This is a genomic window from Enterobacter sp. HMSC16D10, from assembly GCF_001807145.1.
GTDB lineage: Bacteria > Pseudomonadota > Gammaproteobacteria > Enterobacterales > Enterobacteriaceae > Enterobacter > Enterobacter roggenkampii.
This window is the reverse complement of record NZ_KV787897.1, coordinates 57,672-99,642: the sequence shown is the minus strand read 5'-3', so window position 1 is coordinate 99,642 and position 41,971 is coordinate 57,672. Positions and strand designations below refer to the sequence as shown.

Sequence of the window (41,971 nt, the reverse complement as noted above, 5' to 3'; positions counted from 1 at the left end):
GCGGCCCTGCCACGGCGCGACAAGGGTCTGCCGGTTTTTCGGGGAGATTAAGGTCGCACCTGAAAGGGTAATGGTATGAATAGTGAAACAGGGCCCGGAGCCGGTAACAGGCAGCGGTCTGGCGGGCGCGGGGCGAGGAATACTCCGCTCCAGCTCCTCACGCTGTTGCTGGTTCTGTAATAAAAGCTGCTGCTGTTGCTGTTGAATGGAATCGCGATCGGCTGGCGATAAAGGTGCAGCACTCACCCTCGCTGAAAAAAGCGAAAACAATAAGATAGCAACAGCATAATTTACTAATGAAATTATTCTAATTTTTATTTCGGCGCTATTCATCCATGCCACAAACATGTCCGCAATGATTATTTTTGTAATATAAGAGTTTTCTTAAAGAGAGTATATCTAATTTGAATTAGGGCACCTAAAATTAATAGTTATTTCAGAAGAGTGAGAAGGATATTAAGAGAAAATAAGAAAGGATTTAACTCACCCTTAAATCTTGAGTTAGCCGTAATACACTAGGCATGAAGCCGAAACGTCTTTCGCCACTCCGCCGGACTCACCCCAAAACGCGCCTTAAACTGCTGTCGCCAGGTGACGGCGGAATTAAATCCCACCAGCTCAGCCACGCGTTCAATCGGCATATTTCCGGCTTCCAGTAAGATCTGGCTGCGCCGCAGGCGTTCGGCGGTCAGCCAGTCGGTGACGCTCATCCCCGTAGCGTTAACAAAATGACGGGTCAGGGTGCGGCGGCTCATCGAGACCACGTCCGCCAGCGAGTCCAGACTATGCGGTTCGGTGATGTGCTGCTGCAGGTAGTCAATCAGACAGTTAATGCGTCCGTCGCGGGTATCTTTAGGCACCGGCTGGGCGATGAACTGCGCCTGCCCGCCCTCGCGGTGGGGCGGAACAATCATCCGGCGGGCAATCTGGTTAGCAACCACGCTGCCAAAGCGCTGGCGAATGATATACAGGCAGCAGTCCAGCGCAGCGGCGGTTCCGGCAGAAGTGATGATATTGCCGTCATCCACGTAAAGGGCATTAATATCCAGCCGAACGTTCGGGAAGAGCGACTGAAACTGACGTTCGAACTCCCAGTGGGTGGCCGCACGTTTGCCGTCGAGGATCCCCGCCCAGGCCAGCACAAACGACCCCAGACACAGCCCGACGATTTCTGCGCCGCGGTCTCTCGCCTGTACCAGGCTGTCGAGCAGCGTCTGGGGCGGGCGTTCAAGAACGTGCTGCCAGTAGGGAACGACAACAATATCGGCCTGCCCAATGGCGGTAAAATCCTGCGTGGCGTTGAGGGCAAATCCGTCTTTTGAGGTGAGGAACCCTGGCGTTTCGGAGCAGATCGTCACGTTAAAACGCTTTTCTCCGGAGACCGAGTCGCCAAACAGAATGCAGGGAACGGAGTAGTGGAACGGGCTGAACCCGTCTACTGCGACAATCGCGACGTTGACTAGCGACATTTGTCTCTCCTTTCCCTTTCAGACACTCAGAATATAACGGTTTCGCCATCCTCAGGAATACTCACCGCGTCACTCACCTGGTTGGCTTCTACGTACTCACGCAGCGCGCTGCGGGTCAACAGGCAGTGGTTAATGGCCTCCATATGGCTCGCCACAATGTTGGCCTGCGGCAGCAGGAAATGAACGTTAAGCACATCTTCCTGCCCCATAATAATGGGCCCAAAACCAATGACGTGGGCATAGCCAGCGTTCAGCACCACCACGTCCGGCTGGTGCTTTTGCAGATCGGCCGCCACCTCGTCACGCCAGACGGTATCCCCGGCAAGGTAGAGCGTCTTCTCATCAGGATGACGCAGCACCACGCCACAGGCCTCGCCCAGCCGCTCCGCCAGTTCGGGCACGGCGTATGCGCGATCGGTACCGTGCTGACCGCCGTGGGTTTTCGCTATCCGGATATCACCAAAGGTGGTTGCGTCGGTCATGACCGTCAGGTTGCTAAACCCCTGGCTGCGCAGCAGCGCGGCATCACGGTCGTTTTGCACGTAGATCGGTTTGTCTTTGGCGATCAGCTCCGCCGCGGCGCGATCCCAGTGATCGTCATGGGTATGGGTGACGATCACCGCATCGGCGTCCAGCAGCGTGTTGACGTCTACGGGGAGTTCGACCGTCGGGTTACGGCGTTCGGCATGGGCCGTGCCGGGGAAGCCCGGATAAGCGCCCTGCGGAGCCAGCATCGGGTCGATTAAAAAACGTTTTCCGGCGTAGGTAATCAGCTGGGTGGCGTTGCGAATGTGGGTGATGTTCATGGGCTATCCTCCGGTTGGTGTGATAAGGAGGATAGCCAGCCGTCGCGCGTCATGCTGTGGGTTAAAGGGCGATTACCGATGGAATCGGGCCAACTTACGTCACCGCGCTTTAGGCGGGTTCCTTACCAGCCCGGCACCGCCCCGCCGTTAAAGATCGTCTCCGCCGCTTTCGCCACTTCAGGCGACTGATACGACTGGATAAATTCCTTCACGTTCTCGGCATCTTTGTTGTCTTCGCGCGTCACCACGATGTTCACGTACGGCGAGTTTTTGTCTTCGATAAAGACGCTGTCATGCACCGGCGACAGCCCGGTTTGCTGGATATAGGTGGTGCTGATGATGGCGACATCCACTTTCGGGTCGTCCAGCACGCGCGGCAGCTGCGCCCCTTCGAGCTCCATGATTTTCAGCTGTTTAGGGTTGGCGGTAATATCCAGCGCCGTCGGCAGCAGCCCGGTGTCCGGCTTCAGGGTGATGAGCTTCTCTTTTTGCAGCAGCAGTAGCGCGCGGCCAAGGTTGGTCGGGTCGTTTGGAATGGCAATGGTTGCCCCGTCCTTCAGATCCGAGACGGATTTGATTTTGCGGGAATAGCCGGCCATCGGGAAGACAAAGGTGTTCGCCACGGCCACCAGCTTGTAGCCATGCGCCTTATTATCCTCTGCAAGGAACGGGCGATGCTGGAAGACGTTGGCATCCAGTTCCCCCTGGTTGGTGGCATCGTTAGGCAACAGCGAGCCGCTGAAGCCCACCAGCTCCACGTCCAGGCCATATTTCTCTTTCGCCACCTTTTTGGCGACTTCCGCCACGTCCTGCTCGGCGCCGTTGATGACGCCGACTTTAATGTGTTTGGCATCGCTGCCACTTTGATCGCACCCGGCCAGCAGTAGGCCAGCCAGTACCAGAGCACCCAATCGACGTTTCACAAGACAGTTCCTTTTGCTGAATGTTGTAGTGACTATATCGACAACGAGGCGGTGAAATAAAAACCGAAAAAGAATCAATAAGAAGGATCGGTTATATGCGGCTATGGCCGGGTGACGCTGCACCACCGGGCATCAGGGATCACAACGTTGTCGTCCAGTCCTCGACGGCAAGCTCCTGCACCATTCTGAATGCACGATCGTTAGTAACAATCGTTGTTCCCCGACTGATAGCATGTGCAGCGATCAGTTGATCGAGATCTCCCATCACTTTCCCTTTCTTTTACAGGGTTGCACGGAGTTCACCGTACGTTGCTGCGGCGTCGCTGTCCCAGTCGCAAATCGTGATGGTATTGAGAAACTCCCGGATTGTTTCTTTCAATCTACTGCTTTTCTTCTTGTCAGCACCATACAGCAATTCCGCTTCGGTAATGCTTGAGATACAAACGTCCCCCGGCGCCAGACATGTCATTCTGCTTACAACCTCCGGGTGTCGTTTAAACAAGTGACTCACAATATTCGTATCCAGCATATGTCTCATGAGCATGCTCCATCCAGAGGGTCTCTTGTCGTAACACTCTGATTGCGTTCCTCCTTGCTCAAAAACGTATCTGGTACGTCCGTTTCTGCCAGCATGCGGAGAAAATTATCCCAGCTCTTTATTAGAACAGGTTTTGCCGCCAAAACGACATTCCCCTCCTCATCCCGTCGGATGTAGACGCTCTCCGTATCAAACGCGAATTCAGCAGGCAGCATAACGGCCTGATTCTGACCCTTTTTGAATAGTTTTGCTGTGCGTTCCATTGCTATCTCCATGGATGACTTGACCAGGCCAAAGCATGCGCCACGGCCCGAAAAGAAGACAAGCAACACGTTTTAAATTAGGAAAGCGGCTCGCAATAAATAGCAGAATGCATAATGACAGAAACGGGCTTAAAGGGCTTTCGCCAGGTAATGTCGCTGCATGCCCGGGTACGGATAATCCTGCAAAGACATCTGCAGCTGGTACCCCTGTTTTTCATAGAACGGACGCGCCTGGAAGCTGACGGTATCCACCAGCGCGTGCTTGCAGCCTTTGCGTCTGGCTTCATCTTCCGCCGTTTTGATGAGCTGGCTGCCCACGCCGGATCCGCGCACGGCATCGCTCACCCAGAGAAAGTCGATATTCAGCCAGTCGCCTTTACGCACCCCAATGAGCCCGCCGAGCATGGTGCCGATGTCGTCCCGCACGTAAACGCCAATATCCCCGCTGAATGTGGAGAGATCCAGAAACTGCGCATTGTAGGCTCTCAGACCCGTGAGTAACTCTTCTTTTTCCTGCGCCGTAACCGCATGAGTAATGCTCAGGTGCATATTTTTCTCCTTGTTATCTGTGCCGTTTCACTATCTCACACACGCAACGTGGAGAAAATTCATACTTTCGGCTGGCGTCGCTACACTGAATGTAACGATATATTTCATGGGAAGCCTGTGACGTCAAAAGGGGGTTGTTGATGAAAGCTGCACACCTTGTCTGCCTGCTGGTTTGTCTGCTGTTCGCCGCGTTTGTCCATGCTCAGGAAAAGGACGATCCGGCGAAAGAGGCGCAGATTAAGCAGCAGGTCCTGAAAGATATTAAGAAAACCTGTACGCCACAGAAAAAGCAGAGCGATAAGGCCTGGCAGGCGATGATTTTGTCGTCAGAGGCCAATCAGCTGCTGATCAAAAATGCCGTTACCGCCGTGAAGCGTGACAACCTGGACGCCTACTGGGCGGCGATTGGTCAGGTGGATTGTATGGAAGATTACTGAGGGCTGGAAACGTGCTTCTCGCCGGGTGGCGGCTGCGCCTTACCCGGCCTACACAACATGTTTAACGCTTACGCACGTCTGGAATGATCAAATCCCCGCGCAGCACATACGAGCCCAGCATCTGCGTTTTCTCCGTCAGCCAGCTCACGATACGCGCCGCCATGGCATCCATAGAATATTCAATCGCCGGGATTACCGGAATACCCGGCAGGTGCAGCGATCCGGCCAGGCTAAAGACCATAATGTCGTCCGGCACGGATTTATTAAACGCCTGCAGCTGCGGGATCACCCGCTGGGCTTCCTGCTCGTCCGCCACCAGCAGCGCGTTGAAGTTCAGCGTGCTGGCGTTATTCAGCAGCTCCTGTAGCGCAACGGACGACGAGGTCGCGTCCATGAACACAAGGTTGCGATTAAAGGGCAGGAAATTTTTCTCCAGCGCGTGCTTGTAGCCGAGCAGCACCTGGTCAGCAAAACCGCTGCCGTGCGGATGGATCAGGGCAATCTGGCGTCGCCCCTGGCTGGTCAGGTAGTTACAGGCGGTTTCGGCGGCAAAGGCGTGATCGAACTGGATGCTGTTGGAATTATCAGACTCCATGCAGTCCACCAGAATGACGTTGTCCATGTCGACGTCCAGCGGGAAACGCGCGCCAATCACCAGGATGTCATCGCAAAGCCCGCAGGAGAGTTCCTCAAGAGCGTGCATCACTTCCGCTTTGCTGTGCGCGAAACGCAGCAGCAGGTGTTTTTGATGCTGGCTGAGCTGTTTTTCCAGCGCGTAGAGATAACCGGTGGTCTGGTTAATGTTTTCCTGGGCGCAAATCACCCCGATACAGCCCGTCGACTGGCTCAGCAGCGACTGGGCAATCACATTAGGCCGGTAGTTAAGCTCATCCACTGCCTTCAGAACGGCCTGACGGCTGGCTTCCTTTACGCCACGCGACCCACTCAACACTCGCGATACCGTGGCTTTAGACACCCCGGCAAGACGTGATACATCATTGATTGTCGACATCTCTTTCCCCTGGCAGGCTTACCTCGCGCCTGCAAATTCCATGACCGCTTCGGCTCACATTATAGCCAAAGCGGAGTATATCCGTTTCCGTTTTCCATGGAAACCGATTTTCCGTTTCCACTCCAAATGATGTCAAAACAGCCAAATTATGTGACCTGCATCCGGTTAATTAGCCTCATAAGTATTGGATCTTGATGGTTGTCACAGTTCTGTCTTTTATCAATGGAAACCGGTTTCCGTATAATGTCCAATCATCCTCGCAATAACTTTTTACATTTAGAGGATGGTTGTCGATGTTCAAGATTATGCTGTGCTGCTCTGCCGGGATGTCCACCAGCCTGTTGGTCAGCAAAATGGTCGATGTCGCGAAAGAACGTGGTTTGCCGGTGAAGATTGATGCGTACGGTGTTTCCGAATTTGATACGCAGTTTCCGCAATACCAGGTGGTACTTCTCGGACCGCAAGTGAAATACATGTTACAGACACTCTCAGACAAGGCGGCGACGCATGGCATTCCGGTGCAGCCCATCGACATGATGGACTACGGCATGCAGCGTGGCGATAAAGTACTGGACTTTGCTCTGTCGCTCATCGAAGCGGCACACTAAAAGGTGTTCACATGAGTTCGTTATATCAATCCATGGTTGCGGTGATTGAGCAGTCAATTACCCCGCTGGCCGCGAAGCTCGGTCAGCAAAAGTACGTGATTGCCATCCGCGACGGCTTTACCGCCGCGCTGCCGTTTATGATCATCGGCTCGTTTATGCTGGTGTTCATCTTTCCGCCGTTCTCGGCGGATACCACTAACAGCTTCGCCCGCGGCTGGCTGGATTTCTCCCAGACTTACCGCGAACAGCTGATGCTGCCGTTTAACCTCAGCATGGGCGTGATGACCTTCTTCATCTCGGTAGGGATTGGGGCGAGCCTGGGGCGTCAGTTTAACCTCGACCCGGTGATGTCCGGCCTGCTGGCCTTTATGGCCTTCCTGCTGGTCGCCGCGCCGTATGCCGACGGCAAAATCTCAACCCAGTACCTCTCCGGCCAGGGCATCTTCACCGCGCTGATCGCCGCCATTTACTCAACCCGCGTGTACGCCTGGCTGAAGCAGAACAACGTCACCATCCGCCTGCCGAAGGAAGTGCCCACCGGCGTGGCGCGTTCGTTTGAGATCCTGATCCCGGTGATGGTGGTGATCGGCACGCTGCACCCGCTGAACCTGTTCATTGAAGCGCAGACCGGGATGATTATCCCGCAGGCGATCATGCACCTGCTGGAGCCGCTGGTGTCCGCGTCTGACTCCCTGCCCGCCATTCTGCTCTCCGTGCTGCTGTGCCAGATCTTCTGGTTCGCGGGTATCCACGGCTCGCTGATTGTTACCGGCATCATGAACCCGTTCTGGATGGCGAACCTCTCGGCAAACCAGGCGGCACTGGCCGCAGGCGCGGCGCTGCCGCACGTTTATCTGCAAGGTTTCTGGGATCACTACCTGCTGATTGGCGGCGTCGGTTCCACCCTGCCGCTGGCCTTCCTGCTGCTGCGCAGCCGCGTTACCCATCTGCGCACCATCGGCAAAATGGGCGTGGTGCCAAGCTTCTTTAACATCAATGAACCCATTCTGTTCGGCGCGCCGATCATCATGAACCCGATGCTGTTTATCCCGTTTGTGTTTGTTCCGCTGGTCAACGCCTGCCTGGCGTACGGCGCCACGAAGCTCGGCTGGCTGGCACAGGTGGTCTCGTTAACCCCATGGACTACGCCCGCGCCGATTGGCGCCTCGTGGGCGGCGAACTGGGCGCTGAGCCCGGTGGTAATGTGCCTCGTCTGCATGGTGATGTCGGCGCTGATGTACCTGCCGTTCCTGCGCGCCTATGAGCGTACGCTGATTAAAAACGAAGAGCAGAAAGCCCAGGCTGCAACCGTGGGTGCCGCTGAAGCCACAAGCAATTAAGTCAAAGAGGAAGGGTCATGAAATACGCATTTCCCGATAACTTCTGGTGGGGCAGCGCAAGCTCCGCTCTCCAGACGGAAGGGACACGAGAGGGTGAAACCACGTGGGACTACTGGTTTGCCCGCGAGCCGAACCGTTTTCACAACGGCGTGGGGCCGCAGCACACCTCCACGTTTTATCAGCACTGGAAAACGGACATTCAGCTGTTAAAACAGCTGAACCACAACAGCTTTCGTACCTCGATTAGCTGGGCGCGCCTGATCCCCGACGGTATCGGTGAAGTGAACCCGGACGCGGTCGATTTTTATAATCAGGTCATTGATGAGCTGAATGAACAGGGCATCACGCCGTTTATCACCCTGTTCCATTTCGACATGCCGATGGCGATGCAGGAAATTGGCGGCTGGGAAAACCGTGACGTGGTGGACGCGTACGCCCGCTATGCGCAGATTTGCTTCGAGCTGTTCGGCGACCGCGTGCTGCACTGGTTTACCTTCAACGAGCCGATCGTGCCGGTGGAAGGCGGTTATCTGTATGACTTCCACTACCCCAACGTAGTGGATTTCCGCCGGGCGGCCACCGTGGCGTATCACACGGTGCTGGCCCATGCGAAGGCGGTTCAGGCCTACCGCGCCGGGCACTACGCGGGGGAGATCGGCATCGTGTTGAACCTGACGCCGTCGTATCCGCGTTCGCAGAACCCGGCAGACGTGAAGGCGGCGCACGTTGCGGATCTGATGTTTAACCGCAGCTTCCTCGACCCGGTCCTGCGCGGCGAATACCCGGCGGATCTGGTGGCGCTGCTGAAATCTTACGACCAGCTGCCCGCCTGCAAGCCGGAAGACGGTTTCCTGATTGCGGAAGGGAAAATCGACCTGCTCGGCATTAACTACTATCAGCCGCGTCGCGTGAAGTGTCGCGACAGCGCGGTGAACCCGCAGTCGCCGTTTATGCCGGAATGGTTCTTTGATAGCTACGACATGCCGGGCCGCAAGATGAACCCCTACCGCGGCTGGGAAATCTACGCGCCGGGTATTTACGATATTCTGATTAACCTGCGCGACAATTACGGCAACCCCCGCTGCTTTATTTCTGAAAACGGCATGGGCGTCGAAAACGAGCAACGTTTTATTGAAAATGGCCAGATTAACGATCAATACCGCATCGAGTTTATTTCCGAACATTTAGCCTGGCTGCATAAGGGTATTAGCGAAGGGTGCAATTGTCTTGGTTACCATATGTGGACGTTTATTGATAACTGGTCGTGGTGTAACGCATATAAAAATCGCTACGGATTTATCCAGCTCGATTTAAAGACGCAGCAGCGCACCATTAAGAAAAGCGGGGAGTGGTTTGCCGCCACCGCCTTAAATAATAGGTTTGATAAAGAGTAATGATGATGATCGCACTAGAAGAAGCCGTAATGGAAATTATCGTCAATGCCGGGCAGTCCCGCAGCCTGTGCTTTGAAGCGCTGCACGCGGCGCGTCAGGGCAACATTGACGAGGCCAAAAGCCTGCTGCGCGAAGCCGACGGCTACGCGCGCCAGGCGCACAAGATGCAGACCAAACTGATTGAGCAGGACGCGGGCGAAGCACGCCAGCCTATGACCTTAATTATGGTGCACGCGCAGGATCATTTAATGAACTCCTTATTAGCGCGTGAATTATCCGAAGAAATTATTCATTTATATCAGAGATAGTCTATGGCGAAATAAATTACTGTAATACCTCTGTACCTAAAACTAGAAATCCACTTGTTCTGATGATAGCGACATATTCTGTCAGATCGGAGCGGGATGGTTATTGTCTGAATAAAATTAAACTATATTGAGATAACCATGAATACGATTAAAAAACTTCCATTAACCATGGCGGTTATCGCCGCGCTTTGCCCAATTTCCGTGCTCGCCCAAGAATTCACCCAGGAGCAAATCGACGCCATTGTGGCGAAAGCGGTGGATAAAGCCCTGGCCGAACGTCAGGCCAAAATGGATGCCGCCGTCGCGAAAAAAGCGGACGTGGTGACCGAGCCGCAAAGCGCGGCGCAATCCCCGGACATGGCGATTCCGTTCGGGATTAAATTTACCGGCTACGCCCGCTACGGCGCGAACTTCCAGGCCGCCGATCAGAAATATGTGGCGGTGGATGGCTCCTACAACGGCGCGTCCGCGATCGGTCGTCTGGGTAACGAAGGCAACGGCGGCGAGTTCCAGCTCTCTAAAGCCTTCAAGGGCGACAACGGCGCCATCTGGGACATCAACGTGATGATCGACCACTGGGGCGACGAAGTTAACCTGAAAAAGGCCTACGCGGGGGTGACCAACATTATGGCCTCCAACCCGAACGCCTATTTCTGGGCCGGTCGCGACTTCCACCAGCGTCCGCAGCAGGGCATCAACGATTACTTCTGGATGAACCACGACGGCCAGGGCGCCGGGGTGAAGAACTTCGATATCGGCGGCGTGCAGTTTGACGTCGCGGCCGTGGCGGCGGTGGAATCCTGTAGCCCGGAAGTGATGGAAGACGAAGCGAACCCGTCACGCATCACCTGTACCGGCGGGTCCGGCACGGGCGACAAAGGTAACTACGCGGCCACCTCTAAAATCCACGGCATGAAGCTCGGTCCGCTGGATCTGGAGCTGTACGCCAACTACGGCTTTGATTCAAAAGCGGTAGAGAGCGACGAGCGTCTGAACGCCTGGCAGGGCGGCGTGGTGCTGAGCCACACCAACGACAGCGGCGTGAACAAGGTGATTGCCCGCTACTCCGATAACTCGGACAACAGCGTGTTCAATAAAACCGAAGACCTGACCACGGTCTACGCCAGCTTCGAAGGGCTGTACAAATTCACCCAGGCCACGCAGGTGGAGTACATCCTCGCCTTCCACGACTACGACAACAGCCGTGATAAGACCGACAACCGTAAGAACTACAACGCCATCGTGCGTCCGATGCACTGGTGGAACGACGTTCACTCCACCTGGCTGGAAGCGGGCTGGCAGCACGTGGATTACGACAACGGCGGCGACAACAAAGGCTGGAAGCTGACCCTGTCGCAGAACATGTCTATCGCCATGGGGCCGGAGTTCCGTCCGATGCTGCGCTTCTACGTGACCGGCGGCAAGGTGGATAACGCACGCACCGCGCGCGTGAACAACACCAAAGACGAGACGCTCGACGACTTCAACGTCGGCGCGATGTGGGAGGCGTGGTTCTAGTAGAGCGTCGTTTGTTTCGCCCGGCGGCGCTGCGCTTGCACGGGCCTACAAGGTTTTGTAGGCCGGGTAAGCGTAGCGCCACCCGGCAAGATCCCATGTTATGCTACAAAAAAACCAACATAACAGGGGAGAAAATGGGTTCCACACGTAAAGGGATGCTGAACGTCCTGATCGCCGCCGTTTTATGGGGCAGTTCCGGCGTTTGCGCGCAGTACATCATGGAGAAAAGCCACATTTCTTCGCCTTACCTGACCATGGTTCGCCTGCTGTTTACCGGCGTGATCCTGCTGACGCTCTCCTTCGTTCACGGCGACAAGATTTTCTCGGTCATCAAACATCGCAAAGACGCCCTCAGCCTGCTGTTTTTCTCGCTGGTCGGCGCGCTCACCGTGCAGCTCACCTTCCTGCTGACGATTGAAAAATCCAACGCCGCGACGGCCACCGTGCTGCAGTTTCTGTCGCCAACGATTATCGTGGCGTGGTTCGCGCTGGCGCGGAAAAAGCGCCCCGGCGTGTTTGTTTTGTCCGCGATTGTGACCTCGCTTGTCGGGACGTTCCTGCTGGTCACCCACGGCGACCCAACCTCGCTCTCCATCTCGCCTGCCGCCCTGTTCTTCGGCATCGCCTCGGCGTTTGCCGCCGCGTTTTACACCACCTATCCGTCAACGCTGATTGCCCGCTACGGCACATTGCCGATTGTCGGCTGGAGTATGTTAATTGCCGGATTAATGCTGACGCCGTTCTACGCCGGACGTGGCACCACCTTCGTTATCGACGGCGGCCTGCTGCTGGCGTTTTTCTACCTGGTGGTGATCGGCACCGCGCTGACGTTCAGCCTGTATCTGAAAGGCGCACAGATGATCGGCGGGCCGAAGGCGAGCATCCTGAGCTGCGCCGAGCCGCTGAGCAGCGCGCTGCTGTCGGTGGTGTTGCTGGGCGTGGCGTTCACCCTGCCGGACTGGCTGGGGACGCTGCTGATCGTGTCGTCGGTGGTGCTGATTTCGATGGATTCGCGTAGAAGGGTTAAGGCATCGGCGTAGCCTGATGCCCTCACCCCAACCCTCTCCCACGGGAGAGGGAGAAAAACACTACTTCGCTTTAACCTTCCCTGCCACCAGCAGCGCCGTCAGCAGCATCAGCGTGCCGGAAATCACCAGCGGTGACGTCAGCCCCAGATGGTCGAGCGCCACGCCGCCAATGGCCGCGCCGCAGGTGTTCGCCAGCTGGATCACCGCCACCTGAATCGACCCGGCTTTTTCCGCCTGATCGGCAAGCGAGCGGGTGATCCACGTCGACCAGCCCACCGGCACCAGCGCAAAGGCAAAGCCCCAGATAATCGCAATGGCAGACGCGACCCACTTATCGCTGCCCCACAGCACCAGCACCGTGGCGCTCGCCGCCAGCACCAGCGGCGCACCCGCCAGCGCCACCTTCAGGGAGCGTTTCAGGAACTGGGACGACAGCGAGGTACCGACAAAGCTGGCGATACCGAAGCTCAGCAGCACCAGCGTCAGACCGTCCACGTCAAAGCCCGCCATGGTCATAAACACCGGGCGGATATAGGTAAAGAAGGCAAACTGCCCGGCAAAGGCCATGAAGATGGCGGTCATCCCCGCGAGTACGCCGGGGCGTTTCAGCAGGCTGAACATATTCTGCTTGTGATGCGCCGCCTCGCCCGGCAGCGACGGCAGCGCTTTCCACACCCAAATGATGCAGAGCAGACCCATCACCGCCGCGGCGTTGAAGACGTTACGCCAGCCGATAATCCCGCCGAGGAAGCTGCCGAGCGGCGCGGCAATCACCAGCGCGATGGAGACCGCACCGAAGATAACGGAGAGGGCTTTTGGCACCGTCCGCGCGGGCACCAGCCGCATAGTCAGCGAGGCGGACATCGCCCAGAAGCCGCCCAGCCCTAACCCGAGACAGGCGCGCCCCAGAAGCAGCAGGGCAAAGCTATTGGCAAAGGAGACCAGCAGGCAGGAGAGCGTCAGCAGCGTGGCAAAAAGAATGACCACGCGGCGACGGTCGATCGCGCCAATCACCTGGGTGATAAACAGGCTGGCGAACATCGCCACGAAGGCGGTGACGGTAACGGACTGCCCCGCCACGCCTTCGGAAATGCCCAGGTCCTGCGCCATTGGCGTCAGCAGGCTCACCGGCAGAAACTCAACGGTAATCAGGCAGGCGACGCAGAACGCCACGGAAAAAACCGCCGACCAGTTGGGGCGTGAAACCTCTTTGGTCTGCGGTCGGGTCGTGGGCTGGATATGTTCTGTCATGGCGTCACCTGAAGATAAAAACGTGCGGAAAAGTCGCGCAGTTTATCATCAAAAGTGTGACGAATTTAACGTTTAGACAACTTTTGTCGTTTTTACAGGGGATCAGTGCAGGTAAAACACGCCCTCTTCCGGCAGGAAGAGCTGGTTATAGCGTAGCTGGAAGGCGTTCAGCTCCTGCGGATCGGGCTCCATCTCGCGCATGAAGCCAAGCGCCAGACGAATTTGCGCATCGGTAATGGGTGCGGCAAGGCGGGCTTTACGCAGCAGGCGGTGCCACGTGTGCAGGTTCTCCTCGCTGCCATCGACAATGCAGACCTGCCAGATCAGCAGCACCTGCGCGGCGTTTTGCAGATGCGCCTCGTCGGGGCGTTCAAGATAACGGATAAACTCATTGCCCGGCGTTTTACCGAACTGATCGATCATCGACTCGACCGGCATCGGGGTGATGCCCAGACGCTCGCTTAAACGTTTGATGGCGCGGCGGGAATCTGAGGTCAGGACGCGAAATCCCACCACAAACACCACGGCAAGCGTTGCCAGCATTATCCAGACCATGCGTTCTCCTTTGACTAGCCGCTCATCATAGCGGGAAACGCACGGCGTCAACAGCGGGCATAACCAGAATAGTGCTCTGAAAAGACGTTGCGGAATGGGGGATCAGGTATTAACGCCGTTGGCGCAAATAAAAAAGCCCGGCATCACACACCGGGCAAAGACGTTACCTGCACACTCAGGCCGCTTTTAATTTCTGCGCGCGATTTTCACGGCGAATTTTACGTTCTTCCAGCACCGCGACCATCGCCATCAGGACGATACAGCCGATCGCTGCCGCATCCAGCGCTGCGAAGGTGCCCGCCCAGCCGGTGAGGCCGAAAATTGGCGTGCCGTCGGCGATCATCCCCAGACCCAGCTTGGCAAAGCTGTCGCCGATCAGATAGGCGAAGGTGCCTTTAATCCCATCGGCAGCGCCGATCGCTTTTTTCGGTACGAAGCCCACTGCCGCCACGCCGATCAGCAGCTGCGGACCAAACACCAGGAAGCCGAGCGCGAACAGGGACGCCAGGTAAACGTACTGGTTGCTGGCGTGCTGGTAGACGCCGAGGGTGGCGATAATCAACGCCAGCGCGATGCAGGCCACCAGCGCGCGACGGCCGTTGGCGAGGTCGGAGAGCCAGCCCCACAGCAGCGTGCCGACCAGCGCGCCCACTTCGAACAGGGTGAAGCCCTGAATTGCTACTTCTTTAGAAAGCTTCAGCTCCTGGAAAGCATACACGGTTGACCACTGGTCAATGCCGATACGCACCACGTAGAGGAAGATGTTTGAGAAGCAGAGCAGCCAGATCACTTTGTTTTTCAGCACGTACTCAACAAAGATCTGCCATTTGGACATCTCGTTCTCTTCGGTCTCTTTGTCCTCTTCGCTGATCTCCTCGCCGAACAGCTCTTCCGCTTTGCCGAGGCCGTACGATTCCGGGGAGTCGCTGCCGTAGCGAAGGCCGATAAAGCCGACGATCAGGGCGATAATCGACGGGAAGATAAACATCCCGATGACGTGGCCGTCGAAGAGGTAGTTTGCGCCGAACAGCGCTACGCCAGCCGCGCCCGCCCCGCCGAGGTTGTGGGAGATGTTCCACATGCCGAGGTACGAACCACGCTTGCGGCGCGGGGTCCATTTGGTAATGGTGGAGTAGCTGCACGACCCGCCGGTGCTCTGGAAGAAACCGCTCAGGGCGTAGAAGGCGATCATCAGGAACAGGCTGACGGAGCCCGCGCCCATGCTGGCGCTGAAGCCGAGCATACAGATGGCGGAGAGGATCAGCATAAACGGCAGGAATTGCTTGGTGTTTTTGCCGTCCGCGTAGTAGGAAACGACGGTCTTGCCCACGCCGTAGGTGATGGAGAAGCCCAGGCCAATCATCCCCAGCTGCGTCATGCTCAGCCCGTAGGTCGAGATCATGTCGTTCTGCGCGATGTTAAAGTTTTTGCGGATCAGATACATGGTCAGGTAGCCGATGAAGACCACCAGATAGGACTGCATGAACGGTTTGAACCACATCTTGCGCCGCACGTCGAGCGGCAGATCCAGAGTCGGCTTGCGCACCTGGTTTAAGAAGGCCAGCATGGTTGGTTTACTCCTGAGCTGATTTTTGCAGCATTGTAAAAATCAGCCGGGAGAGATGCCTGAGACAGCGTCCAGGTAAAACCGGGAAAATTTCCTAGTTTTGCGCCACTCGGGGTGAAAAGGTGAGGCGCATCACATCACGCTGGCTTCACGCGGGGCCTGCGCATGTAAAAACGGCAGCAGCAGCAGGGCGGAAATGCCCGCCGCGATGGCGATCACCGCGAAGAACCCGCTCCAGTGCCAGACGTCAATCACCCGCGCCAGCGGCCAGCCGGAGAGCGATGCGCCCAGGTAGGCAAACAGCCCGACAAAGCCCGTCGCCGCGCCTGCCGCCTCCTTGTGCGAGCACTCCGCCGCCGCCATGCCGATGAGCATCTGCGGGCCAAACACGAAGAAGCCGGTGGTGAAGAAGCACGCCGCCTGCATGACGTAGCTGGCGAACGGCATCAGCCACAGCGAGCCAACAGAGAGCAAAATCCCGGCGGCAAAAATCAGGTTCATCGGGCCGCGGTTGCCGTTGAACAGCTTATCCGAGCCCCAGCCCGCCACCAGCGCGCCGATAAACCCGCCCAGCTCGAACATGGTCACCGCCGAGTTGGCGGTCACGAGGTCCACGCCGAGCGTCTCGGACATGTACAGATTGCCCCAGTCGTTGATGGCCGCGCGCACCACGTAGACCAGCACGTAGCAGAGCGACAGCAGCCAGATGTACGGGTTTTTCAGCACGTATTTGGTGAGGATCTCCCTGCGGGTCAGCCCCGCGCCCTCCTGCTGCTGGGCAATCTCCATCTCGTCGTGCCGCCAGTCGCCCACCGCAGGCAGGCCCACGGTTTGTGGCCTGTCGCGCAGGCGCCAGCAGAGGAACAGCCCGGCAACAATCGCCAGGCCACCGGCAATCATCATCCCCGCGCGCCAGCCGTAGTGCAGCGCCGCGGCCCCCACCACCATCGGGATCAGCGCCCCGCCGACGTTGTGCGCGGTGTTCCAGACGGCCCACCAGCCGCCGCGTTCGTTGCGTGAGTACCAGGCGGTGAGCAGACGCGCGCAGACCGGCGCGCCCCAGCCCTGGAAGAAGGCGTTCAGCGCCCACAGCAGGGCAAAGGCCCACAGCGAGGTGGAGAAGCCAAACAGAATATTCACCACGCCGGTGGCGATCAGCCCAACGCCCATGAAATAACGCGCGTTGGAGCGATCGCTGACGATGCCGGAGAAGAACTTCGACAGGCCGTAGGTGATATAAAACAGCGTCGCCAGCAGGCCGATATCGGTGCGGGTCATCACGCCGCTCGCGAGGATCTCCGGCGCGGCGGCGTTGAAGCTTTTGCGGGTGAAGTAGAACAGCGCGTAGCCGAGCCAGATAGTGATCAGGATATGACGACGCCAGTAGCGGTAGCGGGCGTCGATTTCCGCTTTGTTGCTTAACGGGGCTGCGCTGGCTGGGGTTTTAAACATGATGCGTCCTTAACGGCAGGCTGACGCTGACGCGCGTCCCGTGGGTGCAGGAGAGGCTCAGCGTGCCGCCCAGCGCCTTCACGCGCTCGCGCATGCCCGCCAGGCCAAAGCCCTGCTGCCCGGAGCCGGGCGGCAGGCCGCAGCCGTCGTCTTCAATCACCAGCATCAGGCGCTCGTCCTGCTGCCAGCCCTGGATGGTGACCGCGCTGGCGCTGGCGTGCTTGACGATATTGTTCAGCCCTTCCTGACAGACGCGGAACAGGGTTACGCGCTGGCCTTCGCTCAGCGCAGATTCGTTAATTCGCCAGTCGAGATGGCTGACAATGCCGCGGCTTTCCAGCTCCATCTCGCGCATCAGGGAACGCACCGCCTGCTCCAGCGACAGGTCGTCAAGCTGGCGCGGCCGCAGCCTGCCGAGCAGGCGTCGCACCGAGTCATACACGCCCAGTGAAAGCTGCTCGATATGCGCTCCGCCCTGCTTCACGCCCGCGTTTTCCGCCGCCAGACGCTGGACAATGCCCGCCTGGGTGCGGATGGCGGTGATCGTCTGGCCGATGTCATCGTGCAGCTCGCGGGCCACCTCCTGCCGCACGCTCTCTTCCGTCTCCAGCAGGCGTTCAGCCAGACGCCGGTTGCGCGCCAGCTCGGTTTGCAGGGACTGGTTCAGCTCGCGCAGACGCTGAATACCCGCCCCGAGCAGCAGCCCGGTCAGGCTCTGGGCCAGCAGCGAGAGCAGCAGATCCACCGGATGGTCGTGCCAGGTCTGGCTGGCAATCAGCGCGATGGCGTTCATCAGGGTCGCGATCAGCGCCCCCTGCCAGCCGTAGTGCCAGGCCAGGGCAATAATCGGCAGCGCCAGGCAAAACGGCGTGAAGCGTGAAAGCTCGGCAGGTAAACCGAGCTGAAGCCAGAGGCTCACCACGAACAGCAGCAGATACCAGATGAGATGCCGGGCGCGCCAGTTCACCGGTTGGGACACCAGCCCCGGACCAAGCGGCTGCCAGACGGTGCTGGTGAGGTAGTGCCAGATCACGAGGCAGGTGGGTGCCAGCGTCAGGCCACCGGTGAGGGTCAGCAGCAGCGCGTTGAGCATCTCCTTGTCGCCAACCCACGGCAGGGACTGCAGCAGCGCGGCGGCAATCAGCGCCGCCCCCTGCCGCAGCAGGGTGCGCCAGTCGCGCTGGTGACGATAGCGGGAAATGAGAGCAACCGGGAGAAGCGTGAGCAGGCTTCCGGTCATCAATAAGGGCAGATGCACGAGGGCCACTTCCTGCGCCAGCCAGACCAGCAGCAGCCACTCTGCGCCCAGCAACACGGGCCAGTAGCCGCGCGGGCACTGGAGCATTAACCCCAGACGCAGGCCGAAGGGAAACAGCAGCACCGCCAGCTCAGGACGTTCCACCAGATGCAGGCTGATGCTCCACAGGCAGAACCACGCGGCGGAGAAGATGAAAAAGCTGGCAACGACGGCAATCAGCCGCGAAAAGACGGGACTCATTGCCAGCTGTCGAACATGCAGCGCGCCAGCTCGACGTCGTTGCTGACGTTGAGTTTTTCCATCAGGTTGGCGCGATGGACGTGCACGGTCTTCGGCGACAGATCCAGCTCGGCGGCAATCTCTTTTACCGACATCCCCTGCGCGAGCTTCTCCGCCACCTGACGCTCGCGTCTGGTGAGCGGATCCTGTCGTCCAGCCGCCAGCTTGATGGCGATTTCCGGCGTCAGGTAGCAGCCGCCGGTGGAGACGGTGCGCACGGCGGCAATCAGCTCGTCCGGGCTGCAGCGTTTAGAGAGGAAGCCGCGCGCCCCCGCGTTAAGCGCCTGCTCGACCAGAGCCGGACTGTCGTGGACCGAGAGCATAATGGTCGCCATCCCTTTCGGCAGCTGGCTTAGCAGCTCCAGCCCGGAGAGATCCGGCATCGAAATGTCGCAGATACAGACCTGCACCCCGCGCCCCGGCAGGCCCGCCAGCGCCTCGCGGCCGGAGCCAAACTCGGCCACGACCTGGAAATCCGGTTCGAGGTTGAGAAGCTGGGCAAAGCCAGAGCGGACGATAAGGTGGTCGTCGATAAGGGCGATGGTGGTCATGTGTGTTCCTGCGGTCTGAAAAAGCCGGATGGCGCTGCGCTTATCCGGCCTACAAGAGCGAAAGACGCTTACCTTAAGCGATCTATTCGAAGAACACCGCAATTTTGTTAAACATGGTGGGATCGGACTGGTTGCGCGCCACGTTGGTGACGTCCTCCAGCTTGTCGATCTGCGCCATCATCTGCTCCAGACGCTGGTCATCGTTGACCAGTAGCCAGATGCGGCTGTGCTCGCTGCCCTGAATCGGCAGACAGAGAATGCCTTCCACGTTAAACGCACGGCGGGCAAACAGCCCGCAGACGTGGGTCATGACGCCAGGGTGGTTGCGGACGGTGAGTTCCAGAATGACGTTATCATGTTGTTTCTGCATGGCTTATTCTCCCACCATCTCAGTATTTGCCGCACCCGGCGGCACCATCGGATACACTTTTTGTTCAGGGTCGATACGCACGTGGATCAGCGCCGGGCCCGGACGCGAGATCGCCGCCTGCAGCGCCGCGTGGGCATCCTCTTCCGCGTTCAGATCGCAGGTGTGCAGGCCAAAGCCGGCGGCAATCTGCATAAAGTTAATCATCCCCGGATAGGTCGCCGCAAACACGCCCTGCTTGTAGAACAGGCTCTGCTGCTGGTGCACCAGCCCCAGCGCTTCGTTGTTCATCAGGATGATTTTCACGTCTAACTGGTTTTCGGCCGCGGTCGCCATCTCCTGAATGTTCATCATCAGGCTGCCGTCACCGGAGAAGCAGATGACCTTGCGGTCCGGATTCGCCAGCGCTGCACCTACTGCTGCAGGCAGGCCAAAGCCCATGGTGCCGAGGCCGCCGGAGGTCAGCCACTGGCGCGGACGGTTCAACGGGTAGGCCTGGGCGGTCCACATCTGGTGCTGGCCCACGTCGGTGGTGATAATCGCGCTGTCGTCGACGCAGGCGGCCACGGCGTTGATCAGGCCATAGTGGCTCAGCGGATCGCCTTCAGTTGGGATCGCGCCCGGGAACTCGCGCTGCAGATCGGCCACCAGCTGGCGCCAGTCGGCGCGATCGGTCGCGTCCGTTTGCGGGATCAGCTGCGCCAGCACTTCGGCTACGTCGCCCTGAATCGCCACGTGCGGCTGCTTGATTTTACCCAGCTCGGCGCGATCGATATCCACGTGAATGATTTTCGCGTTCGGGCAGAACTCCTCGGTTTTGCCAATCGCCCGGTCATCAAAACGCGCGCCCATCACAATCAGCAAATCCGCCTCTTGCAGGATGTAGTTGGTGCTGCGCGCGCCGTGCATGCCCAGCATCCCCAGGGACAGCGGGTGCGCTTTTGGCAGCATACCCAGCGCCATCAGGGTCATGGTGGTCGGCAGGTTGGCTTTTTCCGCAAACTGGCGGATTTCATCCGCGGCGTTAATCGCCCCGCCGCCCAGATAGAGCACCGGACGTTTGGCGGCGTTAATCATGGCGGCGGCGTCGCGCACGCTCTCAGCGCTGAACTCCGGCGCGGGGGCACGCTCGCCCGGCTCCGGCAGCACGTCGATCTCGATCTCTGCGGTCTGGACATCCTTAGGAATGTCTATCCACACCGGGCCCGGGCGGCCGGACTGCGCAATGCGGAACGCATCGCTGATAACCTGAGGAAGCTCGGCGATGTCGCGAACTAAATAGTTATGTTTGGTGATGGGGATAGAGATGCCGTAGGTATCCACTTCCTGGAACGCATCGGTACCGATCATCGAGGACGGCACCTGGCCGGTAATGCAGATCAGCGGAATGGAGTCGAGGCGCGCGTCGGCGATGGCGGTGACCAGGTTGGTTGCGCCCGGGCCGCTGCAGGCCATACAGACCGCCGGTTTACCCTGCGTGCGCGCCATGCCCTGAGCGATAAAGCCTGCCCCCTGCTCGTGGCGCGCCAGCACATGGCGGATCTGCGTGCTTTGGCTTAACGCATCGTACAGCGGCAGCACCGTGCCGCCGGGGATGCCCGCAACCGTGGTGATGCCCTGTCGCTCCAGCAGATGAACGATCAGCTGCGCGCCGGTAAAACGCGTCTTGGTGGATGTTGTGCCCGAACTTGCCATGCTCCAGTCCTTTTCTTCTGGGCCGACTTTCCGGGGAGGGTCCTAAACGAAAAACCCCGCCCGGTTTGCGCCGGCGGGGTTTTGGATTCGTGTGTTGATCCAGTCCCTACGGCGCATTGCCGACGACCACCACCACACGCACGACGACCACTGCGGCTGGTTGCGCAGTTTTTAGTAGGGTCGAAGTGAAGATGGATGAAGTCATTGGGGACCTGTGTTTGGAATCATTGATGGAATTTATACAAACACAGGTTTTCGGGCGTGACAATGGAAATATTTTCATCTGCGCAAAAATGCGTCAGGGATCACGTTTCGTTTGTTGGGGGATGAAAACAAAAAACCCCGCCGAAGCGAGGTTTTTATCAGGGTTTTGCGGTTGGTCGCCGCAGAACACACTGTGTTACGTCAACGCAAAAAGTATACGCGATCGAAGACGAACGCGCAATTCCGGCACGGATTTTGACGTTTTTGAGTATGGATCGCCTTCCAGATTTTGTCCACAAAATACTGTTCATACGTACAGTATTTATCTATACTGAGGGTGTTCGCAGTGAGCGAGGGGGCCGCAGTTCTACCGGCGCAACGAAGTCCTGGCTGAAACGGGTGGTGCCGTCAGTGCCTTAACCCCTGAAGTGAGCACACTGTGTTACGTCAATCCAGGTGCTGGTAACAGGCGGCGGAAAGGTACGCCAGCATCGTGCTCCTTTTAACCAAAAGGAGACGCGTATGAGCGTAGTGGATATGGTGATACTTATCCTCAAACTCATTGTTGCAGTACTGCAACTGCTTGATGCTGTCCTGAAATTCGTTCGGTAATTCAGGTTCAAGTCGCACCTGAGAGGGGCGGGCAACCGCCCCTCTTTAATAACGAGGGAATGCTATGTCGCGTCTGTTAATTGAGCCTGTCACGCCCGACGAGCCGGGGTATATCGCCCTGAAGGCGGAAAGTATCGCACTGAATTTCAACATGCTGCGCAGGCTGGAAGAGAGCTGGCAGCGGGGTGAGAACCGCTTTAACGCGCCGGGTGAAAAGCTGCTGGGGGCGTTTCTCAACGGCAAGCTAGTTGGCGTGTGCGGTCTGAATCGCGATCCGTTCAGCCAGCAGCCGCGCGCCGGGCGTATTCGCCATCTCTACGTCAGCGAGAAGTATCGCGGGCTGGGAATTGGCAAGCAGCTTTTGACCGTGGTGATGGCCGATGCCAGCATCTGGTTCGATTTCCTCAATACCCATGCACCGGACGCTGCCTACGGGTTTTATCGCCAGGCAGGGTTTACGCTGGTCTCGGACGAACCGCGGGTGACGCACCGCCTTTTTTGTGCGGTGTAACCGGCTGGCAGCTTCAGAGCGTGAATGTTACAGTTGAGTGACAACTCATCACCCGATACGCCATGACCCTCACCGTATTCTGCATTTTACTCTTCGCCGCGCTGCTGCATGCCAGCTGGAACGCCATCGTCAAAGCCGGAACGGACAAGCTTTATTCTGCAATCAGCGTCAGCGGCTCCGCCACGCTGATTGCCCTGGTGCTGCTCCCCTTCTCTCCACAGCCCTCTGCCGCAAGCTGGCCGTTTTTGATCGTCTCCTGCGCCTTACAGGTGGTCTACACCGTGCTGGTCGCGAAGACCTATCAGGTTTCCGATATGAGCCAGACCTACCCGCTGATGCGCGGCACCGCCCCGCTGCTGGTGGCGCTGATCAGCGTGCTGGCGCTCGGCGATCGTCTCTCCTGGCTCGCCTGGTCCGGCATCGGGGTAATTTGCCTGTCGATTCTGGCGATGGCGATGAACGGGCGCATGCACTCACGCAAGGGGATCTGGCTGGCGCTGCTGAATGCCTGTTTTATCGCCGGGTATACACTGGTGGACGGCACCGGTGTGCGGCTGTCGGAGACCGCGCTGGGCTATACGCTGTGGACCTTCTTTATGAACGGCTTCTGCCTGCTCGGCTGGGCGATGGTGGCACGTCGGCGCGAGGCGTCCGGCTACCTGCGTCTGCACTGGAAAAAGGGGCTGCTTGGCGGGGTGGGGACCATGGGCTCTTACGGTCTGGCGCTGTGGGCGATGACGCAGGCGCCGCTGGCGGTGGTCGCGGCGCTGCGTGAAACCTCAATACTCTTTGGCGCGCTGATCGCATTTCTGCTTTTAAAAGAGAAGGTTGCGGGCCTGCGCATTGCAGCGGCGCTGGGTATCGCCGGCGGCGCCATTCTGCTGCGCCTGGCGTAAAGCACTGGCAACATTAGTTGCCGTTCTTGTTTACAAATCCTGCCTTTACCGGTTTTTTCATTCACCGCGACAATGCTTAAATTGTCATCTCTCTGTGGTAGATTCCTCGCGCATTTATGGGAATGCGCAGTCACTTATTCTTCATTTTTCTCTTTTGGCAAAAGTATTCAGCGACATGAAAAAGCAACGGAACGTTAACTTATTGTTGATGCTGGTGTTACTGGTGGCCGTCGGTCAGATGGCGCAAACCATCTACATTCCGGCGATTGCCGACATGGCAAAGGAATTGAACGTCCGCGAGGGCGCGGTACAGAGCGTAATGGCGGCCTACCTGCTGACCTATGGCGTTTCGCAGCTCTTCTACGGCCCGCTCTCTGACCGCGTCGGGCGTCGCCCGGTGATCCTGGTGGGCATGAGTATTTTCATGGTGGCGACGGTGATTGCCATTACTACCCATAGCCTGACCGTACTGATTGCCGCCAGCGCCCTGCAGGGCGTGGGGACCGGCGTTGGCGGGGTGATGGCGCGAACCTTACCGCGCGATATGTATCAGGGCACCCAGCTCCGTCATGCCAACAGTCTGTTGAATATGGGGATTCTGGTCAGCCCGCTGCTGGCCCCGCTGATCGGCGGCCTGCTGGACACGATGTGGTCCTGGCGCGCCTGCTACGCCTTCCTGCTGGTGCTGTGCATCATTGTCACCTTCAGCATGGCGCGCTGGATGCCGGAAACGCGCCCGCAGGACGCGCCGCGCACGAAGCTGATCGCCAGCTATAAAACGCTGTTCGGCAACGGCGCGTTTACCTGCTACCTGCTGATGCTGATTGGCGGCCTGGCGGGCATCGCGGTGTTCGAAGCCTGCTCCGGCGTGCTGCTGGGCGCGGGGCTTGGCCTGAGCAGTATGGTGGTGAGCATTCTGTTTATTCTGCCGATCCCGGCGGCGTTCTTCGGCGCGTGGTTTGCCGGGCGACCAAACAAACGCTTCTCCACCCTGATGTGGCAGTCGGTGATCAGCTGTCTGCTGGCGGGTCTGATGATGTGGATCCCGGGGCTGTTTGGCGTGATGACCGTCTGGACGCTGCTCATCCCGGCGGCGCTGTTCTTCTTTGGCGCGGGGATGCTGTTCCCGCTCGCCACCAGCGGCGCGATGGAGCCGTTCCCGTTCCTCGCAGGTACGGCGGGCGCGCTGGTGGGCGGTTTGCAAAACATCGGTTCCGGCGCGCTGGCCTGGCTTTCAGCGATGATGCCGCAGACCGGGCAGGCTAGTTTGGGCCTGCTGATGACGCTGATGGGGCTGCTGATTTTACTGTGCTGGCTGCCGCTGGCGTCGCGTGTCCCGCATCACGAGCAGCCGGTTTAACCGCATGATGGCCCGGCTTCTCGCCGGGCTTTTCACAGACAGGGGCGATCATCGCCTGCAATAACGGCTCTGGCGCAGGCCGCCAGGCGCCCTCTTCCCCGTCGTAAAACTGGAAATCCGCGTTAAGCGCATACGGGATTTTCGCCTTTTGCAGCTCGCAGGCCATAAAGGTAGCGAACGCTATCTGCGAGGCGGTTGGCGTAAAGCGGCTTGATTCTCCCACGCCCCAGCCCCCAACCCAGCTAACGTGCCCGGTTTTTTGCTGCCAGTGCAGCGCGGCATTGATGCGGTTACGGATTGCCGCTTTCTCCGCCGCCGTGCCGGACGTCCACGGGTATTTACCGCCATTCTTCAGCGGCCCCCACGGGAAAATATGCCACTCCGCCAGCAGATAGTTTTGGCTGTGCGCGGGCAGCTTCAGGCTGGATAACTCCTCCGGCGCGGCACGCAGGCGTGGCGCAATGAAGATCATGCGCTGCGGGTCGATGTCGTGGATCGCTTTAACGGTTTTTTCATACACGCGATTCAGCGACGCGAGATTGTGGTTGAGCTTGTCGGCCGGCTCATAAATGAGATCAAAACCCAGCAGCGGGTAGCTCTGACCGAAATAGTGCGCCACGGCAATCCACCAGTTGACCGTCTCTTTCTCGTTATCGGCTTTCGGGTCGTTTTTATATTCATCAGCCTGATACGCGACTATCGGGATCACGCCATATTGCTCACAGGCTTCTACCAGCTTGCGCAGGTGGATCAGCCGCGCTTCCGTCGGCTCGTCGGCCACGCGGATGCGCACGTGGGTAATGCCTTTAGCCCGAAAATCGCGGACCACCAGCGGGTCGAATTCGCGTATGCCGCGCTCGGTGCGCGCCCAGTCCACATCCATCCCGACGCCAAGCTGCTGCGCATAACGGGCAGCCGTCAGCGGCGGCTCAGCGGCAATGGCCCAGCCGGAAGAGATCAGTAACGCGGTCGCTATAAGAAGCTTTAACACGGTTTACCCTGGATAAATCGAAAGCATTACCTGTATTTAGCACGCTTTTTCACATTTGGTGTAGCGCGAAAGCGTAATAATTCTTCAACCTGCCAGTTCTCTCAGCCAGCCGATAAAGGCGTCTATTTTCGGCCACTGTCGGCCCGAAAGCGTCGAAACATAGTAGTGCTGATGGCATTTCAGGGTCTTGTCACCAAACGGGGCGATCAGTTCGCCCCGTTCAAGCCGTTTTTGCACCAGCCGCTTTCTGCCCATCGCGACGCCGACGTGGTTGATGGCCGCAATAATCGCTAAGTCGGAACGATCGAAACCAATGCCCGACGATGGCGGCATATTTACCCCAAAATGCTGCGCCCAGCTCAGCCACTCATCCGTACCGGAATCATTGCTCCAGGCCTGACGGTCGTGCAGCAGCGTGCAGTGGCTAAGGTTATCGGGGTTTTTCAACAGCTCATGCTCGCGGGCATACTGCGGCGAGCAGACGGGCAAAATCTCTTCGTCCATCAGGAAGTGATGAGACAGATGGTTTGGCGGCGTATCGTCGAAATAGAGCGCCAGATCGACCCCCGTTCGCTGCATATTGACGTAATCATTGCCGGTCAGGACGGTGAGCGAAATCGACGGATAGCGGCGGGTAAAGTCACCCAGCATGGGTACCAGCCAGCACTGAGCGATCGACGGCCGGGAGTAGACCGTCAGCGTGCCGGACAGCGCCTGGTTTTTGATGTCCAGGATCTCCTGATTCAGGGTGTCGAGGGACGATTTTAGCGTCCAGTAAACGCGCTTTCCCTCCTGCGTCAGCTCGACTTTACGGTGCGAACGGACAAACAGCTGAATACCGAGCTCTTCTTCGAGCAGGTTGATGCGGTGGCTCACCGCGCTGGGGCTGAGCGACAGCTCCTCCGCCGCCAGCGCGAAGGATTCATGTCGAGCCGCCACTTCAAAGGTGTACATTTTCGACAGCTGCCAGCCGTTTAATAGCCGGTTTCTGGCTTCATTTGCATCGGTCATCACAATTCTCACGCGTAGTTTCTGCGCTCAGCATACTGTTTAAGGGTGAATTTATGTGAACCTAATGCGGATCAAGTGCGTTTTTTAGAGCGCAGTCACTCAGTTGATTCAATCTGGCTCACCTGAACGCCAATTTATATCGTTTGTCAGCCCACGCCGCTTTTTCGTCCAATACCTCCAGATGACATAAGGGTGAGGTGAGATATGGGATCTCAGGTCTGGGTTGTGGCAACGCTGCTGGTCAGCATTGTGTTGATTGTTTTAACCATCGTTAAGCTGAAGTTTCACCCGTTCCTCGCGCTGCTGCTGGCGAGCTTTTTCGTCGGCGCAATGATGGGAATGAGCCCGCTGGATATGGTAAACGCCATTGAGAGCGGGATTGGCGGCACGCTGGGCTTCCTGGCGGCCGTGATTGGTCTGGGCACCATTCTCGGCAAGATGATGGAGGTTTCCGGCGCGGCAGAGCGCATCGGGATCGCCCTGCAGCGCTGCCGCTGGCTGTCAGCAGACGTGATTATGGTGCTGGTGGGCCTGATCTGCGGCATTACGCTGTTCGTGGAAGTGGGCGTGGTCCTGCTGATCCCACTGGCGTTTTCCATCGCCAAAAAGACCCACACGTCGCTGCTTAAGCTGGCCATTCCGCTCTGTACCGCGCTGATGGCGGTGCACTGCGTGGTGCCGCCGCATCCGGCTGCGCTGTTTGTGACCAATAAATTAGGAGCGGACGTTGGAACGGTCATTATCTACGGTTTGATGGTCGGCCTGATGGCCTCTCTGGTCGGCGGCCCGCTGTTCCTGAAGCTGCTCGGCAATCGTCTGCCGTTTAAACCGGTTCCGGCGGAATTTTCAGACCTGAAGGTGCGGGAAGAGCATACCCTGCCGTCGCTGGGCGCCACGCTGTTTACGGTGCTGCTGCCGATTGCCCTGATGCTGGTGAAGACCATCGCTGAACTGAATATGGCAAAAGACGGCACGCTGTATACGCTGCTGGAGTTTATCGGCAACCCCATCACCGCCATGTTCATCGCCGTGTTTGTCGCCTACTACCTGCTGGGCATCCGCCAGCACATGGGCATGGGCGCGATGCTGACGCACACCGAGCACGGCTTTGGCTCTATCGCCAACATTTTGCTGATTATCGGCGCGGGCGGCGCGTTCAACGCCATCCTGAAAACCAGCGGACTGGCGGACTCGCTGGCGCAAATTCTCTCGAACCTGCACATGCACCCTATCCTGCTCGCCTGGCTGGTGGCGCTGGTGCTGCATGCCGCCGTAGGCTCCGCCACGGTCGCGATGATGGGCGCCACGGCCATCGTCGCGCCGATGCTGCCGCTCTACCCGAACGTCAGCCCGGAGATCATCACCATTGCCATCGGTTCCGGCGCCATTGGCTGCACGATCGTGACCGATTCCCTCTTCTGGCTGGTGAAGCAATACTGCGGCGCGACCCTGAATGAGACCTTCAAATACTATACGACGGCGACGTTTATCGCCTCGGTGCTTGCACTTGGCGGCACATTCCTGCTTTCTTTTATTATCTGAGCGCGAAGAGACGTATTATGGAAAACGCAACTATCACCACTTTAACCGCACAGTTTCCTCTGGTTGAGGATCTGATTGCCCTGAAAGAAACCACCTGGCTAAACCCGCGCACCACGACGCTTGCCGAAGGGTTGCCGTATGTCGGGCTGACCAAAGCCGACGTGGACGATGCCCATGCGCGCCTGAAACGCTTCGCGCCGTATCTGGCGAAAGCCTTCCCGGAAACGGCCGCAACGGGCGGGATTATTGAATCCGAACTGGTCGCCATTCCGGCAATGCAGGCGCGGCTGGAGAAAGAATCTGCTAAGTCTATTCCCGGCACGCTGCTGCTGAAAAAAGACAGCCATCTGCCGATCTCCGGCTCGATTAAAGCGCGCGGCGGTATCTATGAGGTGCTGACCCACGCGGAAAAACTGGCTCTGGACGCCGGGTTGCTGAGCGTTGAGGATGACTACAGCATCCTGCTGGAGCCGCGCTTTAAGGACTTCTTCAGCCAGTACAGCATTGCGGTAGGCTCAACCGGCAACCTGGGGATGTCCATCGGCATCATGAGCGCCCGCATCGGCTTTAAGGTGACGGTACATATGTCCGCCGACGCCCGCGAGTGGAAGAAAGCCAAACTGCGCAGCCACGGCGTCATCGTCGTGGAATATGAGCAGGATTACGGCGTGGCGGTGGAGCAGGGACGCAAAGCGGCGGAAAGCGATCCGAACTGCTTCTTCATTGACGATGAAAACTCCCGCACCCTGTTCCTGGGCTACGCGGTGGCGGGCGAGCGCCTGAAGGCACAGTTTGCCGCTCAGGGCCGCGTGGTGGATGCCGATCATCCGCTGTACGTCTACCTGCCGTGCGGCGTCGGCGGCGGCCCCGGCGGCGTGGCGTTTGGCCTGAAGCTGGCCTTTGGCGATAACGTTCACTGCTTCTTCGCGGAGCCCACGCACTCCCCGTGCATGCTGCTGGGCGTTTACACCGGCCTGCACGATGAGATCGCGGTGCAGGACCTGGGCATTGATAACGTGACGGCGGCGGACGGGCTGGCGGTAGGACGCGCCTCCGGCTTCGTGGGCCGCGCGATGGAGCGCCTGCTCGACGGGTTCTATACGCTTTCCGATCAGAGCATGTACGACATGCTCGGCTGGCTGGCGCAGGAGGAAGGCATTCGGCTGGAACCGTCCGCGCTGGCGGGCATGGCCGGACCGCTGCGCGTGCCTTCAGATGCCAGCGTTACCCACCTGGTGTGGGCGACCGGCGGCGGCATGGTGCCGGAAGACGAGATGGCGAAGTATCTGGCTAAAGGGCAGTAATTCTGCCGGTTGGCGGCTGCGCCTTACCCGGCCTACGGTTCGCGGCAGTTGTAGGCCCGGTAAGGCGTAGCCGCCACCGGGCTTTAAAAGCTCACAATTTGCTGAATGTGAGTCACTGCGAAGAGTAAAGACAGCGACAGCACGGCCAGGGCGATGAGGAACTTATCCCGCACCGCCTTCGGCTGCACAAAGTCGTCCTGCGCTACGTCCATCAGGTTACGGCTGCGGGTATAGCGCCATAAAACGATTGCCACCAGCGCCAGCACAACAAGCGAGATCCAGAACGGCACCCCGGTGCGGTGCCAGTTGTGCTTAATCGCCAGGGCGATCAGCGCGCCATACCCCAGCAGCGTGCGCAGCCAGGCGAGTGACGTCCGCTCCGGCTGCAGGCCGGGGTCCGCTTCGCGTCGCGCTTTGCGACTAACCGCCATAGAACACCAGCACCATCACCACGCCCGCCACCGCCAGCAAAATCGCGCTGATGATGAGTAACCCACGCGTATAGGGCAGATCCTGCTTCAGACGCATCGCCTTCTCATTGCGCAGCCAGCGCAGATAGCCGTAAATTGCCAGCACGCCCGCAAACAGGCACAGCAGCAGCGCCAGCACCTCGCGAATCAACGGCGTGGCGAAATCAGGCGCGAGCTGGTCGAGCCCCACCCCGGCGGCAAGAAACCCCAGCGCGGTGCGGATCCACGCTAAAAACGTGCGTTCATTAGCCAGCGAGAAGCGGTAGTCCGGCGCTTCGCCGAGGCGGGAAATTTTCATGAAGGTTCCTTGTCGAGCTACGGGCAGGCTTCAGCATAGCGTAAATCGACAAGGACAAGGAGACCGGCATCGGGCGATGCCGGTCAGGACGATCAGTGCAGCGCTGGCCAGAAATCCTTGTTGGCCTCGATCAGGTCATCCAGAATCGCTTTCGCGACGGACGCGCTCGGCACGGTTTTCGACAGGGTGATCGCCTGCCAGAGTTTCTGGTACGAGCGCTGCTCCCAGGCATCCACCACCAGTTTTTCCACCGCTACCTGCTGGCTCATCAGCCCTTTCTGGAAGTGCGGAATATCGCCCACCGTGAGCGGCTCCGGTCCGTTATGGCCTACCAGGCACGGGATCTCCACCATCGCGTCGGCGTCAAAATTATGGATGGCCCCGTTGTTAGGCACAATCAGCAGCATGCGTTCCTGGGTATTAAAGGCAATCGCGGTCGCCAGATCGACGATGTACGAGGCATGTTCGTCGATTTCCAGTTCACCGGCGGAGGACTTGCCCGCCTCGATAATCGCCCGGCAGGAACTGAACACATGCTTCTCACGGTGATCCATGACCTCATTGGCGCGGGTGCGGTCCGGGTTGGAATGCGCGACCACGTAGTCCGGGAACAGGTAATACTTCAGGTAGGTGTTCGGCATGGTGTCCGGATCCAGCGCCTGAACGTCTTTGGCTTTGGCGAAGGTATCGTTCCAGCTCGCCTCGGTGTGCGCATCGTCAGACGGCGGTACATAGCCGTGTTTCGCCACGTATTCGCGCAGCTTCGGCATCAGATCGTTGCCGTTAAGATCTTCAATCGACGTCCACCAGCCGAAGTGGTTCAGGCCGTAGTAGCGCACGCGCATCTCTTTGCGGTCCTTCAGGCCGACAATCTGCGCCATGCGCCCTTCAATGCCGATCGGCATATCGCAGATGTTGAGAATTTTGGCGTTCGGACGCAGGCGGCGCGTGGCCTCCGCAACAATCGCCGCCGGGTTGGAGTAGTTCAGCATCCACGCGTTCGGGGAGTACTGCTCCATGTAATCCACCAGCTCCAGCACGCCGCCGATAGAGCGCATCCCGTAGGCGATCCCGCCCGGGCCGCAGGTTTCCTGGCCCAGCACGCCGTGGCGCAGCGGGATTTTTTCATCCTTTTCACGCATCGGGTATTTGCCCACGCGGATATGCGCCATCACGAAATCGACATCGCTAAAGGCCGCTTTCGGATCGGTGGTGTAGCTGAATTCAATCTCCGGGGCCTGCTCCTTAAGGATGATTTTGCACGCTTCGGCGATGGTTTCCTGACGCGCGCCGTCGTTGTCATAGAACTTCAGGGCGCGCAGCGGGAAACGGTCACGGTTGGCTAACAGCATCAGGACGATACCAGGCGTGAAGGTGCTGCCGCCGCCTGCAATGACAACTGAGAATTTTTTCATGATATAGCCTCTGTCAGGGTGGTTTGTTCATTCGTTAAGGGGGTTTTCATCAGCGATTCCAGCTGGTCGCGCACCTGAGGAACGTGCAGGCCGACAATCACCTGAATGCCGTTGCCGCGTCGCACCACGCCGTGGGCGCCGAGGGCTTTGAAGACGTCATCACTTTGCGTTTTCGCCATATCGACCAGGGCGATGCGCAGGCGGGTGGCGCAGTTGTTGATGCTGTCGATGTTGGCCGCGCCGCCCAGCGCCTGCAGGAACCCGGCGGCCTGCCCGACCTGCTGGCTGGCCGCGGCCGGGGCGGTAGTTTGCCCGCGCGCCGCCTTATAGTCGGCCTTGCTGTAGAGCTTGATTTCGCTCTCTTCCCGGCCCGGGGTTTTCAGGTTCAGACGCGCAATCAGCGTTTTGAAGACCACGAAGTAAATTCCGGTGAAGCAGACGCCAATGCCGATCTGGGTGAACACCGTCGCGGCGTGGTTGTGGAACATCGGGATCCAGTTTTGCGGCAGGAACTGGTCCAGCAGGCCGCCGCCCATGTTCCCGACCACGCCGAAGGTGTACATCACCGTTGCCATGGTGGCCGCCAGCACGGCGTGAACGGCAAACAGCAGCGGCGAGATAAACAGGAAGGTAAATTCGAGCGGTTCGGTAATACCCACCAGCACCGCGGTAAGCGTGGCCGGGACCAGCAGCCCCGCGACCTTGACGCGGTTTTCCGGCGACGCGGTGTACCAGATCGCCAGCGCAATCCCGACCGAGCCAAACACTTTGGAGTTGCCGTGCAGCGCGAACCCGCCTTCCGGGAAGAGGGTTTTCAGCGGCAGGGTGCTCTGACTGAATTCCTGCAGGTGCTGCGCCCAGTAGACCTGAATTCCCCCTTCCACCGCCGCCGGGCCGAAGATGAACGGACCGTAGACGAAGTGGTGCAATCCGGTTGGGATCAGAATGCGTTCCAGGAAGGTATAGACCCATACGCCCAGCGCACCGGCAGAACGCAGGAACGCCTGCAGGGACTCAATGCCCATCTGCACTTTCGGCCAGCCCAGCAGCGTCAGCCAGGCGCAGGGGATCATGACGAAGAACGCGAGGATAACGACAAACGAGCTGCCCTGGAAAATCCCCAGAAACACCGGCAGCGGCTTGTCAAAATAGCGGTTGTGGATGGCGGTGACGATGCCTGAAATCACGATGGCGCCGATGATGCTGGTATCGAGCGTTTTGATCCCGGCAATCATCGCCAGCCCGCTTCCCGCCGTCGGTTCGGCGGAGAAGTCGACGCCGAAGAAATGGCCCCAGGTCATCCCCATCGCGTTGATGAAGTAGTTCCAGGTCAGGAAGCTAATCAGCACCGCCAGACAGGCGCGGCCCTGGGCCTGCTTCGCCAGGCCAATCGGCAGGCCAACGGCAAAAATCAGCGGCATATTGCGGAACACCGCCCAGCCGCCCTCTTCAATGATGTGAACAATCTGCGCGAAAAGATGATCGGGGGCCGTTAAGGCTTCGCCGACAAACAGCGGGTTGCGAAGCATGATGGCGATTCCCACCACGATCCCGGCGAACGGAAATAGCAACACCGGGGTAAACATGGCACCGCCAAAACGTTGTATTTGACTGAGCATTTTTAAATCCTCATGAAACAACCTGTAGGGGTAGAGGCCTTTATGGTTTTTTGCTGGCCTGAGGTGAGCATAAGAACTTACTGATGCGCGAACATGGCGTGCCGCTGCGATTCGTGATCGCATTCATGGTTTTATTTTGACCAATCAGGTCTACTTTTTGCGGTAAATATGGACATGTCAGGACGCCATCCACGCCCTGATAAGGGCAGAGAGGTCTACTGGTGATCTACAAATCCATTGCTGACAGATTGCGGCTGCGGCTGAATTCGTCGGACTACAATATCGGCAGTCCGCTGCCGGGCGAGAAAGCGCTGGCGCAGGAGTTCGGCGTGGCGCGAATGACCATCCGCAAGGCGCTGGATCTGCTGGTGAGCTGGGGGCTGGTTGAACGGCGGCACGGCAGCGGCACGTTTGTGTCACGCAAAGACGTTCACCACGAAACCACCAACCTGACCGGGCTGGTGGAAGTGTTGCGTCAGCAGGGAAAAGAGGTGCAGAGCAAGGTGCTGCAGTTTGAAGTGATGCCCGCCCCGCCCGCCATCGCCAGCCAGCTGCGAATTCAGGTGGATGAGCGGATCTACTTTTCCCGGCGGGTGCGCTACGTGGACGGAAAACCGCTGATGCTGGAGGACAGTTTTATGCCGGTGAAGCTGTTTCGCAATCTGTCGCTGGCGCATCTTGAAGGGTCAAAGTTTGATTACATCGAGAAGGAGTGCGGGATCACCATCAGCGGCAACTACGAGAGCCTGACGCCGGTGCTGGCCGATAAGCAGCTGGCGGGTTATATGAACCTGCCGGAACAGACACCGCTGTTGCGTATCACCTCCCTTTCCTACAGCGACAGCGGCGAGTTCCTCAACTATTCCGTGATGTTCCGAAATACCAGTGATTACCAGGTGGACTACCATCTGCGGCGCATCCACCCGGAAGATTTACTAGCTCATCCCCCAGAACAGCACCGCCAGTAGCTGCGGGGTAATGATGCGCAGGAACATCACCAGCGGGTAGACGGTGGCATAGGAGAGCGCGGCCGCGCCGCTGGTGGTGTGCAGGTTATTGGCAAAGGCCAGCGCGGGCGGATCGGTCATGGAACCCGCCAGCATGCCACACAGCGTCAGGTAGTTCATTTTGGCGAACATCCGCGCCAGTATGCCCACCGTCAGCAGCGGGATCGCCGTGATAAAGATGCCGTAGCCGACCCAGCTCATCCCTTCGCCCTTGATCAGCGTATCGACGAAATCCCCGCCGGACTTCAGCCCGACCACCGCCAGGAACAGCACGATGCCCAGCTCGCGCAGCGCCAGGTTAGCGCTTGGCGGCATAAACCAGTAGAGCTTACCGATGCAGCCGATACGCCCGAGGATCAGCGCCATAATCAGCGGCCCGCCCGCCAGGCCCAGCTTGAGCGCCACCGGGAAGCCCGGCACGTACAGCGGGATGGAGCCGAGCAGCACGCCGAGCCCGATACCGATGAACACCGGTAGCATCTGCACCTGCTGCAGTTTCTGCTGGGCGTTACCCACCATATCCGCGACGGCGTCAATGGAAGACGGGCGCCCAACCAGGTTGAGGATATCCCCGAACTGCAGGCTGGCCTCCGGGCTGGCGACCAGCTCGACACCCGCACGGTTAAGGCGGGAGATCACCACGTCATAACGCTCTTTTACCTGCAGATCGCGTATTTTTTTGCCAAGGACGTGCTCGTTGGTTACCACAACGCGTTCCACCCGCATATCGGTGCCGCGCGTTGAGAGCGAGGTATCCACTTCCTGACCAATCACCAGACGGGCATTGTTCAAATCGCCGGGCTGGCCCACCAGGTGCAGCAGATCGCCTTGCTGAATGATGGTGCCGGGCGCGGGCACCATCAGCATATCGTCGCGCTTAAGGCGGGAGCAGATAATATTGGCGCTGTTCAGAATCGGCACGTCCTGAATCGCCATATTGTTCAGGTTGGGGTTATCAACCCGAATGTTGATGGTTTTGATCGGCATATGGCCGTTGGTAAGCGTGGTTTCGTGGTCCTTCGCCTCTTTATCGACGTTAATGCGAAACAGGACGCGGACCAGCCACATGGAGAGCAGAATGCCGCAAATACCAAACGGATAGGCCATGGCGTAGCTCATCCCCATCTGGTCGACAATGCCGGGTTCGATGCCCAAATCGCGCAGGATTTGCTGCCCCGCGCCGAGCGCAGGCGTGTTGGTGACCGCCCCGGAGAAAATGCCCAGCACCACGGGCAGCGGGATAGCAAAGATTTTATGCAGAATGGCGGTGACCAGCCCGCCCATCACCACAATGCCAAGGGCAAACAGGTTGAGCCGTAAGCCGGAGACCCGAAGTGAGGCGAAAAAACCCGGCCCCACCTGAATCCCGATGGTATAGACGAACAGGATCAGGCCGAACTCCTGGGTAAAGTGGAGCATTTCGGCGCTCAGCACCAGCCCGAGCTGGTCAGCAAAGTGGCCGACAAAAATGCCGCCAAACAGCACCCCGCCAATCCCAAACCCGACGCCGCGGATTTTGATATTCCCTATCCACAGGCCAACAACAGCGACCAGGGCCAACACGCTGACGGTTAACGCGATATCACTCATGATCCACTTCCTTGGCATAACCTTAGTTATACTAAGGATTCTCTCAGAGCCGTGGGCGGTTGTATGGGCGATGGCGCACAAAAAAGCCCTGCCGGGGCAGGGCTTTGTGCGGTCTGTGAGCGGTGTCGGGTGGCGGCCGACCTACAGGTTCGGCGGGCTTGTTAACTATTCAACGCCGGCCGGTCGCTAATGGCGATACGCTGCGGCGCGATGGCTTCCGGTACGTTACGGGTCAGGTCAATATGCAGCAGCCCGTTGGTAAACGTTGCGCCGGAGACGTCCATATGGTCTGCCAGGGTAAAGCTCAGGCTAAACGGCTGATTAACCAGCCCCTGATGAAGCCATTTGGTCTCGGTCTCTTGTTTCTCCGGCGTACCTTTCACGGTCAGACGCGTGCCTTCGAGCTGAATATCCAGATCCTCCTGACGGAAGCCGGCCAGCGCCAGGGTGATGCGATAGTGGTTATCGTCGCTTTTTTCGATATTGTACGGCGGAAACGTCTGTTGCTCAGCGGTGTTTTGCAGGGCATTAGCCAGTTTGTCAAAACCAATCCACTGACGAAGTAAGGGGGATAAATCATAGTTACGCATACTAAATCTCCTTCTGAGAAGCGAGTTCGGCACAGTTTAATTTTGTGCGCAGTTGTTCCTGCAAATCCGGATGGATTCGCATATGCTCCCGTTACGGCAAGCAGGTCTGGGTGGGCCGCTCGCGCGACCCGCATAATTAGTTAATTTCGATACGACGCGGTTTTTTCTCTTCCGGAATCACACGTTCCAGTTCGATAAACAGCAGGCCGTTGACCAGGTTTGCACCTTTCACATGAATGTTCTCAGCTAACTGGAACTTGCGTTCAAAGTTGCGCTCAGCGATGCCCTGGTAAAGGTAGGTACGTTCTTTCTGCTCGGCCGTATGGGAACCTTTCACCACCAGCAGGTTGTCCTGCGCGGTGATCTCCAGTTCGTTTTCTGCAAAACCGGCGACGGCAATGGCGATGCGGTAGTGGTTTTCGTCAACCAGCTCAACATTGTATGGAGGGTAGCCGTTGCTCTGGCTTTGGTTATTTTCTAAATGGTTAAACAGGCGGTCAAAACCAATTGCAGAACGGTATAGCGGAGAAAGATCGAAGTTACGCATAAATAAAACTCCTGAAATCAGCGAGAAAAGTAAGCCTTCCACCATGGACAGGCCTTTACGCCCCCCGAACACCCATCAGGCGAGTTCGTTATCGGGTCGTATTCTTAAAATGGGTCTGCAACCGGGCTTTTCAAGCATGACAACTGCACTTTTTTTTGCACTTTCCTGCATCTCGCATAGACTGGGACAACAGCACAAAGGGTTAAATTGCGATGGCTGCCACAGTGCGGGGTTATCGGGCTATCCATTTTGGATAAGGCTCGCTATAACCCTGAGTTGCAGGTCTATGCAGTGCCATTAACGATGACTGAGTGATGATGAAAAATGTTCTGATAAAGCTGACGACGTTCAGCGGGGTAGTTTTACTTTGCGGGTGTTCGAGCGTGATGTCTCACACCGGCGGTAAAGAAGGAACATATCCGGGGACGCGCGCCAGCGCGGCGATGATCTCCGATGACGATACAAACTGGGGCACCAAATCCCTGGTTATCCTGGATATGCCGTTTACGGCTGTGGCGGACACGCTTCTGCTGCCGTGGGATTTATTCCGTAAGGACGACTCCGTGCGCTCACGGGTAGAGAAAAGCGAGCAGGAAAATCTGGCGACAAACGCCGTCATTCCGCCCGCAGAGATGCCGCCGCGCTAGTTCTGCGCGGTTTCCGCTAACCAGAGCTGACGGAAACCGTCCGTCTCTTCCATCCACGCAATAAAGCGCCCGTCCGGGGAAAATACGACGGCATCCGCAGACGGCGGATTGCCGTGATCGGACGTCAAAAACGTCACCTGTCCGGTCTGCGCGTCACAGCAGGCGATCCGGTTTTCGAGCACAAACCCCAGCCGATCACCCGCCGGATGCCAGTTAAACGCAGACTGAATATCGCTCCCGTTACGCGTCAGCTGGCGCGGCTCGCCGCCATCAGGTGAGATCAGCCACAGCTGCACAATGCCGTTATCGTCGCGCATCATAAACGCGATCTGCGTTCCCTGCGGGTTGCTGCGAACCCAGTGACGCGGCACGTTCACCAGGCCCGGATAGGCCCTTTGATGCGTAAAGGTCAAACGACGCTGCTTCACCCCAGCAGGCGGGGCCGGCAGGGTCTCTGCGGTGCCCTGAAGCGGCGCATCGCCCGCCCGTTTCCAGCTCTGTTCATCTTCTGGCAGGTTAACAATAAACAGTTCAGGCACTTTCTCGCCCGTTGCAGACAGGGTATCGCCGATAAACGCCAGCCTGGTGTTGCCCACCCAGCCCTCTTCGTAGGCGCGGTTAATTTCGTCGCTGCCCGGCTGCGGGTTGGGCGTCGTGCGGCTGACCAGCACGCTCCAGAATGTACCTGAATATTCGCGCGGATGGTTTCCCGGCGAATTCACCGGGCCATAAGGCGCCGCCACGCCGACGTTGCGTAAATCAAGCTTCGCATCGCGCACGTGCAGCACGTGGTCGTTATAGGTAAAGCTGACAAGCTGGCCGTTCGGGCTGAAGACATGGACGTGGCTGCCGCCGCGCAGCGCGCCCGGGGTGAACGGTGAAGTGATATCCATTGCGTCCAGGTTGCTCACCTGCCCGTGATGCGCAATTATCCCCTGGCGATGATGAAAATCGTAGTGCCAGTCCGCATCCGGGTTTTTCGGGCCGTGGATAAAGACGTATTTCTCCTGCGCGGGATGAACGGTCACCACGCCAACGTGCGCGCCGTCAGTGGCGCGATAAATCACCTCGACTTCGCCCGTAACAACGTTGACCCGCTCGATGGTTTCACCGGTGAACGATGCACCTGACGGGCGCACGTCATAGACCAGCCACTGGCTGTCCGGCGTCCAGGTATTGATGTTAGTAAGCTGGTGGTTGCGGGAAGCGAAGGTGATTTGTTTCATGAGGATACCCTGATACGCGGTTTTCGCATCAGGGTATCGCAAGCGGGTGTTTAGTTCAGCACAAACTTCTCAATGGCGTAAGCCACGCCGTCTTCAAGGTTGGATTTGGTGACAAAATTAGCCACTTCTTTCACCGACGGAATAGCGTTATCCATCGCTACGCCCATGCCCGCGAATTCAATCATCGCGATGTCGTTTTCCTGATCGCCCAGCGCCATGATTTCGTCCGGTTTGATGCCCAGCGCGTCGGCCAGCGATTTCACGCCGGTGCCTTTATTGACGCGTTTATCGAGGATTTCAAGGAAGTACGGCGCACTTTTCAGCACGGTGTATTTCTCTTTCACTTCGGCCGGAATGCGCGCAATCGCTTTATCAAGGATCTCCGGCTCGTCGATCATCATCACTTTCAGGAACTGGGTGGCCGGATCCATCTTCTCGGCTTCGCAGAACACCAGCGGAATGGTCGCCACGTAGGATTCATGTACCGTGTAGTAGCTGATATCACGGTTGGCGGTGTAAAGCGTATTGCGATCGAGAGCGTGGAAGTGGGAACCCACCTCACGGGACAGTTTTTCCAGGAACCGGTAGTCATCGTAGCTTAGCGCGGTTTGCGCAACCGTACTGCCATCTGCGGCTTTCTGCACCAGCGCGCCGTTATAGGTAATGCAGTAGTCGCCGGGCTGATTCATGTGCAGCTCTTTCAGGTAGCTGTGCACGCCCGCATACGGACGCCCCGTGGTGAGGACCACATTCACGCCCTTTGCGCGTGCCGCGGCGATCGCGTTCTTAACGGCTGGAGAGATAGTGTGGTCTGGCAGCAACAGCGTGCCGTCCATATCGATTGCAATAAGTTTGATAGCCATGAGTTCCCCGGGATAAATGAGTGCTGCCTCATGCTAACGCGATTAAGCACACAAAAATAGAGCTACCTTGCGCAACAAAAGCCCCCTTTTACGCCTATCCCGAGGAACAAAGACCTACTCGCGGGTGAGAACGATTTTACCAAACGCACCGCGATCCAGATGCTCAAGAGCCTGTTTAAGCTCGTTAAAACGGTAGCGATGCTCAATCACAGGTTTCAACCCGGTGACATCCACGGCGCGGACGAAATCCTCCAGCGCCCGGCGGTGCCCCACGCCGATCCCCTGAATGACGGGAGATTTCAGCAACAGTTCGCCAGCCGAGAGCGAAATGTCAGACCCGGCCAGCACGCCAATGACCGAGATACGTCCATGAACGGCAACGGCGCGCAGGGAGTGCTTCAGGTTCTCACCCCCCACGGTTTCGATAATATGGTCGATACCGCGATCCTGCGTCAGCGCCAGCGCCTCTTCAGCCCAGTCGCCTTTCAGGCGGTTGATGCCCTGGCTGGCCCCCAGCTTTTTGGCCAGCGCCAGCTTTTCATCGCTCCCGGACGTAACAATGACCTCTGCGCCGTGCGCTTTTACGATTTGCAGGGCGAAAATCGCCACGCCGCCCGTTCCCTGTACCAGCACCGATTGCCCGGCGCGCAGCTGACCGCGTTCCACCAGTGCGAACCAGGCGGTAAGCCCCGCGCAGGGTAAGGTGCTGGCCTCTGCGTCATCCAGGGTTTCCGGCGATGCCGCCAGCGCGTCTTCCTTCACAATCACATACTCGGCCAGCATTCCCTGGAAGTATCCACCGGACGTTCTATAGGGCAAATTGCGCGCGTCCGCCTGCGGCTTACCGTCGATCCACTCCGGAAAGAAGGTTGAGATAACGCGGGCACCGGGCTGGAAACGCGTGACGCCTTCACCAATGCTGTCGACGACGCCCGCCATGTCAGACGCCGGGGTAAACGGGAAGGAAAGCGGAATCGGCATCGTGCCTTCAATCACCATTTTGTCGCGATAGTTGAGCGCGACGGCATTCACCCTTACGCGCACTTCACCCGGACCGGGTTGGGGAATGGGCTCCTGAATAAGCGTGAGGCTCTCGCGCCCGAGGGCGCTCATCGTCCAGCGTTGCATTGTCTCGGTCATTTTTTTCTCCGGCCATCAAGTAATCTTTAATACTGACAGTCTACCGTTGACGCATGGTCGCCAGTGGCGATAAGTTTTCTCTATATTGACGCCAAAAAAGATACAATTCATGACCGACACGCTGAAGGATATCCCTGTTTTTGTGGCTGCCGTAGAGGCGGGAAGCTTTGCACAGGCCGCCATTCGTCTGCATTTGTCACGCTCGGCGGTAGGAAAAAGCATCGCTCGTCTCGAGGAGCGACTGGGGGTACGGCTGTTTCAGCGCACCACCCGGAGCCAGAGCCTGACCGATAACGGCGCCCTTTTTTATGAACGGTGCCTGCGTGCGCTGGAGGAAATTCGGGGCGCAGAGTCGCTGCTTGAAACGGGGAAACAGCAGGTCAGCGGCCGCCTGCGCGTTGCCATGCCGGTACTGTTTGGCCGCCAGTGCGTCGCGCCGCTGTTGATTGAACTGGCGCAGGAACACCCCGGGCTTGAGCTTGAAATGTCGTTCAGCGACCGCGTGGTGGATCTGGTGGAGGAAGGGTTTGATATGGCGGTGCGTAACGGCACGCTGCAGGACAGCAGCATGCTGGTCGCCAGAAAGCTGAGCGAACACCGCATGGTGCTGTGCGCTGCGCCGGATTATCTGCAGAACAAAGGCCAGCCGCAAAGCGTGGCTGACTTACCCCATCATACGGCGATTAACTATCTGCGCGCAGGCAGAGTGTTACCCTGGCAACTGATGAATAACGAAGGGACCTCGCACACCTTTACTCCCCGTTCATCGCTCAATATGGATGATTTGCAGGCCATCTGCGACGCGGCGCTGGCCGGGCACGGGATTGCCTGGCTCCCCTGCTGGATGGCCATTAAAGAAATTCATCAGGGAAAGCTCGTCCCGCTCCTGAAACAGGCGCCCGATGTCCATTTTGACGTTCATGCCGTCTGGCAGCAAACGCCGCACCTGCCGCTGAGGGT

At 58.3% G+C, this 41,971-nt stretch carries 43 protein-coding genes, 2 pseudogenes and 1 other annotated feature (1 of these 46 running past the window's edge); of the genes and pseudogenes, 16 read left to right on the top strand and 29 right to left on the bottom strand.

The window, feature by feature from the left end:
• From HMPREF3143_RS25125 to HMPREF3143_RS18270, 7 genes and pseudogenes are all read right to left on the bottom strand, one after another.
• Positions 1–333: pseudogene (locus HMPREF3143_RS25125) on the bottom strand (ShlB/FhaC/HecB family hemolysin secretion/activation protein); the annotation flags it as partial.
• Positions 334–515: 182 nt separating this feature from the next.
• Positions 516–1,469, bottom strand: a complete 954-nt coding sequence (locus HMPREF3143_RS18295) for a GlxA family transcriptional regulator (RefSeq protein WP_070533954.1) — start codon at positions 1,467–1,469, stop codon at positions 516–518.
• Positions 1,470–1,495: 26 nt separating this feature from the next.
• Positions 1,496–2,275 (bottom strand): MBL fold metallo-hydrolase, encoded by a 780-nt coding sequence (locus HMPREF3143_RS18290; RefSeq protein ID WP_023345173.1) that lies wholly within the window; start codon positions 2,273–2,275, stop codon positions 1,496–1,498.
• A 122-nt stretch (positions 2,276–2,397) separates the two neighbouring features.
• The gene (gene nlpA, locus HMPREF3143_RS18285; RefSeq protein WP_008500128.1) at positions 2,398–3,198 is read right to left on the bottom strand and encodes a lipoprotein NlpA; all 801 of its coding nucleotides are present in this window, start codon (positions 3,196–3,198) and stop codon (positions 2,398–2,400) included.
• Between the two features lie 139 nt (positions 3,199–3,337).
• Positions 3,338–3,736, bottom strand: a pseudogene (locus tag HMPREF3143_RS18280) (type II toxin-antitoxin system VapC family toxin).
• The gene (locus HMPREF3143_RS18275) at positions 3,733–3,999 is read right to left on the bottom strand and encodes an antitoxin (protein WP_045414808.1); all 267 of its coding nucleotides are present in this window, start codon (positions 3,997–3,999) and stop codon (positions 3,733–3,735) included. The pseudogene HMPREF3143_RS18280 and the gene HMPREF3143_RS18275 overlap by 4 nt, the downstream one beginning before the upstream one ends.
• 129 nt (positions 4,000–4,128) lie before the next feature.
• On the bottom strand, positions 4,129–4,548 hold the full coding sequence (locus tag HMPREF3143_RS18270; RefSeq protein ID WP_008500129.1) for a GNAT family N-acetyltransferase: 420 nt from the start codon (positions 4,546–4,548) through the stop codon (positions 4,129–4,131).
• Between the two features lie 140 nt (positions 4,549–4,688).
• Here HMPREF3143_RS18270 and HMPREF3143_RS18265 point away from each other — a divergent pair, with 140 nt between their 5' ends.
• On the top strand, positions 4,689–4,985 hold the full coding sequence (locus HMPREF3143_RS18265; protein ID WP_021242704.1) for a YicS family protein: 297 nt from the start codon (positions 4,689–4,691) through the stop codon (positions 4,983–4,985).
• A gap of 61 nt (positions 4,986–5,046) precedes the next feature.
• Here HMPREF3143_RS18265 and HMPREF3143_RS18260 read toward each other — a convergent pair whose 3' ends face one another.
• Positions 5,047–5,997: a LacI family DNA-binding transcriptional regulator gene (locus HMPREF3143_RS18260; RefSeq protein ID WP_023293714.1), complete on the bottom strand. Its 951-nt coding sequence runs from the start codon at positions 5,995–5,997 to the stop codon at positions 5,047–5,049.
• Between the two features lie 293 nt (positions 5,998–6,290).
• Between HMPREF3143_RS18260 and HMPREF3143_RS18255 the strand changes: the two genes are divergently transcribed.
• The 6 genes from HMPREF3143_RS18255 to HMPREF3143_RS18230 all read left to right on the top strand — a co-directional run bounded on the left by HMPREF3143_RS18255 (position 6,291) and on the right by HMPREF3143_RS18230 (position 12,205).
• Positions 6,291–6,605 (top strand): PTS sugar transporter subunit IIB, encoded by a 315-nt coding sequence (locus HMPREF3143_RS18255; protein WP_008500132.1) that lies wholly within the window; start codon positions 6,291–6,293, stop codon positions 6,603–6,605.
• A gap of 11 nt (positions 6,606–6,616) precedes the next feature.
• Positions 6,617–7,945 (top strand): PTS sugar transporter subunit IIC, encoded by a 1,329-nt coding sequence (locus HMPREF3143_RS18250; RefSeq protein WP_025910681.1) that lies wholly within the window; start codon positions 6,617–6,619, stop codon positions 7,943–7,945.
• A gap of 17 nt (positions 7,946–7,962) precedes the next feature.
• The gene (locus HMPREF3143_RS18245) at positions 7,963–9,339 is read left to right on the top strand and encodes a glycoside hydrolase family 1 protein (protein WP_070533952.1); all 1,377 of its coding nucleotides are present in this window, start codon (positions 7,963–7,965) and stop codon (positions 9,337–9,339) included.
• A gap of 5 nt (positions 9,340–9,344) precedes the next feature.
• Positions 9,345–9,647, top strand: a complete 303-nt coding sequence (locus tag HMPREF3143_RS18240) for a PTS lactose/cellobiose transporter subunit IIA (protein ID WP_008500136.1) — start codon at positions 9,345–9,347, stop codon at positions 9,645–9,647.
• A gap of 138 nt (positions 9,648–9,785) precedes the next feature.
• Positions 9,786–11,165, top strand: coding sequence for a carbohydrate porin (locus HMPREF3143_RS18235; protein WP_070533946.1), 1,380 nt, complete (start codon positions 9,786–9,788; stop codon positions 11,163–11,165).
• A 134-nt stretch (positions 11,166–11,299) separates the two neighbouring features.
• Positions 11,300–12,205, top strand: coding sequence for an EamA family transporter (locus HMPREF3143_RS18230; protein ID WP_032654354.1), 906 nt, complete (start codon positions 11,300–11,302; stop codon positions 12,203–12,205).
• 48 nt (positions 12,206–12,253) lie between these two features.
• Here the strand turns inward: HMPREF3143_RS18230 and nepI are convergent, their stop codons facing one another.
• The 9 genes from nepI to ivbL form a co-directional block, all read right to left on the bottom strand.
• Complete coding sequence (gene nepI, locus HMPREF3143_RS18225; protein ID WP_070533943.1) at positions 12,254–13,444, bottom strand: purine ribonucleoside efflux pump NepI; 1,191 nt, start codon at positions 13,442–13,444, stop codon at positions 12,254–12,256.
• 102 nt (positions 13,445–13,546) lie between these two features.
• Entirely contained in the window at positions 13,547–13,999 is a 453-nt protein-coding gene (locus HMPREF3143_RS18220) for a DUF1198 domain-containing protein (RefSeq protein WP_008500140.1), read from the bottom strand.
• 175 nt (positions 14,000–14,174) lie between these two features.
• Positions 14,175–15,566 (bottom strand): hexose-6-phosphate:phosphate antiporter, encoded by a 1,392-nt coding sequence (uhpT, locus tag HMPREF3143_RS18215; RefSeq protein WP_046091933.1) that lies wholly within the window; start codon positions 15,564–15,566, stop codon positions 14,175–14,177.
• Between the two features lie 132 nt (positions 15,567–15,698).
• Positions 15,699–17,018, bottom strand: a complete 1,320-nt coding sequence (locus HMPREF3143_RS18210) for an MFS transporter (RefSeq protein WP_032664653.1) — start codon at positions 17,016–17,018, stop codon at positions 15,699–15,701.
• Entirely contained in the window at positions 17,011–18,516 is a 1,506-nt protein-coding gene (uhpB, locus tag HMPREF3143_RS18205; RefSeq protein WP_070533940.1) for a signal transduction histidine-protein kinase/phosphatase UhpB, read from the bottom strand. Before uhpB ends, HMPREF3143_RS18210 begins: the two co-directional genes overlap by 8 nt.
• Positions 18,513–19,106: a response regulator transcription factor UhpA gene (gene uhpA, locus HMPREF3143_RS18200; RefSeq protein ID WP_008500143.1), complete on the bottom strand. Its 594-nt coding sequence runs from the start codon at positions 19,104–19,106 to the stop codon at positions 18,513–18,515. The genes uhpB and uhpA overlap by 4 nt, the downstream gene beginning before the upstream one ends.
• An 82-nt stretch (positions 19,107–19,188) precedes the next feature.
• Positions 19,189–19,476 carry an acetolactate synthase small subunit gene (gene ilvN, locus HMPREF3143_RS18195; protein ID WP_008500144.1) on the bottom strand — a complete coding sequence of 96 codons (288 nt, stop codon included), beginning with the start codon at positions 19,474–19,476 and terminating at the stop codon, positions 19,189–19,191.
• A gap of 3 nt (positions 19,477–19,479) precedes the next feature.
• Positions 19,480–21,168 carry an acetolactate synthase large subunit gene (gene ilvB / locus HMPREF3143_RS18190; protein WP_008500145.1) on the bottom strand — a complete coding sequence of 563 codons (1,689 nt, stop codon included), beginning with the start codon at positions 21,166–21,168 and terminating at the stop codon, positions 19,480–19,482.
• A gap of 106 nt (positions 21,169–21,274) precedes the next feature.
• Positions 21,275–21,373, bottom strand: a complete 99-nt coding sequence (ivbL, locus tag HMPREF3143_RS25795) for an ilvB operon leader peptide IvbL (protein WP_057979964.1) — start codon at positions 21,371–21,373, stop codon at positions 21,275–21,277.
• A gap of 521 nt (positions 21,374–21,894) precedes the next feature.
• Between ivbL and tisB the strand changes: the two genes are divergently transcribed.
• The 4 genes from tisB to emrD all read left to right on the top strand — a co-directional run bounded on the left by tisB (position 21,895) and on the right by emrD (position 24,751).
• On the top strand, positions 21,895–21,984 hold the full coding sequence (gene tisB, locus HMPREF3143_RS26490; RefSeq protein WP_008500146.1) for a type I toxin-antitoxin system toxin TisB: 90 nt from the start codon (positions 21,895–21,897) through the stop codon (positions 21,982–21,984).
• Positions 21,985–22,048: 64 nt separating this feature from the next.
• Complete coding sequence (locus tag HMPREF3143_RS18180) at positions 22,049–22,495, top strand: GNAT family N-acetyltransferase (protein WP_070533924.1); 447 nt, start codon at positions 22,049–22,051, stop codon at positions 22,493–22,495.
• 62 nt (positions 22,496–22,557) lie between these two features.
• Positions 22,558–23,391 (top strand): EamA family transporter, encoded by an 834-nt coding sequence (locus HMPREF3143_RS18175; protein WP_070533923.1) that lies wholly within the window; start codon positions 22,558–22,560, stop codon positions 23,389–23,391.
• A gap of 175 nt (positions 23,392–23,566) precedes the next feature.
• Positions 23,567–24,751: a multidrug efflux MFS transporter EmrD gene (emrD, locus tag HMPREF3143_RS18170; protein ID WP_023293703.1), complete on the top strand. Its 1,185-nt coding sequence runs from the start codon at positions 23,567–23,569 to the stop codon at positions 24,749–24,751.
• On the opposite strand, the gene HMPREF3143_RS18165 is transcribed toward emrD, so the two are convergent.
• Together HMPREF3143_RS18165 and dsdC are read right to left on the bottom strand one after the other, a co-directional pair.
• Positions 24,654–25,742: a cellulase family glycosylhydrolase gene (locus HMPREF3143_RS18165; protein WP_070533921.1), complete on the bottom strand. Its 1,089-nt coding sequence runs from the start codon at positions 25,740–25,742 to the stop codon at positions 24,654–24,656. The genes emrD and HMPREF3143_RS18165 overlap by 98 nt on opposite strands.
• An 84-nt stretch (positions 25,743–25,826) precedes the next feature.
• Positions 25,827–26,753: a DNA-binding transcriptional regulator DsdC gene (dsdC, locus tag HMPREF3143_RS18160; protein WP_008500151.1), complete on the bottom strand. Its 927-nt coding sequence runs from the start codon at positions 26,751–26,753 to the stop codon at positions 25,827–25,829.
• A gap of 204 nt (positions 26,754–26,957) precedes the next feature.
• Here dsdC and dsdX point away from each other — a divergent pair, with 204 nt between their 5' ends.
• Positions 26,958–28,295, top strand: coding sequence for a D-serine transporter DsdX (gene dsdX, locus HMPREF3143_RS18155; protein WP_070533918.1), 1,338 nt, complete (start codon positions 26,958–26,960; stop codon positions 28,293–28,295).
• A 17-nt stretch (positions 28,296–28,312) separates the two neighbouring features.
• Entirely contained in the window at positions 28,313–29,599 is a 1,287-nt protein-coding gene (gene dsdA / locus HMPREF3143_RS18150) for a D-serine ammonia-lyase (protein WP_070533917.1), read from the top strand.
• An 83-nt stretch (positions 29,600–29,682) separates the two neighbouring features.
• On the opposite strand, the gene HMPREF3143_RS18145 is transcribed toward dsdA, so the two are convergent.
• From HMPREF3143_RS18145 to HMPREF3143_RS18130, 4 genes are all read right to left on the bottom strand, one after another.
• Entirely contained in the window at positions 29,683–30,030 is a 348-nt protein-coding gene (locus HMPREF3143_RS18145; RefSeq protein ID WP_070533916.1) for a DUF202 domain-containing protein, read from the bottom strand.
• Positions 30,020–30,367: a YidH family protein gene (locus tag HMPREF3143_RS18140; protein WP_024907384.1), complete on the bottom strand. Its 348-nt coding sequence runs from the start codon at positions 30,365–30,367 to the stop codon at positions 30,020–30,022. The genes HMPREF3143_RS18145 and HMPREF3143_RS18140 overlap by 11 nt, the downstream gene beginning before the upstream one ends.
• 92 nt (positions 30,368–30,459) lie before the next feature.
• A complete protein-coding gene (locus HMPREF3143_RS18135) occupies positions 30,460–31,782 on the bottom strand; it encodes a 6-phospho-alpha-glucosidase (RefSeq protein WP_070533914.1) in 1,323 nt (440 codons plus the stop codon).
• Positions 31,779–33,401, bottom strand: coding sequence for an alpha-glucoside-specific PTS transporter subunit IIBC (locus HMPREF3143_RS18130; protein ID WP_023345153.1), 1,623 nt, complete (start codon positions 33,399–33,401; stop codon positions 31,779–31,781). Before HMPREF3143_RS18130 ends, HMPREF3143_RS18135 begins: the two co-directional genes overlap by 4 nt.
• Positions 33,402–33,622: 221 nt before the next feature.
• Here HMPREF3143_RS18130 and HMPREF3143_RS18125 point away from each other — a divergent pair, with 221 nt between their 5' ends.
• Positions 33,623–34,369, top strand: a complete 747-nt coding sequence (locus HMPREF3143_RS18125) for a GntR family transcriptional regulator (protein ID WP_008500159.1) — start codon at positions 33,623–33,625, stop codon at positions 34,367–34,369.
• Here HMPREF3143_RS18125 and HMPREF3143_RS18120 read toward each other — a convergent pair.
• From HMPREF3143_RS18120 to ibpA, 3 genes are all read right to left on the bottom strand, one after another.
• Positions 34,337–35,998, bottom strand: coding sequence for a putative transporter (locus HMPREF3143_RS18120; RefSeq protein ID WP_023293696.1), 1,662 nt, complete (start codon positions 35,996–35,998; stop codon positions 34,337–34,339). The two genes, HMPREF3143_RS18125 and HMPREF3143_RS18120, sit on opposite strands and share 33 nt — an antisense overlap.
• A gap of 161 nt (positions 35,999–36,159) precedes the next feature.
• Entirely contained in the window at positions 36,160–36,588 is a 429-nt protein-coding gene (ibpB, locus tag HMPREF3143_RS18115; protein ID WP_008500161.1) for a small heat shock chaperone IbpB, read from the bottom strand.
• Between the two features lie 136 nt (positions 36,589–36,724).
• On the bottom strand, positions 36,725–37,135 hold the full coding sequence (gene ibpA, locus HMPREF3143_RS18110) for a small heat shock chaperone IbpA (protein ID WP_008500162.1): 411 nt from the start codon (positions 37,133–37,135) through the stop codon (positions 36,725–36,727).
• Positions 37,129–37,200: a sequence feature (ROSE (Repression Of Heat Shock gene Expression) occurs in the 5'-region of heat shock genes and acts as an RNA thermometer to modulate expression.), on the bottom strand. (Overlaps the previous gene by 7 nt.)
• Before the next feature lie 249 nt (positions 37,201–37,449).
• Between ibpA and HMPREF3143_RS18105 the strand changes: the two genes are divergently transcribed.
• Positions 37,450–37,782 (top strand): YceK/YidQ family lipoprotein, encoded by a 333-nt coding sequence (locus HMPREF3143_RS18105; RefSeq protein WP_021242679.1) that lies wholly within the window; start codon positions 37,450–37,452, stop codon positions 37,780–37,782.
• On the opposite strand, the gene HMPREF3143_RS18100 is transcribed toward HMPREF3143_RS18105, so the two are convergent.
• The 3 genes from HMPREF3143_RS18100 to HMPREF3143_RS18090 form a co-directional block, all read right to left on the bottom strand.
• Complete coding sequence (locus HMPREF3143_RS18100) at positions 37,779–39,008, bottom strand: YidR family protein (protein WP_070533912.1); 1,230 nt, start codon at positions 39,006–39,008, stop codon at positions 37,779–37,781. The two genes, HMPREF3143_RS18105 and HMPREF3143_RS18100, sit on opposite strands and share 4 nt — an antisense overlap.
• Before the next feature lie 50 nt (positions 39,009–39,058).
• A complete protein-coding gene (yidA, locus tag HMPREF3143_RS18095; protein WP_008500165.1) occupies positions 39,059–39,871 on the bottom strand; it encodes a sugar-phosphatase in 813 nt (270 codons plus the stop codon).
• A gap of 114 nt (positions 39,872–39,985) precedes the next feature.
• Positions 39,986–41,011 carry a zinc-dependent alcohol dehydrogenase family protein gene (locus HMPREF3143_RS18090; protein ID WP_070533910.1) on the bottom strand — a complete coding sequence of 342 codons (1,026 nt, stop codon included), beginning with the start codon at positions 41,009–41,011 and terminating at the stop codon, positions 39,986–39,988.
• 109 nt (positions 41,012–41,120) lie between these two features.
• On the opposite strand from HMPREF3143_RS18090, the gene HMPREF3143_RS18085 reads away from it, so the two are divergent.
• Positions 41,121–41,971, top strand: partial view of a LysR family transcriptional regulator gene (locus tag HMPREF3143_RS18085; protein WP_070533908.1) — the 5' portion only. Its footprint extends 85 nt past the window's final position; only the first 851 of its 936 coding nucleotides appear in the window; the start codon lies at positions 41,121–41,123; its stop codon lies beyond the right edge, outside the window.

Coding starts and splice junctions, on each gene's coding strand:
- HMPREF3143_RS18265 (WP_021242704.1), top strand. CDS start 4,689: ATGAAAGCTGCACACCTTGTCTGCCTGCTGGTTTGTCTGCTGTTCGCC.
- HMPREF3143_RS18180 (WP_070533924.1), top strand. CDS start 22,049: ATGTCGCGTCTGTTAATTGAGCCTGTCACGCCCGACGAGCCGGGGTAT.
- HMPREF3143_RS18135 (WP_070533914.1), bottom strand. CDS start 31,782: ATGAAAAAATTCTCAGTTGTCATTGCAGGCGGCGGCAGCACCTTCACG.
- dsdX (WP_070533918.1), top strand. CDS start 26,958: ATGGGATCTCAGGTCTGGGTTGTGGCAACGCTGCTGGTCAGCATTGTG.
- ilvB (WP_008500145.1), bottom strand. CDS start 21,168: ATGGCAAGTTCGGGCACAACATCCACCAAGACGCGTTTTACCGGCGCG.
- HMPREF3143_RS18120 (WP_023293696.1), bottom strand. CDS start 35,998: ATGAGTGATATCGCGTTAACCGTCAGCGTGTTGGCCCTGGTCGCTGTT.
- HMPREF3143_RS18230 (WP_032654354.1), top strand. CDS start 11,300: ATGGGTTCCACACGTAAAGGGATGCTGAACGTCCTGATCGCCGCCGTT.
- HMPREF3143_RS18295 (WP_070533954.1), bottom strand. CDS start 1,469: ATGTCGCTAGTCAACGTCGCGATTGTCGCAGTAGACGGGTTCAGCCCG.
- HMPREF3143_RS18090 (WP_070533910.1), bottom strand. CDS start 41,011: ATGACCGAGACAATGCAACGCTGGACGATGAGCGCCCTCGGGCGCGAG.
- ibpA (WP_008500162.1), bottom strand. CDS start 37,135: ATGCGTAACTTCGATCTTTCTCCGCTATACCGTTCTGCAATTGGTTTT.
- HMPREF3143_RS18235 (WP_070533946.1), top strand. CDS start 9,786: ATGAATACGATTAAAAAACTTCCATTAACCATGGCGGTTATCGCCGCG.
- nepI (WP_070533943.1), bottom strand. CDS start 13,444: ATGACAGAACATATCCAGCCCACGACCCGACCGCAGACCAAAGAGGTT.
- ibpB (WP_008500161.1), bottom strand. CDS start 36,588: ATGCGTAACTATGATTTATCCCCCTTACTTCGTCAGTGGATTGGTTTT.
- yidA (WP_008500165.1), bottom strand. CDS start 39,871: ATGGCTATCAAACTTATTGCAATCGATATGGACGGCACGCTGTTGCTG.
- HMPREF3143_RS18290 (WP_023345173.1), bottom strand. CDS start 2,275: ATGAACATCACCCACATTCGCAACGCCACCCAGCTGATTACCTACGCC.
- tisB (WP_008500146.1), top strand. CDS start 21,895: ATGAGCGTAGTGGATATGGTGATACTTATCCTCAAACTCATTGTTGCA.
- ilvN (WP_008500144.1), bottom strand. CDS start 19,476: ATGCAGAAACAACATGATAACGTCATTCTGGAACTCACCGTCCGCAAC.
- HMPREF3143_RS18245 (WP_070533952.1), top strand. CDS start 7,963: ATGAAATACGCATTTCCCGATAACTTCTGGTGGGGCAGCGCAAGCTCC.
- HMPREF3143_RS18240 (WP_008500136.1), top strand. CDS start 9,345: ATGATCGCACTAGAAGAAGCCGTAATGGAAATTATCGTCAATGCCGGG.
- HMPREF3143_RS18175 (WP_070533923.1), top strand. CDS start 22,558: ATGACCCTCACCGTATTCTGCATTTTACTCTTCGCCGCGCTGCTGCAT.
- HMPREF3143_RS18275 (WP_045414808.1), bottom strand. CDS start 3,999: ATGGAACGCACAGCAAAACTATTCAAAAAGGGTCAGAATCAGGCCGTT.
- HMPREF3143_RS18145 (WP_070533916.1), bottom strand. CDS start 30,030: ATGGCGGTTAGTCGCAAAGCGCGACGCGAAGCGGACCCCGGCCTGCAG.
- dsdC (WP_008500151.1), bottom strand. CDS start 26,753: ATGACCGATGCAAATGAAGCCAGAAACCGGCTATTAAACGGCTGGCAG.
- emrD (WP_023293703.1), top strand. CDS start 23,567: ATGAAAAAGCAACGGAACGTTAACTTATTGTTGATGCTGGTGTTACTG.
- HMPREF3143_RS18130 (WP_023345153.1), bottom strand. CDS start 33,401: ATGCTCAGTCAAATACAACGTTTTGGCGGTGCCATGTTTACCCCGGTG.
- uhpT (WP_046091933.1), bottom strand. CDS start 15,566: ATGCTGGCCTTCTTAAACCAGGTGCGCAAGCCGACTCTGGATCTGCCG.
- HMPREF3143_RS18250 (WP_025910681.1), top strand. CDS start 6,617: ATGAGTTCGTTATATCAATCCATGGTTGCGGTGATTGAGCAGTCAATT.
- HMPREF3143_RS18210 (WP_032664653.1), bottom strand. CDS start 17,018: ATGTTTAAAACCCCAGCCAGCGCAGCCCCGTTAAGCAACAAAGCGGAA.
- uhpB (WP_070533940.1), bottom strand. CDS start 18,516: ATGAGTCCCGTCTTTTCGCGGCTGATTGCCGTCGTTGCCAGCTTTTTC.
- HMPREF3143_RS18260 (WP_023293714.1), bottom strand. CDS start 5,997: ATGTCGACAATCAATGATGTATCACGTCTTGCCGGGGTGTCTAAAGCC.
- HMPREF3143_RS18105 (WP_021242679.1), top strand. CDS start 37,450: ATGATGAAAAATGTTCTGATAAAGCTGACGACGTTCAGCGGGGTAGTT.
- HMPREF3143_RS18100 (WP_070533912.1), bottom strand. CDS start 39,008: ATGAAACAAATCACCTTCGCTTCCCGCAACCACCAGCTTACTAACATC.
- HMPREF3143_RS18255 (WP_008500132.1), top strand. CDS start 6,291: ATGTTCAAGATTATGCTGTGCTGCTCTGCCGGGATGTCCACCAGCCTG.
- ivbL (WP_057979964.1), bottom strand. CDS start 21,373: ATGACTTCATCCATCTTCACTTCGACCCTACTAAAAACTGCGCAACCA.
- HMPREF3143_RS18140 (WP_024907384.1), bottom strand. CDS start 30,367: ATGAAAATTTCCCGCCTCGGCGAAGCGCCGGACTACCGCTTCTCGCTG.
- HMPREF3143_RS18220 (WP_008500140.1), bottom strand. CDS start 13,999: ATGGTCTGGATAATGCTGGCAACGCTTGCCGTGGTGTTTGTGGTGGGA.
- HMPREF3143_RS18270 (WP_008500129.1), bottom strand. CDS start 4,548: ATGCACCTGAGCATTACTCATGCGGTTACGGCGCAGGAAAAAGAAGAG.
- dsdA (WP_070533917.1), top strand. CDS start 28,313: ATGGAAAACGCAACTATCACCACTTTAACCGCACAGTTTCCTCTGGTT.
- uhpA (WP_008500143.1), bottom strand. CDS start 19,106: ATGACCACCATCGCCCTTATCGACGACCACCTTATCGTCCGCTCTGGC.